The organism is Streptomyces sp. NPDC012466, from assembly GCF_042955215.1.
GTDB lineage: Bacteria > Actinomycetota > Actinomycetes > Streptomycetales > Streptomycetaceae > Streptomyces.
In genome coordinates this window covers 56541-114211 of record NZ_JBIBEQ010000006.1, presented here as the reverse complement: position 1 = coordinate 114211, position 57671 = coordinate 56541, and the positions used below count along the sequence as shown (strand labels likewise).

General features: G+C 71.4%; 48 protein-coding genes, 1 tRNA gene, 1 pseudogene and 1 riboswitch (2 of these 51 cut by a window edge). Of the genes and pseudogenes, 34 read left to right on the top strand and 16 right to left on the bottom strand.

Annotation, left to right across the window (positions count from 1 at the left end):
* Positions 1-814 carry the 3' portion of an FtsX-like permease family protein gene (locus ACFY9E_RS22565; RefSeq protein ID WP_390986892.1) on the top strand. 1766 nt of this gene lie to the left of the window's left edge, so only the last 814 of its 2580 coding nucleotides appear in the window; its start codon lies off the left edge, out of view; it ends in the stop codon at positions 812-814.
* A 773-nt stretch (positions 815-1587) separates the two neighbouring features.
* Positions 1588-5121, top strand: a complete 3534-nt coding sequence (mfd, locus tag ACFY9E_RS22560; RefSeq protein WP_390986890.1) for a transcription-repair coupling factor — start codon at positions 1588-1590, stop codon at positions 5119-5121.
* A gap of 405 nt (positions 5122-5526) precedes the next feature.
* Here mfd and ACFY9E_RS22555 read toward each other — a convergent pair.
* The 3 genes and pseudogenes from ACFY9E_RS22555 to ACFY9E_RS22545 all read right to left on the bottom strand — a co-directional run.
* Positions 5527-5895 (bottom strand): annotated as a pseudogene (locus ACFY9E_RS22555) (MerR family transcriptional regulator); the annotation flags it as partial.
* Between the two features lie 47 nt (positions 5896-5942).
* Positions 5943-6728: an SDR family oxidoreductase gene (locus ACFY9E_RS22550; RefSeq protein WP_390986887.1), complete on the bottom strand. Its 786-nt coding sequence runs from the start codon at positions 6726-6728 to the stop codon at positions 5943-5945.
* Positions 6729-6790: 62 nt separating this feature from the next.
* On the bottom strand, positions 6791-7393 hold the full coding sequence (locus tag ACFY9E_RS22545) for a WHG domain-containing protein (protein WP_390986885.1): 603 nt from the start codon (positions 7391-7393) through the stop codon (positions 6791-6793).
* Positions 7394-7528: 135 nt separating this feature from the next.
* Between ACFY9E_RS22545 and ACFY9E_RS22540 the strand changes: the two genes are divergently transcribed.
* Entirely contained in the window at positions 7529-8443 is a 915-nt protein-coding gene (locus tag ACFY9E_RS22540; protein WP_390986882.1) for a hypothetical protein, read from the top strand.
* Between the two features lie 107 nt (positions 8444-8550).
* On the opposite strand, the gene ACFY9E_RS22535 is transcribed toward ACFY9E_RS22540, so the two are convergent.
* Positions 8551-8736 (bottom strand): Rv0909 family putative TA system antitoxin, encoded by a 186-nt coding sequence (locus tag ACFY9E_RS22535; protein WP_390986880.1) that lies wholly within the window; start codon positions 8734-8736, stop codon positions 8551-8553.
* Positions 8737-8896: 160 nt separating this feature from the next.
* Between ACFY9E_RS22535 and ACFY9E_RS22530 the strand changes: the two genes are divergently transcribed.
* The 15 genes from ACFY9E_RS22530 (at position 8897) to ACFY9E_RS22460 (ending at position 25252) form a co-directional block, all read left to right on the top strand.
* Positions 8897-9673 (top strand): DUF1524 domain-containing protein, encoded by a 777-nt coding sequence (locus ACFY9E_RS22530; protein ID WP_390986879.1) that lies wholly within the window; start codon positions 8897-8899, stop codon positions 9671-9673.
* A 62-nt stretch (positions 9674-9735) separates the two neighbouring features.
* The gene (locus ACFY9E_RS22525; protein WP_390986876.1) at positions 9736-10479 is read left to right on the top strand and encodes an N-acetyltransferase; all 744 of its coding nucleotides are present in this window, start codon (positions 9736-9738) and stop codon (positions 10477-10479) included.
* Between the two features lie 185 nt (positions 10480-10664).
* Positions 10665-11306 carry a hypothetical protein gene (locus ACFY9E_RS22520; RefSeq protein WP_390986873.1) on the top strand — a complete coding sequence of 214 codons (642 nt, stop codon included), beginning with the start codon at positions 10665-10667 and terminating at the stop codon, positions 11304-11306.
* A 38-nt stretch (positions 11307-11344) separates the two neighbouring features.
* Positions 11345-12841 carry a protein kinase gene (locus ACFY9E_RS22515; protein ID WP_390987604.1) on the top strand — a complete coding sequence of 499 codons (1497 nt, stop codon included), beginning with the start codon at positions 11345-11347 and terminating at the stop codon, positions 12839-12841.
* Positions 12842-12984: 143 nt separating this feature from the next.
* Complete coding sequence (locus tag ACFY9E_RS22510; RefSeq protein WP_390986870.1) at positions 12985-13632, top strand: SurA N-terminal domain-containing protein; 648 nt, start codon at positions 12985-12987, stop codon at positions 13630-13632.
* 87 nt (positions 13633-13719) lie between these two features.
* Complete coding sequence (locus tag ACFY9E_RS22505) at positions 13720-14739, top strand: nucleoside triphosphate pyrophosphohydrolase (RefSeq protein WP_390986867.1); 1020 nt, start codon at positions 13720-13722, stop codon at positions 14737-14739.
* A 61-nt stretch (positions 14740-14800) separates the two neighbouring features.
* On the top strand, positions 14801-16099 hold the full coding sequence (locus ACFY9E_RS22500) for a cytochrome P450 (protein WP_390986865.1): 1299 nt from the start codon (positions 14801-14803) through the stop codon (positions 16097-16099).
* A 119-nt stretch (positions 16100-16218) separates the two neighbouring features.
* Positions 16219-17190 (top strand): transglycosylase family protein, encoded by a 972-nt coding sequence (locus tag ACFY9E_RS22495; protein WP_390986863.1) that lies wholly within the window; start codon positions 16219-16221, stop codon positions 17188-17190.
* A 228-nt stretch (positions 17191-17418) separates the two neighbouring features.
* Positions 17419-17585: riboswitch (cyclic di-AMP (ydaO/yuaA leader) on the top strand.
* 4 nt (positions 17586-17589) lie between these two features.
* Positions 17590-18288, top strand: a complete 699-nt coding sequence (locus ACFY9E_RS22490; RefSeq protein ID WP_390986860.1) for a transglycosylase family protein — start codon at positions 17590-17592, stop codon at positions 18286-18288.
* 263 nt (positions 18289-18551) lie between these two features.
* Positions 18552-19832: a phosphopyruvate hydratase gene (gene eno / locus ACFY9E_RS22485; protein ID WP_390986858.1), complete on the top strand. Its 1281-nt coding sequence runs from the start codon at positions 18552-18554 to the stop codon at positions 19830-19832.
* Positions 19833-19934: 102 nt separating this feature from the next.
* On the top strand, positions 19935-20411 hold the full coding sequence (locus ACFY9E_RS22480) for a septum formation initiator family protein (RefSeq protein WP_390986857.1): 477 nt from the start codon (positions 19935-19937) through the stop codon (positions 20409-20411).
* 52 nt (positions 20412-20463) lie between these two features.
* Positions 20464-20994 carry a DUF501 domain-containing protein gene (locus ACFY9E_RS22475; protein ID WP_390986855.1) on the top strand — a complete coding sequence of 177 codons (531 nt, stop codon included), beginning with the start codon at positions 20464-20466 and terminating at the stop codon, positions 20992-20994.
* A complete protein-coding gene (locus ACFY9E_RS22470; RefSeq protein ID WP_390986853.1) occupies positions 20991-21932 on the top strand; it encodes an exopolyphosphatase in 942 nt (313 codons plus the stop codon). Before ACFY9E_RS22475 ends, ACFY9E_RS22470 begins: the two co-directional genes overlap by 4 nt.
* Positions 21933-22352: 420 nt before the next feature.
* Positions 22353-23741 (top strand): FAD-dependent oxidoreductase, encoded by a 1389-nt coding sequence (locus tag ACFY9E_RS22465; RefSeq protein ID WP_390986850.1) that lies wholly within the window; start codon positions 22353-22355, stop codon positions 23739-23741.
* Between the two features lie 203 nt (positions 23742-23944).
* Complete coding sequence (locus tag ACFY9E_RS22460; RefSeq protein ID WP_390986848.1) at positions 23945-25252, top strand: class I SAM-dependent methyltransferase; 1308 nt, start codon at positions 23945-23947, stop codon at positions 25250-25252.
* Between the two features lie 67 nt (positions 25253-25319).
* Here the strand turns inward: ACFY9E_RS22460 and ACFY9E_RS22455 are convergent, their stop codons facing one another.
* A complete protein-coding gene (locus tag ACFY9E_RS22455; protein ID WP_390986845.1) occupies positions 25320-27854 on the bottom strand; it encodes an FtsX-like permease family protein in 2535 nt (844 codons plus the stop codon).
* A 37-nt stretch (positions 27855-27891) separates the two neighbouring features.
* On the bottom strand, positions 27892-28662 hold the full coding sequence (locus ACFY9E_RS22450) for an ATP-binding cassette domain-containing protein (protein ID WP_390986842.1): 771 nt from the start codon (positions 28660-28662) through the stop codon (positions 27892-27894).
* A gap of 416 nt (positions 28663-29078) precedes the next feature.
* Between ACFY9E_RS22450 and ACFY9E_RS22445 the strand changes: the two genes are divergently transcribed.
* The 3 genes from ACFY9E_RS22445 to ACFY9E_RS22435 all read left to right on the top strand — a co-directional run bounded on the left by ACFY9E_RS22445 (position 29079) and on the right by ACFY9E_RS22435 (position 31590).
* A tRNA-Leu gene (locus tag ACFY9E_RS22445) sits at positions 29079-29165 on the top strand.
* 132 nt (positions 29166-29297) lie between these two features.
* Positions 29298-30524, top strand: a complete 1227-nt coding sequence (locus tag ACFY9E_RS22440; RefSeq protein ID WP_390986840.1) for a 4-hydroxybenzoate 3-monooxygenase — start codon at positions 29298-29300, stop codon at positions 30522-30524.
* 157 nt (positions 30525-30681) lie between these two features.
* The gene (locus ACFY9E_RS22435; protein WP_390986837.1) at positions 30682-31590 is read left to right on the top strand and encodes a Bax inhibitor-1/YccA family protein; all 909 of its coding nucleotides are present in this window, start codon (positions 30682-30684) and stop codon (positions 31588-31590) included.
* A 70-nt stretch (positions 31591-31660) separates the two neighbouring features.
* Here the strand turns inward: ACFY9E_RS22435 and ACFY9E_RS22430 are convergent, their stop codons facing one another.
* On the bottom strand, positions 31661-31891 hold the full coding sequence (locus ACFY9E_RS22430) for a DUF4287 domain-containing protein (RefSeq protein ID WP_031102797.1): 231 nt from the start codon (positions 31889-31891) through the stop codon (positions 31661-31663).
* 101 nt (positions 31892-31992) lie between these two features.
* Here ACFY9E_RS22430 and ACFY9E_RS22425 point away from each other — a divergent pair, with 101 nt between their 5' ends.
* Entirely contained in the window at positions 31993-32298 is a 306-nt protein-coding gene (locus ACFY9E_RS22425; protein ID WP_390986834.1) for a hypothetical protein, read from the top strand.
* A gap of 69 nt (positions 32299-32367) precedes the next feature.
* Here ACFY9E_RS22425 and ACFY9E_RS22420 read toward each other — a convergent pair whose 3' ends face one another.
* From ACFY9E_RS22420 to ACFY9E_RS22410, 3 genes are all read right to left on the bottom strand, one after another.
* Positions 32368-33150, bottom strand: a complete 783-nt coding sequence (locus ACFY9E_RS22420) for a hypothetical protein (protein ID WP_390986832.1) — start codon at positions 33148-33150, stop codon at positions 32368-32370.
* A gap of 273 nt (positions 33151-33423) precedes the next feature.
* Positions 33424-34641, bottom strand: a complete 1218-nt coding sequence (locus tag ACFY9E_RS22415; protein WP_390986829.1) for an acetyl-CoA C-acetyltransferase — start codon at positions 34639-34641, stop codon at positions 33424-33426.
* 129 nt (positions 34642-34770) lie between these two features.
* A complete protein-coding gene (locus ACFY9E_RS22410) occupies positions 34771-35796 on the bottom strand; it encodes a GDSL-type esterase/lipase family protein (protein WP_390986826.1) in 1026 nt (341 codons plus the stop codon).
* Positions 35797-35954: 158 nt separating this feature from the next.
* On the opposite strand from ACFY9E_RS22410, the gene ACFY9E_RS22405 reads away from it, so the two are divergent.
* Positions 35955-37343: a cystathionine beta-synthase gene (locus ACFY9E_RS22405; RefSeq protein WP_390986824.1), complete on the top strand. Its 1389-nt coding sequence runs from the start codon at positions 35955-35957 to the stop codon at positions 37341-37343.
* Positions 37344-37684: 341 nt separating this feature from the next.
* On the opposite strand, the gene ACFY9E_RS22400 is transcribed toward ACFY9E_RS22405, so the two are convergent.
* The gene (locus ACFY9E_RS22400) at positions 37685-38536 is read right to left on the bottom strand and encodes a helix-turn-helix domain-containing protein (RefSeq protein ID WP_390986821.1); all 852 of its coding nucleotides are present in this window, start codon (positions 38534-38536) and stop codon (positions 37685-37687) included.
* A 145-nt stretch (positions 38537-38681) separates the two neighbouring features.
* Between ACFY9E_RS22400 and ACFY9E_RS22395 the strand changes: the two genes are divergently transcribed.
* On the top strand, positions 38682-39443 hold the full coding sequence (locus tag ACFY9E_RS22395) for an SDR family NAD(P)-dependent oxidoreductase (protein WP_390986818.1): 762 nt from the start codon (positions 38682-38684) through the stop codon (positions 39441-39443).
* 21 nt (positions 39444-39464) lie between these two features.
* On the opposite strand, the gene ACFY9E_RS22390 is transcribed toward ACFY9E_RS22395, so the two are convergent.
* Positions 39465-39887 (bottom strand): hypothetical protein, encoded by a 423-nt coding sequence (locus ACFY9E_RS22390; RefSeq protein ID WP_390987603.1) that lies wholly within the window; start codon positions 39885-39887, stop codon positions 39465-39467.
* A gap of 395 nt (positions 39888-40282) precedes the next feature.
* On the opposite strand from ACFY9E_RS22390, the gene ACFY9E_RS22385 reads away from it, so the two are divergent.
* Positions 40283-41863, top strand: coding sequence for an alpha/beta fold hydrolase (locus tag ACFY9E_RS22385; RefSeq protein WP_390986815.1), 1581 nt, complete (start codon positions 40283-40285; stop codon positions 41861-41863).
* Positions 41864-41946: 83 nt separating this feature from the next.
* Here the strand turns inward: ACFY9E_RS22385 and ACFY9E_RS22380 are convergent, their stop codons facing one another.
* Together ACFY9E_RS22380 and ACFY9E_RS22375 are read right to left on the bottom strand one after the other, a co-directional pair.
* Positions 41947-43476: an SPFH domain-containing protein gene (locus tag ACFY9E_RS22380; RefSeq protein WP_390986812.1), complete on the bottom strand. Its 1530-nt coding sequence runs from the start codon at positions 43474-43476 to the stop codon at positions 41947-41949.
* Between the two features lie 113 nt (positions 43477-43589).
* Positions 43590-44105: a hypothetical protein gene (locus ACFY9E_RS22375; protein ID WP_390986810.1), complete on the bottom strand. Its 516-nt coding sequence runs from the start codon at positions 44103-44105 to the stop codon at positions 43590-43592.
* A 270-nt stretch (positions 44106-44375) separates the two neighbouring features.
* Here ACFY9E_RS22375 and ACFY9E_RS22370 point away from each other — a divergent pair, with 270 nt between their 5' ends.
* Together ACFY9E_RS22370 and ACFY9E_RS22365 are read left to right on the top strand one after the other, a co-directional pair.
* A complete protein-coding gene (locus tag ACFY9E_RS22370) occupies positions 44376-45218 on the top strand; it encodes a MurR/RpiR family transcriptional regulator (RefSeq protein ID WP_390986807.1) in 843 nt (280 codons plus the stop codon).
* 90 nt (positions 45219-45308) lie between these two features.
* The gene (locus tag ACFY9E_RS22365) at positions 45309-45893 is read left to right on the top strand and encodes a hypothetical protein (RefSeq protein WP_390986805.1); all 585 of its coding nucleotides are present in this window, start codon (positions 45309-45311) and stop codon (positions 45891-45893) included.
* 566 nt (positions 45894-46459) lie between these two features.
* Here ACFY9E_RS22365 and ACFY9E_RS22360 read toward each other — a convergent pair.
* Positions 46460-47833 (bottom strand): diaminopimelate decarboxylase, encoded by a 1374-nt coding sequence (locus ACFY9E_RS22360; protein WP_390986802.1) that lies wholly within the window; start codon positions 47831-47833, stop codon positions 46460-46462.
* A 128-nt stretch (positions 47834-47961) separates the two neighbouring features.
* Here ACFY9E_RS22360 and hutU point away from each other — a divergent pair, with 128 nt between their 5' ends.
* The 7 genes from hutU (at position 47962) to ACFY9E_RS22325 (ending at position 57087) form a co-directional block, all read left to right on the top strand.
* Positions 47962-49626, top strand: coding sequence for a urocanate hydratase (gene hutU / locus ACFY9E_RS22355; RefSeq protein ID WP_390986800.1), 1665 nt, complete (start codon positions 47962-47964; stop codon positions 49624-49626).
* A complete protein-coding gene (locus ACFY9E_RS22350) occupies positions 49623-50840 on the top strand; it encodes an allantoate amidohydrolase (protein WP_390986798.1) in 1218 nt (405 codons plus the stop codon). The genes hutU and ACFY9E_RS22350 overlap by 4 nt, the downstream gene beginning before the upstream one ends.
* The gene (locus tag ACFY9E_RS22345) at positions 50831-52183 is read left to right on the top strand and encodes a formimidoylglutamate deiminase (protein WP_390986796.1); all 1353 of its coding nucleotides are present in this window, start codon (positions 50831-50833) and stop codon (positions 52181-52183) included. The genes ACFY9E_RS22350 and ACFY9E_RS22345 overlap by 10 nt, the downstream gene beginning before the upstream one ends.
* Positions 52180-53487 carry an imidazolonepropionase gene (gene hutI / locus ACFY9E_RS22340; RefSeq protein ID WP_390986793.1) on the top strand — a complete coding sequence of 436 codons (1308 nt, stop codon included), beginning with the start codon at positions 52180-52182 and terminating at the stop codon, positions 53485-53487. The genes ACFY9E_RS22345 and hutI overlap by 4 nt, the downstream gene beginning before the upstream one ends.
* Before the next feature lie 328 nt (positions 53488-53815).
* Positions 53816-56020 carry a glycoside hydrolase domain-containing protein gene (locus tag ACFY9E_RS22335; protein WP_390986791.1) on the top strand — a complete coding sequence of 735 codons (2205 nt, stop codon included), beginning with the start codon at positions 53816-53818 and terminating at the stop codon, positions 56018-56020.
* Positions 56021-56052: 32 nt separating this feature from the next.
* The gene (locus tag ACFY9E_RS22330; RefSeq protein ID WP_390986788.1) at positions 56053-56358 is read left to right on the top strand and encodes a hypothetical protein; all 306 of its coding nucleotides are present in this window, start codon (positions 56053-56055) and stop codon (positions 56356-56358) included.
* A gap of 15 nt (positions 56359-56373) precedes the next feature.
* Positions 56374-57087 carry a hypothetical protein gene (locus ACFY9E_RS22325; protein WP_390986785.1) on the top strand — a complete coding sequence of 238 codons (714 nt, stop codon included), beginning with the start codon at positions 56374-56376 and terminating at the stop codon, positions 57085-57087.
* A gap of 71 nt (positions 57088-57158) precedes the next feature.
* Here the strand turns inward: ACFY9E_RS22325 and ACFY9E_RS22320 are convergent, their stop codons facing one another.
* Positions 57159-57671 carry the 3' portion of a SigB/SigF/SigG family RNA polymerase sigma factor gene (locus ACFY9E_RS22320; protein ID WP_390986783.1) on the bottom strand. 414 nt of this gene lie beyond the right edge of the window, so only the last 513 of its 927 coding nucleotides appear in the window; its start codon lies beyond the right edge, outside the window; its stop codon occupies positions 57159-57161.

The window sequence follows — 57671 nt, the reverse complement described above, 5'->3', positions numbered from 1 at the left end:
CGACCCGTCGTACGCCACCGACCTGCGCACCGAGACGGTCGCCGGCAAGCTCCCCGACGCCTACAAGCCCGACTCGATGTCGGTCCACGAGAAGTTCGCCGAGGACCACGGCATCAGCCTCGGTTCCAAGATCAAGGTCGCCTTCAAGGACGGCTCCGCGGCCGACCTGACCGTCCGGGCCATCACCAGCAGCGACGTCGTGATCGACGCGGGCGCGATGTACACGTCCATCTCGACGATGGCCAAGCACGTCCCGGCGGACAAGATGCCCCTGGACTCGCTGGTCTTCGCCAGCGCCAAGGAAGGGCAGCAGGACGCCGCCTACAAGTCCCTGAAGTCGGCCCTGCACGACTACCCGCAGTACACCGTGCGCGACCAGACCGACTACAAGGACGCCCTGAAGGACCAGATCGGCCAGCTGCTCAACATGATCTACGGCCTGCTGGCCCTGGCGATCATCGTCGCCATCCTGGGCGTGGTGAACACCCTGGCCCTGTCGGTGGTGGAGCGCACCAGGGAGATCGGCCTGATGCGGGCGATCGGCCTCTCCCGCCGCCAGCTGCGCCGCATGATCCGCATGGAGTCGGTCGTCATCGCCCTCTTCGGCGCCCTGCTGGGCCTCGGACTGGGCATGGGCTGGGGCGCCACGGCACAGCAGCTGCTCGCCCTGGAGGGCCTGATGGTCCTGGACATCCCCTGGCCGACGATCATCGGGGTCTTCATCAGCTCGGCGTTCGTGGGCCTGTTCGCGGCACTGATCCCGGCGTTCCGGGCGGGCCGGATGAACGTCCTGAACGCGATCGCGACGGAGTAGCCGACCGCTGCGACCGCCGCCCGAGAACCACCGCACACGGGGGTTGCGGGGGATGGGCCCGCCCCGGAGGTACCCACCTCGGGGGCGGGCCCGCGGCTTGCCTCCGGCGGTGGGCGCCCACTCCGGCTCGGCGCCACCCGGGCTCCTTCGCCTGCCGGGTGGTCGTACTGACGTGCCGCCGGGCCCGGTGCCCGTCCGGGGGCACCGTTGACGTGCCGCCCGGCTCGGTGCCCGCCGGGGGGCACCGTTGACGTGCCGCCCGGCCCGGTGCCCGTCCGGGGGCACCGTTGACGTGCCGCCCGGCTCGACCGCCTGTGGTCCAACGGGAGGAGCCGCCCAGCGATGGACGATGGGCCCAGCGACTCTCTGCCGTTCGCTGTCCGGCCGCACGGATCTCCGCACCGGCCGGACTCGCTGCCGTTCGCTGTCCGGCCGCTCGGGATCTCCGCGCCTCTCCGCGCACCGGCCGGATTCGGTGCCCCTCGCTGTCCGGCCGCACTGATGCTGTCCGGCCGCGGGTTCTCCGCACCCCTCCCCACCGGGCCCACCCCGCCCGCTTGCCCAAGGAGCCGCACTCAGTGCGGAGACGCGGCACCCGGGCGCAGACGCCGGGCGCCACCGCCCCCCCGCAGCCGCCGGAGCCGGCCCTTGGAGAACGGGCGTTATCCACAGGCCCGCCGTGCGGGCGCGCATCGTCGTACGCTGGAGACCCCCCGGCCCGCGGCGCGCGTCGGGCCCGTCGTGTTGCCCACCCCTGGACGGAAAAAGCCCCCATGAGCCTGCACGGTCTGCTCGACGCCGTAGTCAAGGATGCTGCCCTCGCAGAAGCGATCAGGGCGGCTGCCGACGGCAACCGCATGCACGTCGACCTGGTCGGCCCCCCGGCCGCGCGCCCCTTCGCGGTCGCCGCCCTGGCCCGCGACACGGGCCGCCCGGTGCTTGCGGTCACGGCGACGGGCCGCGAGGCGGAGGACCTGGCCGCGGCCCTGCGCTCCCTGCTCCCGCCGGAGGGAGTCGTGGAGTACCCGTCCTGGGAGACGCTGCCGCACGAGCGGCTCAGCCCCCGCAGCGACACCGTCGGCCGCCGCCTGGCCGTGCTGCGCCGCCTGGCCCACCCCCGCCCCGACGACCCCGAGACCGGCCCCGTCTCGGTCGTCGTGGCGCCCGTCCGGTCCGTGCTCCAGCCGCAGGTCAAGGGCCTCGGCGACCTGGAGCCGGTCTCCCTGAGGACCGGGCAGAGCACCGACCTCAACGAGATCGTCGAAGCCCTCGCGGCAGCCGCCTACGCGCGCGTGGAGCTCGTCGAGAAGCGCGGCGAGTTCGCCGTGCGCGGCGGCATCCTCGACGTCTTCCCGCCCACCGAGGAGCACCCCCTGCGCGTCGAGTTCTGGGGCGACGACGTCGAGGAGATCCGCTACTTCAAGGTCGCCGACCAGCGCTCCCTCGAAGTCGCCCAGCACGGCCTGTGGGCGCCGCCGTGCCGCGAGCTGTTGCTCACCGACGACGTCCGCGCCCGTGCGCGTGCCCTGGCCGAACAGCACCCCGAGCTGGGTGAACTCCTCGGCAAGATCGCCGAGGGCATCGCCGTCGAGGGCATGGAGTCCCTCGCTCCGGTCCTGGTCGACGACATGGAGCTGCTGCTCGACGTGCTGCCCAAGGGCGCCATGGCCGTGGTGTGCGACCCGGAGCGGGTCCGCACACGCGCGTCGGACCTGGTGGCCACCTCCCAGGAGTTCCTCCAGGCCTCCTGGGCGGCCACCGCGGGCGGCGGCGAGGCCCCCATCGACGTCGGCGCGGCCTCCCTGTGGTCCATCGCGGACGTCCGGGACCGGGCCCGCGAGCTGGACATGATGTGGTGGTCGGTGTCGCCGTTCGCCGCGGACGAAGAGCTCGACGCGGACACCCTGAAGCTCGGCATGCACGCCCCGGAGACCTACCGCGGCGACACCGCCAAGGCCCTCGCCGACACCAAGGGCTGGCTCGCCGACGGCTGGCGCGCGGTGTTCGTCACCGAGGGCCACGGCCCGGCCGCCCGTACCGTCGAGGTGCTCGGTGGCGAGGGCATCGCGGCCCGCCTCGATTCCGACCTCGGCGAGATCTCCCCGTCCGTCGTGCACGTGGCGTGCGGCTCGATCGAGCACGGCTTCGTCGACTCGGCCCTCAGACTCGCCGTCCTGACCGAGACGGATTTGTCGGGGCAGAAGGCGTCCGGCCGCGAGGGCGCCCGGATGCCGGCGCGCCGCCGCAAGACCATCGACCCGCTCACCCTGGAGGCGGGCGACTACATCGTCCACGAGCAGCACGGCGTGGGCCGCTACATCGAGATGGTGCAGCGCACCGTGCAGGGCGCGACCCGCGAGTACCTGGTCGTCGAGTACGCCCCCGCCAAGCGCGGCCAGCCCGGCGACCGCCTCTACATCCCCACCGACCAGCTGGAGCAGATCACCAAGTACGTCGGCGGCGAGGCCCCCACCCTGCACCGCCTCGGCGGCGCCGACTGGACGAAGACGAAGGCCCGCGCGAAGAAGGCCGTCAAGGAGATCGCGGCCGACCTGATCAAGCTGTACAGCGCGCGCATGGCCGCCCCCGGGCACGCCTTCGGCGCGGACACCCCCTGGCAGCGCGAACTGGAGGACGCCTTCCCCTACGCGGAGACGCCCGACCAGCTCACCACGATCGCCGAGGTCAAGGAGGACATGGAGAAGACGGTCCCCATGGACCGCCTCATCTGCGGCGACGTCGGCTACGGCAAGACCGAGATCGCGGTCCGCGCCGCCTTCAAGGCCGTCCAGGACGGCAAGCAGGTGGCCGTCCTGGTGCCCACGACCCTCCTGGTGCAGCAGCACTTCGGCACGTTCAGCGAGCGGTACACGCAGTTCCCGGTGAGCGTGAAGGCCCTGTCCCGCTTCCAGACCGACACCGAGGCCAAGGCGACCCTGGAGGGCCTGCGCGAGGGCTCGGTCGACATCGTGATCGGCACGCACCGGCTGTTCTCGTCCGAGACGAAGTTCAAGGACCTGGGCCTGGTCATCGTCGACGAGGAGCAGCGCTTCGGCGTCGAGCACAAGGAGCAGCTGAAGAAGCTCCGCGCCAATGTCGACGTGCTGACGATGTCCGCGACCCCGATCCCCAGGACGCTGGAAATGGCGGTCACCGGCATCCGCGAGATGTCCACGATCACCACCCCGCCGGAGGAACGCCACCCGGTGCTCACCTTCGTCGGCCCCTACGAGGAGAAGCAGATCGGCGCCGCGATCCGCCGCGAGCTGCTGCGCGAGGGCCAGGTCTTCTACATCCACAACCGCGTCGAGTCGATCGACCGGGCCGCCGCCCGGCTGCGCGAGATCGTCCCCGAGGCGCGGATCGCCACCGCCCACGGGCAGATGTCGGAGGCGGCGCTGGAGCAGGTCGTCGTCGACTTCTGGGAGAAGAAGTTCGACGTGCTGGTGTCCACGACGATCGTGGAGTCCGGCATCGACATCTCCAACGCCAACACCCTGATCGTGGAGCGCGGCGACAACTTCGGCCTGTCCCAGCTGCACCAGCTGCGCGGCCGGGTGGGACGTGGCCGGGAGCGCGGCTACGCCTACTTCCTCTACCCGCCGGAGAAGCCGCTGACCGAGACCGCGCACGAGCGGCTCGCGACCATCGCCCAGCACACGGAGATGGGCGCCGGTATGTACGTCGCCATGAAGGACCTGGAGATCCGCGGCGCGGGCAACCTCCTCGGCGGTGAGCAGTCGGGCCACATCGCGGGCGTCGGCTTCGACCTGTACGTGCGCATGGTCGGCGAGGCCGTCGCCGACTACCGGCGCCAGCTGGAGACCGGCGAGATCGAGGAGGAGCCGGCGCTCGAGGTCAAGATCGAGCTGCCCGTCGACGCGCACGTCCCGCACGACTACGCGCCGGGCGAGCGGCTCCGCCTCCAGGCGTACCGCGCCATCGCCTCCGCCAACTCGGAGGAGGACATCAAGGCGGTCCGCGAGGAACTCGTCGACCGCTACGGCAAGCTGCCCGAGCCGGTGGAGAACCTGCTGCTCGTCGCGGGCCTGCGTATGTTCGCGCGGGCCTGCGGTGTCGGCGAGATCGTGCTGCAGGGCAACAACATCCGGTTCGCACCGGTGGAGTTGCGCGAGTCGCAGGAGCTGCGGCTCAAGCGGCTGTACCCCGGGGTCGTCATCAAGCCGGCGGCACACCAGGTGCTGGTACCGCGCCCGAAGACCGCGAAGGTGGGCGGGAAGCCGCTGGTCGGGCGGGAACTGCTGGCATGGGTCGGGGAGTTCCTCACCTCGGTCCTGGGCTCCTGACACCACATCGGCCGAACCCCGTCAGGCCACCGGCTGTACGCGCCCGCCGGTGGCCGGGTGCCGGTCCGTCGCCGGTTGTAGTTGCGCGCCGGTGCTCTGGTGCCGGCTCGTAGCCGGTGGTGCGGGCGGGTCGACGGTTTGGTGCCGGGCTGCCGCCGGTTGTAGGGGCGCGCCGGTGCTCTGGTGCCGGCTCGTAGCCGGTGGTGCGGGCGGGTCGACGACGGTTTGGTGCCGGTCCGTCGCCGGTTGTACGGGCACGCCGGTGCTCCGGTGCCGGTCCCTCGGCGGTCGTACGGGCGGCGCGCCGGGCTCGTGCCGGTCCGCCGCCGTTTGCACAGACGGCGCGCCGGGCTCGTGCCGGTCCGCCGCCGTTTGCACAGACGGCGCGCCGGGCTCATGCCGGGCCGCCGCCGGTCGTACGGCTGTGGCCGTGGCCTCCCGCAGTGCCGACGCCAGCCGGTCGCGGACCGCCATCTGCGCCGCGATACGGGCCTCCAGCACCGCGAGACGGTCGGCGGCCACCCGGAGGCCCTTCTCGGAGGCGGGACCGGCCGTGACATCGCCGTCCAGGCACGGCAGGAACACCTGGGCGTCGTCGAGCGTCAGCCCCACATCGAGCAACTGCCGGATGTTGCGGACGCGCACGGCCGTACCGGCGTCGTACAGGCGATAGCCGTTCGCGGCCCGCTCGGAGGCGATGAGCCCCGCCTGCTCGTAGTGGCGCAGGGCACGCGGCGTCGTGCCGGTCGCCTCGGCGAGTTCGCCGATCCGCATACGGGGCGCCGCCCGGCGCGTACGAGGTTCAGCCATGCGCGTCAGTCTCATGCGACGACCGCGCCGCCGTCCACCGGGAGGATCACGCCGGTGATGAACGAGGCTTGCGGCGACGCCAGTCGGGCGATCGCCCACGCCACCTCCTCGGGGCGGCCGACCCGGCCGAGCGGCGTGTGGTCGAGCTGCCACGCGCGGATCGCGGCCCGCTGCTCGGGGGTGTGGCCCGCGTGTTCACCGATGGGCGTGTCGATCGCGCCCGGGGCCACGGCGGCGACCCGGATCCCGAGCGGCGCGAGCTCCACCGCCCAACTGCGGGTGAGCACCTCCAGAGCCGCCTTCCCGGCCGCGTACAGGGAGTTGCCGGGCCAGCCGCGCTGCCCCACCGACGTCGTCACGTTCACGATGACACCGCGGCTGTCCTCCAGCGCCGGCAGCGCGGCCTGGGTGAGCAGGACGGGGGCGAGGAGGTTCGTCGCGAGCAGAGGCCCGACAGCGGTGGGCGTGTAGGTGCGCAGCGACTGCGTGTTGACGATGCCGGCGTTGTTCACCAGCACGTCGATGCGCCCGTGCCGGTCGAGTGCCGTACGGACGACGGTCTCGGGGCCGTCGGCGGCCGTGAGGTCGGCGGCGAGCACGCTGATACGGGACGGGTCATGACCGGCGGTCTCGACGAGGGGTGCCTCACGGCGGCCCACCGCCACCACGTGTGCGCCCTCGTCGGCGAACGCGTGGGCGGTGGCACGGCCTATGCCGGTACCGGCGCCGGTCACGAGCACGGTGCGCGGGGTCGTCCGCGCGGTCTGCTGCCTGTTCTTCGGATGCGGGGATGCCATGCGGGGATCGTCCGACCCTGACGTCGGTGTCAAGGTCAAGCGGTCCCCCGTGCGGGGCGCCGTTACTCCGCCGGGCGGAACAGCATCGCCGCCAGTCCGCGGAACACCTCCTCGGGGTCCTGATCGCCCACCGGGCCGTCGAGGTTGTGGCTGAGGAGCAGCGTGGCGAAGCCGTGGGCCAGGGACCAGGCGGCGACACCGGCCAGCCGGGCGTCGGTGCCGCGGCCCTCCGGCGGCACGGCGGTGACGGCGTCGCGCAGGGCGTCCGAGGCGAGGGCACGGGCGGTGGCCAGTTCCAGGTCGCCCTCGCGCAGCAGCTCGGGCGCGAACATCACCTGGAAATGCGCCGGATGCTCCCGCGCGAAACGCACGTAGCGCACACCCGCCTCCTTCAGGTCCGCCGCCTCCCTGAGCGTGGTCGCGAGCAGGCCGAAGCCCTCGGCGGCGATCGCCGTGAGCAGCCCGGCGCGGTCCTTGAAGTGGTGGGCGGGCGCGGCGTGCGAGACGCCGGCGCGGCGGGCGAGGTCGCGCAGACTCAGCGCGGACGGCCCGTCCGCGGCGATGACGTCGAGGGCGGCGGTGAGGATGGCGCGGCGCAGGTCACCGTGGTGGTACGGGCGGTCGGCGGGAGTCCTGTCGTTCGCCGCCGTCTTGCTGGAGCTCATGGGCAGGAGCGTACGCCGAATCTTGTCATTGACAAGTTGGGGTCCGTCCGTGCAATCTTGTCAGTGTCAAGTTGTGCGCGGTCGGAGGTGGTGCGACCGCGGGCCGCGGGGGTCGGGCGCGAGTGGAGGTACGCCATGTCGGAACAGCTCGGTGAGGTCGACGAGGGCGCCAGGGTGCGGGAGGCGGTCGTGGAGCCGGCTCGCGTGCGACAGATGTGGCACCTGCTGGAGCCTTTGCACGCGGTGCTGTACTACGCGCCGGAGGCGTTCGAGGAAGCGGCCGCCCTCGGGTACGACACGGGGGAGCGCTGGCCCAGTTACTTCCCGTATCGCGCGGCGCCGTTGGGGGAGGCCGGACCGCAGCGGGTGGCCTCGGCCTTCTACAGCTTCAGTCCCCGCATGGTCGCCGAGTACGTCGAACCGGCGTGGCGGGTGGCGAGCCCCGCCGCGGTGATCGAGGCGAGGGCGCGGGCGGTCGACAGGGCCTACCGCGCCCTGTTCGGCGACCGGGTGGCCGGTCCGGAGCTGGTGGAGGCCGCCGCGCTCGCCCGGCGCGCGGCAGAGGCCGCCGACCCGGCCGCCCGTCCGCTGGCCGCGGCCAACGCAGCGCTCGACTGGCCGCAGGCCCCGCACCTTCAGCTGTGGCACGCGGCGACGATCCTGCGCGAGCACCGCGGCGACGGTCACCTCGCGGCCCTGCTCATGGCGGACCTCGACCCCGCGGAGTCGCTCGTCTCCTTCGCCGCGATAGGCGCCGCGTCGGTGGAACGCTTCGAGAGTCGTGGCTGGAGCCTCGAGGAGTGGGCGGCCGCACGCGACCGACTGGCCGTCAGGGGCCTCATCCACGGGGACGGCACGGCCACGGAGGCGGGCCGCGCTCTTCGCCGCCGTGTCGAGCGGCACACCGACCAACTGGCCGCCGGGCCCTGGCAGTCCCTCGGCCCGGCCCGCGTCGACCGGCTGGCGGAGCTGCTGGGCGACTTCTGGGTCGCGGTCCTGGCGTCGGGCCTGCTGCCCTCGGAAACGACGCTGGGCATAGGCAAGGTCTGACCGGAAGGGGGCCTGGCGACGTTACTGGGAGCGGCGGAGCTCAGACGCAGGAAGCCACCCGCAGGAGATGCGTCCGAATCTCCGCGGGCGGCCCGTGAGTCGGGGGCCTACTGCTGTTCGGGCCGGTCACGGTCGCGGTCCATGCCCAGCGAGCCCTCGACGCGCTGCCGACCGGAGTCGACCTGGTCCTCGTACGTGCCGCCGGTCCTCTCGTTGGCCCGCTGTTCCGCGCTGTCAGAGCCTTGCTTGCCCTTGTTCCGCGCCTGGCTCTTGAACTTGTCGAAGATGCCCATGCGAAGCTCCCTCCGGAGGCGACTCAGAACCGACGATACGCGCGAGATGCGAAGAATGCGCAGTGAGGCCCGATGTGGTCTGAACCTCTTCGTCGCTACCGTGGGACCCGGCACGGGCCGCCCGTGCCGGAGCGGAACAGGCAAACAGAGGAGGGGCGCGGTGACGCGTCTGAGGGGCGGGGCCGCACTGGCCGTCGCGATGGTGTTCACCGGTTCGGCGCTGGCCGGCTGCGAGGGCCTGGCCCCGCCCGCCGACGGCGACGGACCCTCCGGTTCCGGCGTCCCGGCCGCCGGTGACGGGCGGGCCGTGAACCCGCTGGACAACCCGGACGGCACGAAACCCGGGCTGGCGCCCATCAGTTCCGACGCGGACAAGGAGAGGGCGCGTGCCCTCATCGAGAAGGTGGTGACGAAGGGACGCGGCCCCAGGACGGGCTACGAACGGGACAAGTTCGGCTACGCCTGGATGGACTCCGCACCACGCGACGTCCCCTTCTCCCACAACGGCTGCGACTCGCGGAACGACCTCCTGAAACGAGACGGGGAGGACCTGCGCTTCCGGACGGGGTCCGACTGCATCGTCACCTCGCTGACGCTGCACGACCCGTACACCGGGAAGGTCATCGAGTGGACCAAGTCCCGTGCGATCAAGGTCCAGATAGACCACGTCATGCCGCTGTCGTACGACTGGCAGATGGGCGCATCGCGCTGGACGAAGGACAAGCGGGAGTCCATCGCCAACGACCCGCTCAACCTCGTCCCGGTGGACGGACCGACCAACGGCTCGAAGGGGGACTCCGGCCCGGCGTCCTGGCTGCCGCCGAACAAACGGATCCGCTGCGCCTACGCGGTGCGCTTCGCCCAGGTGTCGCTGAAGTACGAACTCCCCGTGACGGCCGCCGACAAGGAGATGATGCTCAAGCAGTGCGGCGGATGAGCCCCTTGCCCGGCGACGGTAATTCGGTTCCGGATCTTGGCACCCACGCCTAGCGTGATCACATGCAGCCGAAGACAGCAAGCCTCGCCGACCGTCCGGACATGCTGGAGCGCGTCGTCGGGATGGCGGACAGCTGGCCGGAGTTCGTGATCCAGGACCTCGTGGGCGCCGCCCACTTCCCGCGGATCGCCGCCGAACTGCCGGAGTACGTCCTCTTCGCCGAGGACGAGCAGGGCGAGATCGTGGCGAACGCCTACAGCGTGCCCTTTGCCCTCGGCGCCGAGCACCGCGGCGGGCTGCCCGCCAACGGCTGGGACGCGGTGCTCGTATGGGCCTTCTCCGATCTGCGGCGCGGCGTGCGGCCCGACACCGTCAGCGCCATCTCGGTCTCCGTCGCCCCGCACGCCCAGGGCCGCGGCTTGTCCGGATTGATGCTCTCGGCCATGCGTGACAACGCCCGGGCTCGTGGCTTCCGTGAGGTCGTCGCCCCGGTCCGCCCCAACGCCAAGCACCTCGAACCGCATACGCCGATGGAGGAGTACGCCCGCCGCGTCCGCCCCGACGGGCTGCCCCAGGACCCGTGGCTGCGCGTCCACGCCCGGGCCGGTGCCGTCATCGACTCGGTGGCACCGGCGTCCATGACGGTGGCCGCCCCGCTCGCGGACTGGCGCCGCTGGACGGGCCTGCCCTTCGACACGGACGGCGAGATAGCGGTGCCGGGCGGTCTCGTGCCGGTGCGCTGCGACGTGGAGCGCGGATACGCCGTCTACGTCGAGCCCAACGTGTGGATGCGGCACCCCCTGTAGGGCGCGGCGGACGGCTGGGCCGCGAGCGGCTCGGGGAGGGGCCGTACACGCGAAGTGATCAGCATGACAACGGTTCGGTACAACCCGTGACCGGTTGTCCGTGTCGGGCTATACGCTCGGATTCCCCAACAGGGTCTGTCACTCGCACGTCCGTCCCCATCGGCCCCACCGGTCCAGGAGCAGTCATGTACGGCCACGGCGCGGCGCCGCCTCCCCGCAGCGCGGCAACGGTCATCTCCCTGCGCGTGCTGTTCGCCGCTGCCGGTTTCCTCACGTGCGGCGTGCTGGCCTGCGTACCGCTGTTCCGGGTGGCCGTCCTGCGCGGGCGGGCCCTCGACTGGGCGTTGGCGTGGGTGAGCCTGCCGCTGTCCATCGCGGGCTTCGCCGTGATCGGCTCACTGCCGGAGGACGACTACCGGACCGACATCGCGCTGGCGGTGATCCTTCTCATCGGAGTGGCCGCGGCCGTCTACTTCCTCGTCGTGGACATCGCCCACCACGGCGTGCAGCGGCAGGCCGCCGGTTACGCCTCGCCCCACGCCCCCACCGTCGTGAACACCCCCTACGGCTATCCGCACCCGGCACCGCCCTACGCCCCGCACTCCACGCCCGTCCCGCAGCACCCCGTGCCTCACACGCCCGTGCCGCACACACCCGCACCCCACGACGCCACACCGGGGGTCCCGGGCCCGATCCAGCCGCCCCCGTCCCCCCAGCCCCCCGCCCCGGCCCGCATCGACCAGGTCCGCGCCGAACTCGACGAGCTCAGCGACTACCTGCGCCGGCACGAAGGCGGGAGCAACGACGGGCACGAGGGCGGAAGGTGACCGCGGCGGCAGGACGTGTCGTCGCGGGCCGCTACGAGCTGTCCACCGTCCTCGGGCAGGGCGGCATGGGCCAGGTCTGGACGGCGTACGACCAGCGGCTCGACCGGCGCGTGGCGGTGAAGCTGCTGCGCCCCGACAAGGTGGCCGGGCAGGACGCGGAGGAACTGCGCCGGCGTTTCGTGCGCGAGTGCCGGGTGACCGCGCAGGTCGACCACCCCGGCCTGGTCACCGTGCACGACGCGGGCAGTGAGGGCGAGGAGCTGTTCCTCGTCATGCAGTACATCGACGGTGCCGACCTCGCCGGCCACCTCGCCGCGCACGATCCGTACCCCTGGCAGTGGGCGGTCGCGGTCGCGGCGCAGCTGTGCGCGGTGCTGAGCGCCGTGCACGCCGTGCCGATCGTCCACCGCGACCTCAAGCCGCGCAACGTGATGGTGAAGCAGGACGGCACGGTCACCGTCCTCGACCTCGGCGTCGCCTCCGTCATGGACGCGGACACCACCCGCCTCACCCACACCGGCACCCCCATCGGCTCGCCCGCCTACATGGCCCCGGAGCAGGCGATGGGCGGCGCGGTCGGCCCGTACACCGACCTGTACGCGCTCGGCGTGGTCCTGCACGAACTGCTCAGCGGCGACGTGCCCTTCTCCGGCTCCACGGCACTCGGCGTCCTGCACCGGCACCTGTACGAGCCCCCGGTGCCCGTACGCCGCATCCGGCCCGAGGTCCCCGAGGCCCTGGAGGCCCTCGTCCTGCGCCTCCTCGCCAAGGACCCGCAGCACCGGCCCGCCTCCGCGCAGGAGGTCTACGAGCACCTGGAGCCGCTCCTGCCCGCGCGTGGGACGCCCACCGGAGCGGCCCTCGATCCCACCCGGCCGTTCCTGCGCCCGCACGCCCCCTGGCCGGATCGTGCGCGCACCCCCGCGCCCCAGCCCACGCCCGCCACCCCCGTCACCGACACCGCGGGGAAGACGGACATCGCCCGCGCCGTCGACGAGGTCAAACGGCTCCTCGGCGAGGGCCGCGTCACCCAGGCCGTCGACATCCTCGGCGCGATCCTGCCCGCGGCGGCCGAACAGCACGGCGCACACTCCCCGGTCGTCCGCACCCTGCGCAAGCAGTACGCGGCGACGCTCCTGGACGACGGCCAGTACCGGCGCGCCCTGCCCGAGCTGCGCCGGCTCGCCGACGAACGCGCAGCCGAGGCCGGCCAGGCCGACCCGCAGGCCCTGCGCTTCCGCTACGAGGCCGCCCAGTGCCTCGAACAGCTGGGTGAGCCGGCGGCGGCGCTCGCCGAGTACCGGGCGGTGCTGCCGTACTACGAGAACCAGTACGTCGCCGCAGGCGGCCCCGAGCTCGCGCACGACGTCCGCCGTCGCATCGGTCATCTCCTGCTGGCCCTCGGCGACCGCGGTGCCGCCCACGACACCCTGGCCAGGCTGCTGCACGACGTGGAGCGCACCCACGGCCCCGGGCACCCGCTCGGTGCGGAGATCCGCAGGACACTGCAGTGGCTGGGGCAGGTCCGCGGCTGACGACCGCCCCTGGGCTTGGCGCGGCGGTGCCGGAAGTCCCGGTGAATCGTTGGTCGAATGGGTTGGCCAGAGCTTGGCCACTGCCTACCATCGATCATCGCAAGACCTTGTGCACCGTCGCACAATCTCCTCGGGAGGTTTCCTTGCACCGCCGCCGTCGCACCGCGCTCGTCCTCACCGCAGCGATCGCCGCCGCGGCACCCCTGCTCACCGCCTGCGGGAACGACGCGCATCCCGGCGCGGCGGCCGTGGTGGGTGGCCAGCGCATCACCGTCTCCCAGCTCGACGAGCGGGTCGGCGAGGTACGCGCGGCCCAGCGGGCGGCCGTGCAGAACGACGCCCAGTACCAGCAGGCCATCGCCAGAACCGGCACCCTCACCCGCGACACCCTGCAGACCATGGTTCTGGACCGGGTGCTGCACCGCGCCGCCGAGGACGCCGGGGTGAGCGTCTCCCGCAAGGAGATCCAGCAGATGCGGTCCGGCCTGGAACAGCAGGCCGGCGGCGCCGAGGCGCTGGAGACGACCTGGCTCCGGCAGTACGGCATCCCGCCGCAGCGCCTCGAAGAGAACCTCCGCCTCCAGCTGGAGGCCCAGAAGCTCGCCGAGAAGCTCGGCACGACCACCGACCGTCCCGAGTTCTGGAAGGCCCTCTCCGACGCCTCCGAGGACCTGAACATCGACCTCAACCCCCGCTACGGCACGTGGGACGTCCAGAAGAGCAGCCGCGCCGACGCCAAGACGCCGTGGGTCCGGGACGTCACGACGGCACAGACCCAGCAGGGCATGTAGGACCAGGGGCGGCATGCAGGGCACCCGCTCCCCGGGGCCCTGTGGATGACTTCGGGGGCTGTCGGCGGCGTGGGATAGCTTCGAACCGTGAACGCCAACAGCCCCGAAGCCACCCCGGGCCCCGAGCGGACCGCTCCCGACGCGGCCGCCGCCCCGGGCCGCATCATCCTGCTCACCACCAGCCACCGTGTCGCCCCCGGCCTGCTCTCCTGGCCGGCCTGGCAGGCACTGCACGCGGCGGACCGGGTGCTGTGCGCGGACGGCGCACACCCGCAGGTGCCGTATCTGCGCGAGGCGGGGATCCCGGTCGACGAGGCGTCCCCCACCGCCCAGGAGCTGGTCGACGCCTGCTCCGGCGGCCGCACGGTGGTCGTGGTGGCGACGGGTGAGGGCGAACCGGTCCTGACGGACGGACTGGCCCGCCTCGCGGGTACCGGCCGTATCGCCATGCCCGAGCTGGAGCTGCTGCCCGCCTCCTACGACCTCCCGGGCGCCCGGCTCCTCGACCTCGTCCAGGTCATGGACCGCATCCGCGTCGAGTGCCCCTGGTCCTCGCAGCAGACCCACGAGGGCCTGGCGAAGTACGGCATCGAGGAGGCGTACGAGCTCGTCGAGGCGATCGAGGAGGGCGACCGCGACGAACTGCGCGAGGAGCTCGGTGACGTCCTCCTCCAGGTCGTCTTCCACGCCCGCATCGCCGAGGAGGGCCGCCCGGAGGACGGGGAGGAGCCCTTCTCCATCGACGACGTGGCCGGCGGCATCGTCGCCAAGCTGATCCACCGCCATCCGCATGTCTTCGGCGACGCGACGGCCACCACCCCCGAGGAGGTCAAGGAGCACTGGCTGCGCACCAAGGCGGTCGAGAAGCAGCGCACCTCGGTCACCGAGGGCATTCCCCTCGGCCAGCCCGGTCTGGCCCTCGCCGCCAAGCTGGCCTCCCGCGCCCGCGCAGCGAACCTGGACATACCGCTCCCGCCCGTCGAGGGCATCGGCTACGAGCTCCTCGCCCTGGCCGTCCGCGCCGAGTCCGAGGGCGTGGACCCGGAGGCGGCCCTGAGGGCGGCGGCCCGCGCCTACCGCGACGCGATCAGGCAGGCCGAGGGCTGAGCGGAACCGGGGGGCAGGGGAGCGGGGCGGGAAGCGGCGGGAAGCCGGATACGGTCGACGCGTGACCGACCAGCCCCAGCCCCGCACCCCCGCGACCGCGCCCGACCTCTTCACCTGGGAGTTCGCGAGCAACCCCTATCCCGCCTACGCCTGGCTCCGCGAGCACAGCCCCGTCCACAAGACGCGGCTTCCCAGCGGCGTGGAGGCCTGGCTGGTCACGCGGTACGCCGACGCCAAGCAGACGCTCGCCGACCACCGGCTCTCCAAGAACCCGGCGCATCACGACGAACCGGCGCACGCCAAGGGCAAGACCGGAATCCCCGGGGAGCGCAAGGCCGAGCTGATGACGCATCTGCTCAACATCGACCCGCCGGACCACACCAGGCTGCGGCGACTGGTGTCCAAGGCGTTCACGCCCCGCCGGGTCGCCGAGTTCGCGCCACGGGTGCAGGAGCTCACCGACACCCTCATCGACGGGTTCGCGCGGAAGGGGTCCGCCGACCTGATCCACGAGTTCGCCTTCCCGCTGCCCATCTACGCCATCTGCGACCTGCTCGGCGTCCCCCGCGAGGACCAGGACGACTTTCGCGACTGGGCGGGCATGATGATCCGTCACCAGGGCGGACCCAGGGGCGGCGTGGCGCGGTCGGTGAAGAAGATGCGCGGCTACCTCGCCGACCTCATCCACCGCAAGCGGGAGGCGCTGCCCGCCGAGCCCGCCCCCGGCGAGGACCTCATCTCCGGTCTCATCCGCGCCTCCGACCACGGTGAGCACCTCACCGAGAACGAGGCGGCGGCCATGGCCTTCATCCTGCTGTTCGCCGGTTTCGAGACAACCGTGAACCTGATCGGCAACGGCACCTACGCCCTGCTCACCCACCCCGAGGAGCGTGCACGGCTCCAGGCGTCCCTCGCCGCCGGGGAGACGGGCCTCCTGGAGACCGGCGTCGAGGAACTCCTGCGCTACGACGGCCCCGTCGAACTCGCCACCTGGCGTTTCGCCACGCAGCCCCTCACCCTCGGCGGGCAGCGCGTCGAAGCCGGCGACCCCGTTCTCGTCGTCCTGGCCGCCGCGGACCGGGACCCGGAGCGGTTCGCCGGTCCGGACGTGCTGGACCTCGCCCGCCGCGACAACCAGCACCTGGGATACGGCCACGGCATCCACTACTGCCTCGGCGCCCCACTCGCCCGCCTGGAGGGCCAGACCGCGCTCGCCACCCTCCTCACCCGCCTCCCGGACCTGCGGCTCGCGGCGGATCCGGCCGAGCTGCGGTGGCGCGGCGGCCTCATCATGCGCGGCCTGCGCACCCTGCCGGTGGAGTTCGCGGCGGTTGAAAGTGACGAAACATCAGAGCTGTGATCTTCACGTGATCTACGCGGCATTAACTTGTGACAAGTGATCTCCTGCCGATACGTTCACCCATCAACGCGGCCCGGGATGCCGGACGCGGTCACTGCTGTCGTGTGAAAGGTCTCCGTATGCTCTCCGGGAACGGTCGGCACCGTCGCCCCCGCCAGGCTCCGGCTCTCCTCGTCGCGGCCGGAGTGACCGGCTCCGCCATCGCGATCCCACTCCTCGGGGCCTCCGGTGCCAGCGCGGCCGACGGCACGACCTGGGACCGGGTCGCGGACTGCGAGACCGGCGGCGCGTGGAGCCAGAACAGCGGCAACGGCTACTACGGCGGCCTGCAGTTGTCCCAGGAGGACTGGGAGAACCACGGCGGCCTCGACTACGCCGCGAGCGCCGACCTGGCCAGTCGCTCCCAGCAGATATCCGTGGCCGAGAGAATCCTCGCCGACCAGGGGGTCGGCGCGTGGCGTACCTGCGGGCTGCTCTCCGGCCTCGAGCAGGACAAGGGGTCGGAGGCGTCCGGCTCGTCCGAGTCATCCGGTGAGGTGGACTCGCCCGGTTTGCTCGACGGCCCCGATTCCTCCCCTTCTTCTGAGCCTTCCTCAAGCCCTTCGTCGTCGCCTGACGCGCAGTCGACCCAGAAGGATGAAACCTCCAAGTCGGACAAGTCCTCTGATTCCGCCTCTCGGGAGCAGGGGCGGGAGCAGGATCAGAAGTCCGGCAGCTCCCCCTCCGCCACCCCCGGCAGTGGCGAGTCCGGCAACTCGCGCCAGGGCGGCGACTCTTCGGCCCTGACGGACACCGGCTCCGGCCGCCACCGCGGCCCCAGCGCCGAGGAGGGCTCCGCGCCCGCGAGCGGCCGTGAGGGCGCGTCCTCGGGCCGCCACGCCTCGCGCGGCGACGACGCCTCCCGGGACGCGTCCGAGGGCTCCTACATCGTCGGCGTGGGCGACAGTCTCTGGTCCATCGCCGACTCCCTTGACCTCGACGGCGGATGGAACTCCCTCTACGACGGGAACGAGCAGACCGTCGGTACCGACCCGAACCTCATCCTCCCCGGTCAGACGCTCACGACAGGGGTCGAAGCGGACGCGAAGTAGTTGTTCGGGCAGTGCGGAAACGGCGGCTTAAGTCACCCCGAAACCGGGTGAGTTCGCGTCACGTTTCGCGCCGAATGTCCCGTATAAGGCCCGTGAGAGATAGATCTCAGAAGCCCTGATCGTCTTTGAAATTCCGTGGATCGCGTGCCTACGGTCGTGACCGCTCGTCACCACGAGCCCCGGCTGCCGCAACGCCGAATCCTGCCAGCGGCCGTACGGGAACAGTCGTCGCGTCAAGCGCCGTAGGCAGGAGCGGGGGACCCAAGGTAAGTGCCCGACCGGCCGGTTGTGCCGGAAGGGCTTGGGGTGAAGCCGCGTCCCGGGAGGGGCGCGGCCGGGCAACTCAACCGGCCCGAACCCGACAGCTCACCTCGCAGGCGTCGGTGAGGGGATCTCTCCATGCTGTTTTCCGGTAAGGGCACGCACCGCCGTCCGTCCAAGGCCACGCGCGCCATCGCCATCGCCGGTGTCACCGGTGCCGCCGTCGCCGCCCCGCTGATGGCGGCCGGCAACGCCTCCGCCGCCACCGCCTCGGAGTGGGACACCGTCGCCCAGTGCGAGTCCGGCGGCAACTGGTCCATCAACACCGGCAACGGCTACTACGGCGGTCTGCAGTTCTCCGCCTCCACCTGGTCCGGCTACGGCGGCACCAAGTACGCCTCCACCGCCGACCAGGCCACCAAGGCCCAGCAGATCGAGATCGCCGAGAAGGTCCTGGCGAGCCAGGGCAAGGGCGCCTGGCCCGTCTGCGGCAAGGGCCTGTCGAGTGCCGGCTACACCGGCGGCGGCTCCTCGAGCGACTCCGGCAGCTCCACGCAGCAGCAGAGCCAGCAGAGCACCGAGACCCGCCAGACCGAGCAGCAGCCGGCTTCCCGCTCCGACGAGCGCCCGGCCGCGAAGAAGACCGTCACCACCCCGACCGGCAAGAAGGTCAAGAAGGGCGACGGCGAGTACAAGGTCGTCAAGGGCGACACCCTCAGCTCGATCGCCACGGAGGAGAAGGTCAAGGGCGGCTGGGAGAAGCTCTACCAGCTGAACAAGGACATCGTCGAGGACGCCAACCTCATCTACCCGGGCCAGCAGCTGCACCTGAAGTAAGCAGCGGCCCCGCCGGACCCGCCCAGGGTCCTCGTGCTCCCCGCCCCGGTGCGTCATCCCCCGTACGCACCGGGGCGGGGTTTTTTTCGGCAACCGGTTTTGTTCCGTTCGGAAACAATTTACTCTCGGTTCTGTCCATGGGGTGGGCGACCCGGTGGCCGATCGCCCGGGGCCGGTTAGGCTCATGTCGCGAGCCACCACGGCCCGCACCCCGCCGGGTCCACGCGACCCGCGTACCGCGTCACATGAAGAAGGAGATGCTCGTGCCGTCCATCGACGTCGTCGTAGCCCGGGAAATCCTGGACTCCCGAGGCAACCCCACGGTCGAGGTCGAGGTCGGCCTCGACGACGGCAGCACCGGTCGTGCCGCCGTCCCGTCCGGCGCCTCCACGGGCGCCTTCGAGGCCATCGAGCTCCGCGACGGCGACTCGAACCGCTACCTCGGCAAGGGTGTGGAGAAGGCCGTCCTCGCGGTCATCGAGCAGATCGGCCCGGAGCTGGTCGGCTACGACGCCACCGAGCAGCGCCTGATCGACCAGGCGATGTTCGACCTGGACGCCACCGACAACAAGGGCTCCCTCGGCGCCAACGCGATCCTCGGCGTCTCGCTCGCCGTCGCCCACGCCGCCTCCGAGGCCAGCGACCTGCCGCTGTTCCGCTACCTGGGCGGACCCAACGCGCACCTGCTGCCGGTGCCGATGATGAACATCCTGAACGGCGGCTCGCACGCCGACTCCAACGTGGACATCCAGGAGTTCATGATCGCCCCGATCGGCGCGGAGTCCTTCTCCGAGGCCCTGCGCTGGGGCGCCGAGGTCTACCACACGCTGAAGAAGGTCCTGAAGAACAAGGGCCTGGCCACCGGTCTCGGCGACGAGGGCGGCTTCGCCCCGAACCTCGGCTCCAACCGCGAGGCCCTCGACCTCATCCTCGAGGCGATCAACGAGGCCGGCTACACCCCCGGCGAGCAGATCGCCCTGGCGCTCGACGTCGCCGCCTCCGAGTTCTACAAGGACGGCGTCTACACGTTCGAGGGCAAGGATCGCTCGGCGGCCGAGATGACCGAGTACTACGCGGAGCTCGTCGACGCGTACCCGCTCGTCTCCATCGAGGACCCGCTGTTCGAGGACGACTGGGAGGGCTGGAAGACCATCACCGACAAGCTCGGTGACAAGGTCCAGCTCGTCGGCGACGACCTGTTCGTCACCAACCCCGAGCGCCTCGCCCGCGGCATCGAGGAGGGCGCGGCCAACGCGCTCCTGGTCAAGGTCAACCAGATCGGTTCGCTGACCGAGACCCTGGACGCCGTCGAGCTGGCCCAGCGCAACGGCTTCAAGTGCATGATGTCCCACCGCTCCGGCGAGACCGAGGACGTCACCATCGCCGACCTGGCCGTGGCCACCAACTGCGGCCAGATCAAGACCGGTGCCCCGGCCCGTTCCGAGCGCGTCGCCAAGTACAACCAGCTGCTGCGCATCGAGGAGATCCTCGACGACGCCGCGGTGTACGCCGGCCGCAGCGCCTTCCCGCGCTTCAAGGGCTGACCCCGGCCACAAGAGGCAGCGTCGTACGTACGTCCCCGTACTCGGTCCCGTACCGTGTCCGGGGACGTACGCGCGTATGACGGTGGAGCGGGAGGCGGACAGATGGCCGTGAAGGACCGGGACCGGTTCTCCACCGCGACCAGGATCCGGCTGCTCGGAGAGCAGACCGCGGCCCGGGTCTACCGCTCCCAGACCAAGCGCCAGGCCCGCCGCTCACGGCTGACCGGCCGGGCGGCGCTGCTCGCCCTGGTGATGTGCTCGCTGATCGTGGCCCTGGCCTACCCGATGCGGGAGTACGTCTCGCAGCGCGCCGAGATCGACGACCTCCAGCGCGAACAGCGCCAGGCCCGCGAGCGCGTCGAACGGCTGCGCGACCTGAAGGCGCGCTGGCAGGACGACGCCTACGCCGAGCAGCAGATCCGGCAGCGGTTGCACTACGTCATGCCGGGGGAGACGGGCTTCATCGTCGTCGACCCGCACGCGGCGAAGCAGTCGCGCACCGACCTGGGGGCGGCCGACCGTCCCTGGTACTCGAACGTCTGGGACGGGGTCGACAAGGCCGATGCCTCCGACCGGTGACCCGGCCCCAGTCAGTGACCTGAACCCAGAGAAAGACAGCCTGAAGACAGTCATGGAAACGCCCCCGCCGACCACCCCGCGCACCGAGCCCACCGACGCGGACGTCGAGGCCTTCAAGCAGCAGCTCGGCCGGCCCCCGCGCGGTCTGCGCGCGATCGCGCACCGCTGCCCGTGCGGACAGCCGGACGTCGTCGAGACGGCCCCGCGGCTGCCGGACGGGACACCGTTCCCCACGCTGTACTACCTGACGTGCCCGCGCGCCGCCTCGGCGATCGGCACGCTGGAGGCCAACGGCGTGATGAAGGAGATGACCGAGCGGCTGGCCTCGGACCCGGAGCTGGCGGCTGCGTACCGCGCCGCGCACGAGGACTACATCCGCCGGCGCGACGAGATCGAGGAGCTGAAGAACTTCCCGAGCGCGGGCGGCATGCCGGACCGGGTGAAGTGCCTGCACGTGCTGGTGGGCCACTCGCTGGCCGCGGGACCCGGGGTGAACCCGCTCGGGGACGAGGCCATCGCGATGCTGCCCGAGTGGTGGCGCAAGGGACCGTGCGTGACCACCGCCGAGGAGGACGCCCAGTGACCCGTGTCGCCGCCGTGGACTGCGGTACGAACTCCATCCGGCTCCTGGTCGCCGACGCCGACCCGTCGACCGGTGAGCTGGTCGACCTGGACCGCCGGATGACGATCGTGCGGCTCGGGCAGGGCGTCGACCGCACCGGCCGGCTCGCCCCCGAGGCGCTCCAGCGCACCTTCGCGGCCTGCCGCGAGTACGCCGGCATCATCAAGGAGCACGGGGCGGAGCGGCTGCGGTTCGTGGCGACCTCCGCCTCCCGGGACGCCGAGAACCGGGACGAGTTCGTGCGCGGCGTGCTGGACATCCTGGGCGTCGAGCCCGAGGTGATCTCCGGGGACCAGGAGGCCGCGTTCTCCTTCACCGGCGCCACCAAGGAGCTGGCCGGGGGCGACCACCTGCCGAAGCCCTACCTCGTCGTGGACATCGGCGGCGGCTCGACCGAGTTCGTCGTGGGCGACGACCGGGTCCGGGCGGCCCGGTCGGTGGACATCGGGTGCGTCCGGATGACCGAGCGGCACCTGGTCCGGGACGGGGTGGTGAGCGACCCGCCGTCCGAGGAGCAGATCGCGGCGATGCGGGCAGACATCGAGGCCGCGCTCGACCTCGCCGAGCAGACGGTTCCGCTGCGCGAGGCGCGCACGCTGGTCGGCCTGGCCGGCTCCGTGACGACCGTGTCGGCGATCGCCCAGGAGCTGCCCGAGTACGACTCCGAGGCCATCCACCACTCCCGTGTCTCCCACGACCGGGTCCGCGAGATCACCGAGTGGCTGCTGCGCTCCACCCACGCCGAGCGCGCGGCGGTGCCCTCCATGCACCCGGGCCGGGTCGACGTGATCGGGGCGGGCGCCCTCGTGCTCCTGTCGATCATGGAGCGGATCGGGGCACGGGAGGTCGTCGTGAGCGAGCACGACATCCTCGACGGCATCGCGTGGTCGGTCGCCTAGCCCGCTTCTGAGCAGGCACGGATCACGGATGAGCGCCTCCGGGGGGTTCTGGTGACCCCCCGGCGACAGCCCGTCGGAAAAGTTCGTGAAGTTCTTCACAAGGAATTCGGCCCTCTCGGGCGATCAAAGGGGCCCCGTTGACCCGTCCGGGGGCTGAACGGCCCTTTGAACATGTTCAGAAGCATGGTATGGAGGGGTCCGGGGAGGCGCGCGAAGGGACGCTCCGGAAGGACCTCACGGAGGCCTGTCGCGCACAGAGAGGCAGCTCACGCGGCATTGACAACGGTCCGGGGTGCACAAACGCTCCCGGTTGTCACCATGACATGGATCACGCGGGCGGCGGAGGATAGCACACACCCCGTCGGAGCTTGTGAAGGGGCGCACGAGCCACCCCCCTGAGACGGGTGGATACTCGATGGCATGAGCACCACGGAGCGTCCCAGGATCCTCGTAGTAGGCGGTGGGTACGTAGGCCTGTACGCAGCTCGGCGCATCCAGAAGAAGATGCGCTACGGCGAGGCGACCGTCACGGTCGTCGACCCCCGGTCGTACATGACCTACCAGCCCTTCCTCCCCGAAGCCGCCGCCGGCAACATCTCCCCGCGCCACGTCGTCGTCCCGCTGCGACGCGTGCTGCCCAAGGCGGAGGTCCTCACCGGCCGGGTCACCACCATCGACCAGGACCGCAAGGTCGCCACGGTCTCCCCGCTGGTCGGCGAGGCCTACGAGCTGCCCTTCGACTACCTGGTGATCGCGCTCGGCGCGGTCTCCCGCACCTTCCCGATCCCCGGCCTCGCCGAGCAGGGCATCGGCATGAAGGGCATCGAGGAGGCCATCGGCCTGCGCAACCACGTCCTCGAGCAGCTCGACAAGGCCGACTCCACCACCGACGAGGAGATCCGCCGCAAGGCGCTCACCTTCGTCTTCGTGGGCGGCGGTTTCGCCGGTGCGGAGACCATCGGTGAGGTCGAGGACATGGCCCGGGACGCGGCCAAGTACTACAAGAACGTGTCCCGCGAGGACATGCGCTTCATCCTGGTCGACGCCGCCGACAAGATCCTCCCCGAGGTCGGCCCCAAGCTCGGCAAGTACGGCAAGGAGCACCTCGAGGGCCGCGGCGTCGAGGTCTACCTGTCCACCTCCATGGACTCCTGCGTCGACGGCCACGTGGTGCTGAAGAACGGCCTCGAGGTCGACTCCAACACCATCGTGTGGACCGCCGGCGTCAAGCCCAACCCGGCCCTCGCCCGCTACGGCCTGCCCCTCGGCCCCCGCGGTCACGTCGACTGCGAGCCGACCCTCCAGGTCAAGGGCACCGACTACATCTGGGCCGCCGGCGACAACGCCCAGGTCCCGGACCTCGTCGGCCGCAAGGCCGGCAACGAGAACGCCTGGTGCCCGCCGAACGCCCAGCACGCGCTGCGCCAGGCCCGGGTCCTCGGCGACAACGTGGTGTCCGGCATGCGGGGCTTCCCGCAGAAGGACTACGCCCACGCCAACAAGGGCGCGGTGGCCGGTCTCGGCCTCCACAAGGGCGTCGCGATGATCGTCATGGGCAAGATGAAGATCAAGCTCAAGGGCCGTCTCGCCTGGTACATGCACCGTGGCTACCACGGTCTGGCGATGCCGACCTGGAACCGCAAGATCCGCGTCTTCGCCGACTGGACCCTCGGCATGTTCCTCAAGCGCGAGGTCGTCTCGCTCGGCGCCATCGAGACGCCGCGCGAGGAGTTCTACGAGGCCGCCAAGCCGGCCCCGGTCGCCGCCGCGCCGAAGGAGAAGACCGAGGAGAAGGCCAAGGCCTCCTGACCTCCGGTCACACATCCGCCTGACGAAGGGCCTCCCGCCATCCGTGGTGCGGGAGGCCCCTCGGCGTTCGAGGACCTCGCCGCCGGGCCGGGGACATACCGGCTTTGCCCAGACATGACGCGTGCCGGGGACTGCGCCGAAGCCCCGCAGGTGTTTACGTGGTGTCGGACATTCCGGGATTCCGCGTCATGGAGGTGTACACCATGGCAGACGCCGCGCAGCGGCTGCAGGGCCTCTTCACACAGTTGCTGGGAGCACCGCTCCCGGTGCGCATCCGCGCCTGGGACGGATCGCTGGCGGGCCCGCCGGGCGCGCCGACCCTGGTGGTGCGCAACCGCCGCGCGCTGCGCCGCCTGCTGTGGAAGCCCGGCGAACTGGGACTGGCCCGCGCCTGGGTCGCGGGCGACCTCGACATCGAGGGGGACCTCTACGTCACGCTCGGTCTGCTGGCCGGTCTCGTCTGGGAGCGCGGCGAGGACGCCCGCACCCTCGCCCAGGCCCTGCGCGACCCCGAGGTCCGTGCCGCCGTCCGCGGACTGGTCAAGCTGGGCGGGGCCCCGCTGCCGCCCGCCCCGCCCCGCGAGGAGGCCCGCCGCCCCCGCCGCCACCTGCACACCAAGCACACCGACCGACGCGCCATCAGCCACCACTACGACGTCGGCAACGACTTCTACGAGATCGTCCTCGGCCCGTCCATGGTGTACTCCTGCGCCTACTGGCCCACCCCGGACAGCAGCCTCGAACAGGCCCAGCACGACAAGCTCGAACTCGTCTGCCGCAAGCTCGGCCTGAGACCCGGTCAGCGGCTCCTGGACGTCGGCTGCGGCTGGGGCTCCATGGCCGTCCACGCCGCCCGCGAGCACGGCGTGAGCGTCGTCGGCGTCACGCTCTCCCAGGAGCAGGCCGCCTACGCCCGCAAGCGCGTCGCCGGCGAGGGCCTCACCGACAAGGTCGAGATCCGCGTCCAGGACTACCGCGACGTCCGCGACGGGCCCTACGACGCGATCTCCTCCATCGGCATGGCCGAACACGTCGGCGCCGACCGGTACCTGGAGTACGCCGCCGGCCTGTACATGCTGCTCAAGCCCGGCGGGCGGCTCCTCAACCACCAGATCGCCCGCCGCCCGCAGCGCGACGAGACGACGTACAGCGTCGACGCGTTCATCGACTCCTACGTCTTCCCCGACGGCGAGCTCCAGCCGATCGGCAGCACCGTGGCCCAGCTGGAGCGCGCCGGGTTCGAGGTACGCGACGTCGAGGCGATCCGCGAGCACTACGCCCTCACCCTGCGCCACTGGGTCGCCCGCCTGGAGGCCGACTGGCAGCGCGCCGTGCGGCTGACCGGCCCCGGCCGTGCCCGGGTCTGGCTTCTGTACATGGCGGCCTCGGCCCTGGCCTTCGAACGCAACCGCATCGGCGTCAACCAGGTCCTGGCCGTCCGCGCCCCGGACTCGGGTGCCTCCGGGATGCCGTTGCGGGCCCGCGTGTGGGGTACGCCCGGCCGCGGTTGATCCGGACACGACCGGAAGGGCCGGACTCCCCGTCGTGGGGAGTCCGGCCCTTCCGTGTGCGGCGAGGTCACTCGGTCTTGATCGCGTTCAGCATGTTCAGCCTCGCGGCGTTGCGGGCCGGCCACATCGCGGCCAGGACGCCGACCAGACCGGCCAGCACCAGGAAGATCCCGATCCGGTCCCAGGGCAGGACCAGCGCGTACCCCGGGATCTGGTCCGCGAAGGTCTCGCCGATCGCCCAGCCGAGGAACGCGCCGAGACCGATGCCGACCAGCGCGCCGAACACCGAGATGACGACGGCCTCCAGCCGGACCATCCGCTTCACCCGGCGCCGGTCCAGACCGATCGCGCGCAGCATGCCGATCTCCTGCTGTCGCTCGAAGACCGACATCGCGAGGGTGTTGACGACGCCCAGCACCGCGATGATCAGGGCCATCGCCAGCAGGCCGTACATGATGTTCAGCAGGGTGTTGATGGCGCCGCCGAACTCGTTGCGGATGTCCTGCCGGTCCATCACCGTGATCGCGGGGTTGTCGCCCAGCGCGTCGATGACGACCTTCTCGTTCGCCGCGGTCTGGCCGCCGTCGACCTTCACGAAGATCTGCCGGATGGACGGCTTCGTCTCGTGCCGGTCCACGACCTTCCGGTCGACGAGGACGGGGGAGAGGAACTCGCTGTCCTTGTAGACGGCGCCGACCGTCAGCGTGGCCTTCTTGTCGTCGCCGAAGGTGACGGGGAGCCTGTCGCCGGTCTTCCAGCCCCTGCTCTTCGCCGTCTTCTCGGCGACCGCGATCCGGCCCTCGGCGAGCGAGCCCGCGCTGCCGCTGACGACGTCGACGGTCAGGACCTTCTCGATGTCGCCCGGGGTGACCGCCGAGGCGGACACGTAGTCCTTGCCGTCGAGCTGGAAGTAGACGTCCTGCTGCGGCGAGACCGCGGACACGCCCTCGGCCTTCTCCAGCGCCGTCAGCGCCGACCGGTCGAGGTCACCGCCGTTGGCCATCGAGACCATGTAGTCGGCCTTGATGTTGTCCGTGGTCATCTTGTCGATGGCCGTACCGACCGTGATGCCGAGCACCGACAGGCCGGTCACCAGCGTCAGCCCGATCGCCAGCGCCGAGGCGGTGGCCCCGGTCCGGCGCGGGTTGCGGACCGCGTTCTGACCCGCCAGCTTGCCCGCCACCCCGAAGGGGCCGACGAGCAGCGGACGGACGAGCGCGATCACGGGCCGGGACAGCAGCGGGATCAGGATGATCACGCCGATCAGCGCGAGGAACGCGCCGGCCCCGATGTACATCCGGCCGTCGTCGCCGCCGGTCGAGGCACCCGCCACGATCCCCGCCGCGCCGAGGGCGGTGACGGCCGCACCGATGGAGTTGCGCAGCACCAGCGACTTGGTGGTGGCCACCGCGTGGACGCTGTTCATGGCCGCCACCGGCGGGATCTTCGCGGCCCGGCGGCCGGGCAGCCAGGCGGCGAGCATCGTGATCAGCACACCCACCGAGACAGCCGCGATCACCGGCGTGGCGGACAGGATCAGCGGGCCGTCCGGCATCTTCATGTCGAACGCGGCCATGCCCGAGCGCAGTCCGACGGCCAGACCGATGCCGAGGACGAAGCCGACGGCCGAGGCCATCAGGCCCACCAGCGCGGCCTCGGCGAGCACCGAGCGGGTGATCTGCTTGCGGGACGCGCCGACGGCGCGCATCAGGGCGATCTCCTTGGTGCGCTGGGCGACCAGCATCGTGAACGTGTTCGAGATCAGGAAGATCCCGACGAAGAGCGCGATGCCCGCGAAGCCGAGCAGGACCTGCTTGAGGTTGCCCATGCCCTGTTCGATCTGCTCGGCCTGCTCGTCGGCCAGCGCCTTGCCGGTTTGGGCCTCGGCGGTGTCGGGCAGCAGCGGCCGGACCGCGTCCAGGATCTTCGCGTCGTCGGCGCCGGGGGCGGCGGTGACGGTGACGCTCTCGAAGTAGCCCGGCTTCAGATACTGCTTCTGGGCCACGGCGGTGTCGAAGAGGACGAGGCTGCCGCCGGCGTTGACCGCGCCGTCCTCGGTGGTGAACACACCGCTGAGGGTGTACTCCTTCACCGGGCCGTTGGTCGCGACGCGCACCCGGTCGCCGACCCGGTACTCGCCCTTGGCGGCGGACTCCTCGTCCAGGGCGATCTGGTCGTCCTTCACCGGGCCGGAGCCGTCGGTGAAGGTGTAGGCGGCGTCCTTGCCGTCCTCGCCGGGGGCGAAGTTGGAGCCCTTGTTGGACCAGCCGACGCCGATCAGCTTCCCGTCGGGGTCGGCGACCCCGGCGAAGCCCTCGACGCGGCCGTACACCCCGGCGACGCCGTCCACGGCGGAGATCCTGTCGAGGACCTTGCCGTTCAGGCCCGGCTCCTCCTTCGGATTGTCCGGGTCGGCGTACGAGGAGACGGAGACGGCGACGTCGTCGTAGCTCTTCGCCGACTGGTTGCGGAAGGCGTTGGAGAGGGTGTCGGCGAAGACCAGGGTGCCCGAGACGAACGCGACGCCGAGCATCACGGCGAGGACGGTCATCAGCAGCCGGGCCTTGTGCGCGAGTACGTTGCGCAAGGCGGTACGGAACATGGTGGCGGTTCTCAGTCCTGTCGGTCCTGACGGGGGATCAGCTGGTGCGGCCCTTGGCGTCGAACTGCTTCATGAAGTCGAGGACCGTGTCGGCCGTCGGCCGGTGCATCTCGTCGACGACCCGGCCGTCCGCGAGGAAGATCACGCGGTCCGCGTAGGACGCGGCCACCGGGTCGTGGGTCACCATCACGACGGTCTGGCCCATTTCCCGCACGGAGTTGCGCAGGAAGCCCAGGACCTCGGCCCCGGAACGCGAGTCGAGGTTTCCGGTGGGCTCGTCACCGAAGATGATCTCGGGCCGGGAGGCCAGCGCCCGGGCCACGGCGACGCGCTGCTGCTGGCCGCCGGAGAGCTGGGCGGGCCGGTGGCCGAGCCGGTCGGCCAGGCCGACCATGGTGATCACGGAGTCCAGCCACTGCTTGTCCGGCTTGCGGCCCGCGATGTCCATCGGAAGAGTGATGTTCTCCAGCGCCGTCAGCGTCGGCAGCAGGTTGAACGCCTGGAAGATGAAGCCGATCTTGTCCCGGCGCAGCTTGGTCAGCTGCTTGTCCTTCAGGGAGCCCAGCTCGGTGTCGCCGATGCGCACCGACCCGGAGGAGAACGTGTCGAGACCGGCCACGCAGTGCATCAGGGTGGACTTGCCGGAGCCGGAGGGGCCCATGATCGCGGTGAACTCGGCCTGCCGGAAGTCGACGGAGACCCGGTCCAGGGCGACCACCTGGGTCTCGCCCTGTCCGTAGATCTTCGACAGATCCGTGGCGCGCGCGGCCACGGTGGTTGCCCGGCCGGCGAGGGATGCGGTGGTCACGGGATGGCTCTCCTGTCGGATGACTGTGCACGGGGAAGGTCGTGTTCCATCGTCCGGGTCCGACGCCGCCGTGTAGTCACCCGTTGCTCCCGTTCCGGAGGCCGACTGCAGTCGGACTGCGCGGGGCAGTGTCATACCTGGGGATGACGAACGCCCCTCAGGGGCCCCGGTGTCGGGAACCGATGGTTCCGGGTGTTGAGAACAGGTGGAGTGCCCTCGTTCGGGCGGTGAAATTCCGTCATTCCGCATACGCGGCCGGGCGCCGCACGCAAGGCTATTGGCAAGTGCGGATGGCGTGTTCGGTGTGCTGATGCACCCTCAGACGTCAATAAAATAAGACAACATCGGTCCACGCTTCCGCTGTTCGGGGGACCCGTCCCGATAGTCTCGGACACTCGATGCGGAGCCCACGGCCTGCCCGGATGGTGGAATGCAGACACGGCGAGCTTAAACCTCGCTGCCCCTTCGCGGGCGTGCCGGTTCGAGTCCGGCTCCGGGCACCATCCGATCCCTGCGTGGTCCATTGAAGAGTTCACGGCGCGCCCGTTGACAGCGGCCGCATGCCGTCGGAGACTCACAGGCAGATTGGTGAAAGAAATTTCACCTGACGAACGCGATGGGAAAGAGGTCGCCCGATGCGCACCACCGTCGGCATCATCGGAGCGGGCCCCGCCGGCCTCCTCCTGGCCCGGCTGCTGCACAACGCCGGCATCGACGCGGTCGTCCTGGAGAGCCGCGACCGCTCCTACGTCGAGCGGCGGCAGCGCGCCGGGATCCTGGAGCAGGGCACGGCCGACGTGTTGCGCGCGGCAGGCGTCGGGGAGCGCATGGACCGCGAGGGGCTGCGCCACGACGGCATCGAACTGCGCTTCGACCGCAGACGCCACCGCGTCGACTTCCCCGCCCTCACCGGCGGCCGGTCCGTGACCGTCTACGCCCAGACCGAGGTCTGCAAGGACCTCATCGCCCTCCAGCTCCAGGAGGGCGGGCCCCTGCTCTTCGAGGCGGAGGCGCTGGCCGTGGAGGACGCCGGCACCGACACCCCGCGCATCCGCTTCCGGCACGAGGGCCGCGAGGACGTCCTGGAGTGCTCCTACGTGGTCGGCTGCGACGGCTTCTGGGGCGTGGCCCGCAAGGCGATCCCCAGCACACTCACCCAGGTCTTCGAGCGGACGTACCCCTTCGGCTGGCTCGGCATCCTCGCCGACGTGCCGCCCTCGCACGACGAGCTCGTCTACGCCCGCCACGACCGCGGCTTCGCCCTGCTCTCCATGCGCCCGCCCGTCACCCGCCACCACCCTTCCAAGGAAGTCGCTTCACTCCCCATTGAATCCTTCGTCTCCCGCCTCTACCTCCAGGTGCCCGACGGCACCGACGCCGGTGCGTGGAGCGACGAGGAGATCTGGGACGAGCTGGAGCGCCGGTTCGAGACCGCCGACGACTGGCGCCTCGCGCGCGGCCCGATCACCCAGAAGTCGGTCACCCCCATGCGCTCCTACGTCCACGAGCCCATGCGGCACGGCCGCCTCTTCCTCGCCGGCGACGCGGCGCACATCGTCCCGCCGACCGGGGCCAAGGGCCTCAACCTCGCCGTCGGCGACGTCGTGACCTTCGCGCGGGCCCTGATCCACCAGCAGGAGACCGGATCCCCGGCCCTGCTCGACGCCTACTCCGCGACCTGCCTGCGCCGGGTCTGGCAGGCCGAGCGGTTCTCCTACGACATGACGACCCTCCTGCACCGCGCGCCCGGCGCGACCCCCTTCGAGGACCGGCTCCAGCTCGCCCGGCTGGAGCGGATCGCGACCTCCCGCGCCGCCGAGACGGACCTGGCCGAGGCGTACACGGGCTTCCCCTTCGGGTGAGCCGGGAGTGACCCCCTGCGGTGAGGGGAATCACGAAGCCACGTAGCGTGTTGCGCAGCACGACGAGGGAAAGATCCTCCCCAAGCAGTAGGGTCATTCCTTTGCCTACCTATTACTCTTGAGCCAAGGCCACGCCTGGTGGCCATGGAGGAGTGAAATGAGGAGCAGAAACCCGGTCTTCTCGCGACGGGGGTTCAGCCGCGACAACGGCTACGCGGGCTTCAACACCGCGCCGCAGGCCGGGGGTCCCGCTGTCGCCACCCAGGGCAACCCGTACGCGCAGCCCACGGGCGGCCAGTACGGGCAGAACCCGTACGCGCAGAACCCTTACGCCCAGCAGGACCTGCAGTACGGCGCTCCGCCGCAGGCCCCGGCCGCCACCGGCCGGATGACCATCGACGACGTCGTCCTGCGCACGGCGAGCACGCTCGGCGTGCTCATCCTCACCGCGGCGCTCTCCTGGGCCCTGCTGCCGGTCGACGACGCCAACATCAGCCGTAGCTACGGCATCGGTATCGGCGCCGCCCTGATCGGCATGGTCCTGGCGTTCGTCCAGTCCTTCAAGCGCAAGGCCTCGCCCGCGCTGATCCTGACGTACGCCGCCTTCGAGGGTGTCTTCCTCGGCGTCGTGTCCAACATCGTCGACAGCCGGATCGCCGACGGCGCGGCCATGCAGGCCGTGATCGGCACCATGGCGGTCTTCGCCGGTGTGCTGATCGCCTACAAGGCCGGCTGGATCCGCGTCAACCGCCGCTTCTACGGCTTCGTGATGGCGGCCGCGCTCGGCTTCATCCTGCTGATGACCGTGAACCTGCTGTTCGCGGTGTTCGGCGGCGGTGACGGCCTCGGCTTCCGCAGCGGTGCCCTCGGCGTCGTCTTCGGCGTCATCGGCGTCATCCTCGGCGCCTGCTTCCTCGCCCTGGACTTCAAGCAGGTCGAGGACGGCGTCGCCTACGGTGCCCCGCGCGAGGAGGCGTGGCTCGCGGCCTTCGGCCTCACGCTGACGCTGGTGTGGATCTACATGGAATTCCTGAGGCTCATCTCGATCCTCAACAGCAACGACTAGTTCCGACAGTCGTAGCGCGAAGGGCCCCGGCTCCGGCCGGGGCCCTTCGTCGTCTGCGGGACGGTGCGCGCTAGAGGAGTTTGCGCGCGGCCCTCCTCAGGTCGTACTCGTGGATGATCGCCTTGGCGTGGCCGTACGCGAGGTTGTGTTCGTGCCGGAGCCAGCTGACCTTTTCCTCGAAGCGGAAGAGCGCCGGGCCGTCTTCGACGGTGCGCAACCAGTCGGAGATCTCACGACCGGTGCAGTGGGGGATGCGGGCTAGCATGTTGCGGTGGGTCTCTTCGGAGAAGACTTGGGACATCGGCGCCTCCGGACGCTGGGATGTAAGCCGGTCCTTCAGGTCACCGTGCCTGAGTGTTCGCCCGTTGGCAACAGTCCCGGTGCGACGCGTACGCTCGCGGCGTGGTTGATACGACGCCTTTGACCCGTGCGGTGGAGCACTTCGCCGATCGTTTGAGGGCCGCGCCCCAGAGCCGGTTGCAGCGGGGCGCTGCCGCTGAGGCTCTCGGGCTGGCCCGGGAGCTGGCCCGCAGGGCGCAGGTGCTCGAGGGCGTGGAGCCCCGGGAGATGCCGGATGCGGGGATGTTTGCAGCGGCAGATCAGATCACCGTGGCCGTGAATGATCTGGCGGTGGTGATTCCCAGCCCTGCCGACGTCGATGACGCGGTGCGGCTGGTGGAAGAAGCGCAGAAGAGGGCCGGCGTCTGACCCGCGTTCGCGCGTGCGGGCGGTCCCGGGCCGGTCGCGGGGTTCCCCGCGCCCCGTGGGGGCGCTTCCCTACAGGGACGCGATGACCCGGTCCGCCAGGATGTAGACGTTGTCCTCGCCGCACTCGAACGTCAGCGTGTAGGCGCCGGAGACGCCGGAGCCGCCCAGCAGGGTCGGCGTCACGCCCGCGCGCAGGGCGGTGGCGAGGCGTTCGGCGGTCTCGCGGTGGCCCGGCGTCATGCACAGGGTCGTGCCGTCGGCGAAGACGTAGACGTCCAGGGTGCCCAGCGGGCCGGGACGGACGTCCGTCAGCTCGACGCGGGAGGAGGCCAGCTCCTCCAGGGTGGCGACGGTGCGCTCGTGGTCGTTCACGACCGGCGACTGCGCCGGTACGAAGTCCGGGTGGGAGGGGTGGCGGCGGCGGGCCGCGGCCAGCTCGGGAGACTCGCCGACCGGCTCCTCGGCATCCACGCCGGGCTCGGACACCGGCTCCAGACCCGCGAAGTCGGCCTGGCGGGGCAGGAACAGATCGGTCTCGGGCAGACCCAGCAGGGAGGGGGCGTCGGAGGCGTCACGGGCCTCCTGGGCGGCCCAGAACGCCCGCGCCTCGGCGAGCTCCCGCTCCCGCTCCTCGGCGAGCGCCGCCGCGACGGCGGCACGTATCTCATCGGTGTCGGCAGCGGTGCGGGCCGCGGGCAGCAGCGCACGGGTGGTGGCGGCGCGGTTCTCGGCCAGCGCGGTGTGCAGGGCCGCGACCTGGCGGCGCAGCTGCAGGACGGTGCGCAGGACGGCGACGCCCACGGCGCCCGTGGCGGCCGTGGTGACCAGCAATGCGATCGGCATGGCGCTCACTGACGTACTCCCGGTTCAAAGTCGACCCCCGACTTCCTACATCAGCTTGAAGGGCGGACTAACCACCTGTCAGTGCGTAACGTCACGAAACGGACAGAGCTTCGGTCCAGGGGAAGGGGGTGGGGCTGCTGTGACCTGGGCTTCTCTCCGTGGAGAGGGAGATAGGTCACATCCTGAGGGAGATTGGATCACAAAACAGCCCAGAACCCCGGAGTTTCCGGGGTTCTGGGCCAAGGCCTCACAGCGCGTGCTATGGCGGCTACCGTACGGCGATCAGCTGAGGCGCTCGATGACCATGGCCATGCCCTGGCCGCCGCCGACGCACATCGTCTCCAGGCCGAACTGCTTGTCGTGGAACTGGAGGGAGTTGATGAGTGTGGTGGTGATGCGGGCGCCGGTCATGCCGAAGGGGTGGCCGACGGCGATGGCACCGCCGTTGACGTTCAGCTTCTCCAGCGGGATGCCCAGGTCGCGGTAGGAGGGGATCACCTGGGCGGCGAACGCCTCGTTGATCTCGACCAGGTCGATGTCGTCGATGGTCAGCCCGGCCCGACGCAGGGCCTGCTTGCTGGCCTCCACCGGGCCGAGGCCCATGATCTCGGGCGAGAGGCCGGAGACGCCGGTCGACACGATCCGGGCGAGCGGGGTGAGGCCGAGCTCGCGGGCCTTGGTGTCGGACATGATCACGAGGGCGGCGGCACCGTCGTTCAGCGGGCAGCAGTTCGCGGCGGTGACCATGCCGTCGGGGCGGAAGACCGGCTTGAGGCCCTGCACGCCCTCCAGGGTGACGCCGGCGCGGGGGCCGTCGTCCTTGGAGACGACCGTGCCGTCGGGGAGGGTCACCGGGGTGATCTCGCGCTCCCAGAAGCCGTTCTTGATGGCCTCTTCGGCGAGGTTCTGCGAGCGGACGCCGAACTCGTCCATGTCCTGGCGGGTGACGCCCTTGGCGCGGGCCAGGTTCTCGGCGGTCTGGCCCATCGCGATGTACGGGTCGGGCAGCAGGCCGTCCTCGCGCGGGTCGTGCCAGGTCGAGCCCTCGGACTGGGCGGTGGCGACGGTCCGGGCCTCGGCGTCGGCGAAGAGCGGGTTGTGCGTGCCGGGCATGTCCGAGCTGCCGTGCGCGTACCGGGAGACCGTCTCCACGCCGGCCGAGATGAAGACGTCGCCCTCGCCGGCCTTGATGGCGTGCAGCGCCATGCGGGAGGTCTGCAGGGACGAGGAGCAGTACCGGGTGACGGTGCAGCCCGGCAGGTGGTCCATGCCCATCTGCACGGCCACGATCCGGCCGAGGTTGTGGCCCTGCTCGCCGCCGGGCAGGCCGCAGCCGAGCATCAGGTCGTCGATGTCCTTCGAGTCCAGCTCGGGGACCTTGGCCAGGGCGGCCTGGACGATCGTGGCGGCCAGGTCGTCCGGGCGGAGGTCCTTGAGGGAGCCCTTGACGGCGCGGCCGATGGGGGAGCGGGCGGCTGAGACGATCACGGCTTCGGGCATCACGGCTCCATTGACGTACCGGGTGGTCTGGCAGGGCTGAGTGGGAAGTTACCCGTACGTATGGGCTGGGTCACGGGTGTCGCGGTGTGACCCTGACCGCAGTTTCCAAGCGCTTGCTTTTCTGCCTCCTCAGTTCGAGGGCGTCGCGGGGGCCGGCTCCTGCTCGGGTACCCGCCGGCGCCGCCGGCGCTTCAACAGGGCCCACGGGCCGCGCGGCCCGCTCGGCATCGCCGCCGCGACCTCCGTACCCGCCTCCGAGGCGGCCTCCGCCGCCGCCCGCGCCACCGGCAGGAAGCCCTCGCGGCGGGAGGCGTCCGGGCGCTCCTCCTCGGCGGGCCACAGACCCAGGGAGGCGCACACGGTCGGCAGAACCGCCATCGCCGCCGTCGCGTAGCCCTCGGCGGAGGGGTGGTAGCTGTCCGGCCCGAACAGCTCGCGCGGGTTCTGGGCGAACTCGGGCCCCAGCAGGTCGCCCAGCGACACGGTGCGGCCGCCCTGTTCGACGACTCCGATCGTCTGGGCGGCCGCCAGCTGGCGTGAGGCCCGCCGGGCCAGCCAGCGCAAGGGCTGGCGGACCGGCTCGATCGTGCCGAGGTCGGGACAGGTGCCGACCACGACCTCCGTACCGGCCGTGCGCAGCCGGCGGACCGCCGAGGACAGATGGCGGACCGAGCGGGTCGGGGGCATGCGGTGGGTGACGTCGTTCGCGCCGACCATGATCACGCAGATGTCGGGCACCGGGTCGGGATCGGACAGCACCAGCGCCACCTGGCGGTCCAGGTCGTCCGAACAGGCCCCGGGGGTCGCCACCGTGCGCAGTACCACCGGGCGCTCCGCCAGCGCGGCGAGCCCCGACGCCAGCAGCGCCCCGGGGGTCTGCCCGCCCCGGTGCACGCCCTGGCCCGCGGCCGTGGAGTCACCCAGCATCGTCAGCCTCAGCGGTACCTCGCCCGGAACGGCGTACGTACGGCCGTACAGCCTGTCCGCGTGCGGCACGTGCGGTGACGTGCCGTTGCCCACCCGCCGCCGCGCCAGCTGCACCTCGGCCAGCACCAGCCCCACGGTGGCCGCTCCGGCCAGACCGATCCCGCCGCCGCCGTATGCCGCGCCGGCCGCGATCCGCCGGGCCACCCTCGCCCTCGACATGCTCGTCATGCGTCGCTGCCACCTCCTCGAACCCGTACACCCAGTGCTTGCCCCGTACAGCCCGTCGCCCAATCTCAACGGGCAGTGATCGACCGTCACGGACCACCGGCAGGCCATAGGCTGGCGGCACCACTAGGACCACTTCTTTGCGGCATCCGGAGACAACGGTGCAATTCCACGACTCGATGATCAGCCTCGTCGGCAACACCCCGCTGGTGAAGCTCAACAGCGTGACCAAGGGCATCAGGGCGACCGTCCTGGCCAAGGTGGAGTACTTCAACCCCGGCGGCTCGGTGAAGGACCGGATCGCCCTGCGCATGATCGAGGCGGCGGAGGAGAGCGGCGCGCTCAAGCCCGGCGGCACGATCGTCGAGCCGACCAGCGGCAACACCGGGGTCGGGCTCGCCATCGTCGCCCAGCAGAAGGGGTACAAGTGCATCTTCGTGTGCCCCGACAAGGTGAGCACCGACAAGATCAACGTGCTGCGCGCGTACGGCGCCGAGGTCGTCGTCTGCCCGACGGCCGTCGACCCCGAGCACCCGGACTCGTACTACAACGTCTCCGACCGGCTGGTCCGTGAGACGCCCGGAGCCTGGAAGCCCGACCAGTACTCCAACCCCAACAACCCGCTCTCCCACTACCACTCGACCGGCCCCGAGCTGTGGGAGCAGACGGAGGGGAAGATCACCCACTTCGTGGCGGGCGTGGGCACCGGCGGCACCATCTCCGGGACCGGCCGCTATCTGAAGGAGATCAGCGACGGCTCGGTGAAGGTCATCGGCGCCGACCCCGAGGGCTCGGTCTACTCCGGCGGCTCCGGACGGCCCTACCTCGTCGAGGGCGTCGGTGAGGACTTCTGGCCGACCGCCTACGACCGGAGCGTCGCGGACGAGATCGTCGCCGTGTCCGACAAGGACTCCTTCCAGATGACCCGCCGTCTCGCCAAGGAGGAGGGCCTGCTCGTCGGCGGCTCCTGCGGCATGGCGGTCGTGGCCGCGCTGGAGGTCGCCGAGCGGCTCGGCCCGGACGACGTCGTGGTGGTCCTGCTGCCGGACAGCGGCCGCGGCTACCTCAGCAAGATCTTCAACGACGAGTGGATGGCCGACTACGGCTTCCTGGAGGACACGGGCCCCAGCGCCCGCGTCGGCGACGTCCTGAACGACAAGGAGGGCGACCGCATGCCCTCCCTCGTCCACATGCACCCGGAGGAGACGGTCGGCCAGGCCATCGAGGTGCTGCGCGAGTACGGCGTCTCGCAGATGCCGGTCGTCAAGCCGGGCGCCGGCCACCCCGACGTGATGGCCGCCGAGGTCGTCGGCTCGGTCGTGGAACGCGAGCTGCTGGACGCGCTGTTCAGCAAGAGTGCCTCCCTCGACGACCCGCTGGAGAAGCACATGTCCGGCCCGCTGCCCCAGGTCGGCTCCGGCGAGCCCGTCGCCGACCTGATGGCCGTGCTGGGCAAGGCCGACGCGGCGATCGTCCTCGTCGAGGGCAAGCCGACCGGTGTGGTCAGCCGGCAGGACCTGCTGTCCTTCCTGGCCCGCACGGGGAAGTGACGGCCAACGTCCGGTGAACTGCCCGTGAACCGGGTGAACTTGCGGCGTCCGTGATCTTCGCCGACTTCGCAGAACCGGTACGCGGGTGTCACGTCCGCGCAGCACCCGCTTAACACGGGTCCTGCACATTGGTGGGTGTCGGCAGGGGCGGGAGCGGCTCCCCGTCCAGGCCGGCACCGAGCGGCGTCGAAGGACCTCCGGAGCGGCTCCCGGACCTCCATGGACGCCCTGGACGCGCAAGCCCGGCCCTGACCGGACCCGCGTCCTTCGCGGGGACCGCCGTCGTCCCGCCCCCCGTTCACGGGGGTGCGGCGGTCCCCGCGCACTCCCCTCACGCGACGTCAGCCCGCGTGCCCGGCCGCCCAGCTCCCCAGCAGCGCCAGGCGCTCCGCCGTCTCCGAACCCGGTTCGGGCGTGTAGGCCACGATCGTCTGGTCCGGTGCCGCCGGGATCGTGAAGGTCTCGTAGGGCAGGGTCAGCAGGCCCGCGACCGGGTGCCGCAGGAGCTTCACGCCGTGATCGCAGGGCTTGACCAGGTGGTCGGCCCACAGATGACGGAACTCCTGACTGGACCGCGTCAGTTCGGCGACGAGTTCCCCCGTGACGGGATCACCGGGATGGTGGCCCGCCTGCAGGCGCAGGTGCGCGACCGTCTGGGCGGCGATCTCCGCCCGGTCGGGGTAGAGCTCGTGCGAGGCGGGGTCGAGGAAGACACGGCGCGGCAGGCTGAGGTCGCCCGGGCCGCCGAAGCCGAGCAGGGCGTCGGCGAGGGCGTTCCAGGCGAGGACCTCCAAGCGGTGGTCCAGGACGTAGGCGGGATTGCGGTCCATGCCGTCCAGAAGCAGCTGGACACCGGGGCGCACCCGGGACGAGCCCGGCCCCTGCCCGGCCCGCCGGCGCGGCCGGGCCACCGCCCGCAGGTACTCCCGCTCGGCCCCGTCCAGCCGCAGCACCCGCGCGATCGCGTCCAGCACGGCGTCCGAGACACCCCCGGACTTCGTCCGGGAAGGCCCCCCGGGCCCCCTGCCCTGCTCCAGGCGGATGTAGTAGTCGACGCTCACCCCGGCCAGCTGCGCCACCTCCTCACGGCGCAGACCGGGAACGCGGCGGCGGCCGTACGACGGCAGCCCCACCTCCTCCGGCCGGATCCGGGCGCGGCGCGAGCGCAGGAAGTCTCCCAGTTCTCCGTCCATGGGCCCGAGCCTAGGCCGCCAGGGCCCGGCGAACCTGGTACTGGCGGACCCAGGATGAGCGCGGCCCTGGGTAGCGCGGCCGAAGCCGCCGAGGGTGGTGGCCGAGGCCGGGGAGACGCCCCGGCCGGCACCGAAGGGGTACCCCATGTCGTACGACAACCTGGCCGGCCGCACCGCCGTCGTCACCGGAGCCGCGAGCGGGATCGGCGAAGCCGTCGCCGTCCTGCTGGCCGCCCGTGGCGCCCGGGTGGCGCTGCTGGCCCGGCGCGCGGAACGGCTGACGGCCACCGCCGAGAAGATCCGGGGCGAGGGCGGGCAGGCCCTGGCCGTCGTCGCGGACGTCACGGACGAGGAGTCCGTGGCGGCCGCCGCCGACCGCGTCCACGAGGAGTACGGGACCGTCGACCTGGTCGTGAACGCCGCGGGCGTCATGCTGCCCCACCCGATCGACGCCCGGCGCGCCGACGAGTGGCAGCGGATGCTCGACACCAACGTCGCCGGGGTGCTGCGGATCATCGGCGCCTTCACCGCCGACCTGGTGGGCACCGCCGCGGACGGGCGTACGGCCGACATCGTGAACATCTCGTCCATCGCCGCGCACGTCGGCTTCCCGAACTACGCGGTGTACGGCGCGACCAAGGCGGCCGTCACCTATCTGTCGGAGACCCTGCGCGGGGAGTTCGGGCCGCGGGACGTCCGGGTCACCAACATCGAGCCCGGGATCGTCGAGAGCGAGCTGCGCACGCACATCACCGACGCGGAACTGGCCCGGCAGGTGGCGGGCATCGTGGACGAGGTGGGCGCGCTGTCCGCCGAGGAACTCGCCGACCTGGTCGCCTATGCGACGAGCCGGCCGCGCCGGGTCAATCTGCGGCAGATCGTCGCGCTGCCGACCCGTCAGGTCTGACCCGGGCCGGAACGGGGGCGCTCAGTCCTCCCAGCCGCTGTCCCGGGAGGACTTGCGGCGGCCGAACAGGTTCGGGTTGGTGCGGGCCGCCTGGACGACGTTGACGCCGACGATGCCCGCCCAGGCGGCGAGCAGGCCGGGCAGCTGGGCCACGCCCCCGCCGATCGCGGACAGCGGCACCGCGAGGACCAGGGAGACGAGCCCGAACCCGAACCGCTCGCCCCAGGAGTCCGTGGCCCTCGGCGAGCGGGAGTCCCGGGCCGTCTGCATCTGCTGCTCGGCGAACTGCCGGCGCACCCGGCGCTCCACCGCGCCGTCGATCCGCTGGTCGACCTTCTCCAGAAAGGAGTCGACCAGCGCCGACTCGTACTCGTCGCCCAGATCCCTGCGTGCGTGCAGGGTGGCATCGAGTTCCCTCTTCAGGTCGGTGTCCCGCGCGTCCATTCCCGTCATGCCGTCCACGGTAGAAAGGGGCGGCGCCGCCCGCACTGGGGTTAGCCCCCCTGTCGGCCCAGGGGTTTTCCCGTCGCAGCGACGGAGAGCCGCCGCTGAAGACGAGAGTCGACCAGTGGGGACGCCGGCCGGCGCACCCTTCGCGCACCATGCCGCGGTACCGATGACCGCCGCGGCGATCGGGGGGGCCAAGCCCAGTTCAGAACGCCATGTGAGGGAGATGGCGAAGAGCCGGTCGTGGTTGTCCGACTCCAGCACTATTCGGCCCAACTCCCCATCCACCTACGGTGGGAGAGAAACACGGCTCTGTGGAGGGATCAAACCGCTTTCCGCGCACGGCAGGGTGAGTGCGTCCCCGTACGCATCGGCCCAAGGACTCAACGCACGTGCGCAACAGTCGAATAGCCCTTCTTCTTGCGGTCGGCGCCGTCACCCCGCTGGTGCCCGCGCTGACACCCGCCCCCGCATCCGCCGCCGAGAACCCCCTCCGCCCCTACCTCCAGCAGAAACCGGCCTGGCACCGCTGCGACAGCGCGCTGCCCGCCTCGCTCCAGTGCGCCACGATCAAAGTGCCGCTCGACTACGGAAGACCGGGCGCCAAGAGACTCGACCTCGCCATATCCAGGATGAAGACGAGCACCAGGAAGGATCGGCGCGGCGTGCTTCTGCTCAACCCGGGTGGACCGGGCGGGCCGGGCGTCGACATGCCGCAGTACCTGGCCGGCGAACTGCCGAAGGCCGTGAAGAACAAGTACGACCTCGTCGGCTTCGACCCGCGGGGCATCGGCCGGAGTTCCCCCGTCGGCTGTGGCCTGACGTCCGACGAGCGGAACTGGGAACGGCCGTACAAAGCCGAGACGTTCACCAAGGACGTGAAGTGGGCCCGGACCGTCGCCGAGAAGTGCGACAAGAAGCAGGGCGACAAGCTCCGCCACATCACCACCCGCAACACCGCCCGGGACATGGACGTCATCCGCGCCGTGCTCGGCGAGAAGAAGATCTCCTACCTCGGATACTCCTACGGCACCTACCTCGGCGCCGTCTACACGCAGATGTTCCCGAAGCGCACCGACCGCTTCGTGCTGGACAGTGCCGTCGACCCGGCCCGGGTCTGGCGCGGGATGATCCAGGTCTGGGCGGAGGGCGCCGAGCCCGCCTTCACCCGATGGACCGAGTGGACCGCGGCGCGGCATGCCACCTACAAGCTGGGCGGCACTCCCGAAGCGGTCCGCACGGCCTTCTACGGTCTGGTCGCCCAGGCCGACCGCAAGCCGATCGACCTCGACGGCACGCTGCTGACCGGTGACGACATCCGTCTCGGCCTCCGGGGCATGTTCTTCAGTACGCGCGAAGCCGCCGAAGCGGTGGCCGAGCTGAAGAAGGCCGCCGCCGGAGCTCCCCCGCCCGCCGACCGGGAGCTCACAACGCCCGAGCCCGTTCCGCCGTCCTTCGGCCGGGCCGTGCCCGAGGACAACGGCGACGCCGGCTTCTGGGCCGTCGTGTGCGCCGACGCCCGTGCCTGGCCGCGCGACCCGGAGCAGTACCGCAAGGACGCGATCCGGGACAAGGCCAGGTACCCGCTGTACGGCGACTTCGCCTCCCACATCAAGCCGTGCGCCTTCTGGAAGAAGAGCGGCAGCGAGCCCGCCACCAGGATCGGCAACAAGGTGGGCGCGCTGATCCTGCAGAACGAGTGGGACTCCCAGACGCCGCTGACCAGTGGTCAAGGCCTGCGCCGCGCGATGAAGGGCGCCAAGATGGTCACGGTCGCCGGAGGCGTCGGACACGGCATCTACGGAACCAAGTCGTGCGCCGACAAGACGGCCACCGCCTACCTGACCACCGGCAAGCTCCCCACGAAGGACCTGACCTGCAAGGCCGCTCCGGCCCCGGACGAGCGCCGCGCCCCCAACCGGCTGCCGCTCCCGACACCTCCGGGCATCCCGGGGATGGTCAGCCGCTTCTGATACCGGAGGTGCCCCGGAGGGCATCGGCGGTTCAGGAGCCCGGCGGCTCGATGCCGCAGGCTCCTGAACCGGTCCTCCCGGCCTCAGCCGATCTGGATCTGGCCGTTCGCTTCGGCGGCCGGCGTCGTCGCGGCCTGCGCTTCGCCGTTGCGCTGGGTGATGCCCTTCAGCAACTCGGCGAGGTCGACTCCCGTGGTGGAGCTGAGGAGTTCCATGCCCTGCGCGACGTTGTCGGCGACCGTGCGCGAGAGTTGGCTCGCGCCGTCCGTGGAGATGACAGTCATCTTGTCCACGGCGCTCAGCGGCTCGGACGCCTTGGCCACCACCTGCGGCAGCACCTCGACCAGCATCTGCAGCACAGCCGCGTCGCCGTACTGCCCGAAGGCGTCGGCCTTCTTGCGCATCGCCTCGGCCTCGGCCGCACCCTTGGCGCCGATCGCGGACGCCTCCGCCTCGCCCTCCAGCCGGACCGCCTCGGCGATCGCCGCGCGCCGGGACCGCTCCGCCTCGCCCTGCTTCTGGCCCTCGACTGCCTCCGCCTCGGCCAGCGCACTGCGGCGCTGCTTCTCGCCCTCACCGGTCAGACGGGCGCGCTCCGCCTCCGCCTGCGCGGCGGCGATCTCGGCCAGCCGCTCGGCCTCGGCCTGCTTGACCCGGGCCACCCGCTTGGCCTCGGCCTCCTGTTCGGCGGCATAGCGCTGGGCGTCGGCGGGCTTGCGGACCTGGGTGTCGAGCTGGCGATCGGTCAGCGCGGCCTGCCGTTCGGCGACCTTCTCCTGCTGGGTGAGGATCTCCTGCTGCCGGGCCGCCTCCGCGAGCGGGCCGGCGGCGGCCGCGCGGGCGGCGGCCTCGTCGGTCTCGGCCTTGATCTCCGCCTGCTTGAGGTAGAAGGTCCGCTGGGCGATCGCGATCTCCTCCTCGGCCTTCAGCCGGGCCTGCTCGGCCGCGCGCCGGGAGACCGCCTCGGCGATGTCGGCCTCCTGCTTGGCGCGGGCGGCCTCGGGACGGCCGAGGTCCTCCAGGTAGGAGCCCTCGGTGGTGATGTCCTGGATCTGGAAGGCGTCCAGCACCAATCCCTGCCCGGAGAGGCTGGCCTCGGCCTCCTCTGCGACCTGACCGGCGAAGGCGGCCCGGTCGCGGATGATGTCCTCCACCGACATCCGGCCCACGATCGCGCGCAGCGCTCCCGACAGCACCTCCTGGGTGAAGCCGACGATCCCGTCCTGCTGCATCAGAAACCGCTGGGCGGCGGCCCGGATCGCGTCCTCACTGCCGCCGACCTTGACGATCGCGACGCCCTCCAGATTGGCCTTCACCCCGCGCAACGTGACCGCGCCGCGCACGGCGACGGGGATGTGCCGGGAGGACAGGTCGAGGGTGAACTTCTGCTGCACGAACGGCACGACGAAGACCCCGCCGCCGACCACGACCTTCTGACCGCTGTTGTCGGTGAAGACCCGTCCGGTCTCCGGATCGGTGGCCTTCTTCCCGCGCCGCCCGGTGACGATGAACGCCTCACTCGGACCGGCGACCTTGTACCGGCTGACGACGACCAGCGCGATCAGTACGAGGAGTACGACGACTCCTCCGACCGCGATGACGACAGAACTCATGATGTTGCCCCCTCAGCCCTCCCTCAGGACGGCGTTCGACAAGAGTGTGTGAAGGTCAACGGCGCGACGGCACGGCCGGAGCGCGGCAGGAAGGAGCGAGCGGCTTCGCCCGGTCAGCGCTCCACCGGACGCACGGACACCGCCGACTGCGACAGTGCCTGCTCCACCCAGACCTCGGCTCCCCGCGCCACGGCAACCGGGCTCTTCGCGTAGAGCTTCACCGGCTGCCCGGCCCGGTGCACCAGCACCTCGCCATAGCCACCGGCGGGGATCGCGGTCACCACCGACCCGGACACGCCGACCAGGTCCTCGTCTCGCGGAGCGGCTCCGGAGGAGTCACCCATCAGCGCCCGGCTCAGGCGGTAGGCGAACCAGCCGGTCAGCACCCCGGCCGGCACCCCGATCAGCGTGGCCCCGACTGCGCCCAGCCCGGTCGTCCCCAGGACGATCGCCCCGGAGAAGCCCAGCATGGACACGAACCCGGCGATCACGGGTAGCGACAGCAGCCCGTCGAGCAGGCCGTCCAGAACAGCAGCCCCGTCGAGCAGCCCCTCGAGCACGCCGTCGAGGACGAACGACAGGGCAAGGAGGACGACCCCCGCAATGCCGAGCCCCAGAAACCAGGCCATCCGCGCACCCCGCCCCTCCTTGCGCTCCCCCGTTGTCGCAGGCATCGTCACACGCGGACACCGGACGGGACATTGCCTGCTTCCGGCAGTCTTCACGCGCCTTCAATGCCGCGCCCCGCACAGTCAGGGGCCCGCGGCTCAGGCCCCTCCGATGTTCCGCGTCTCTGCCCCGCCGCACTCGGCGCCCCGGCCGTCCTCCCGTCCGGCTTGCCGCTCTGCATATGCTCATGCAGAATCCTCAGCTACTGAATAGGCGAGGGGGAGCACGTCATGAGCGTGACCGACAGCCCTGCCGCGCGGTTGCAGGCGCTCTTCGAGGGTCACCGGCTGACGCCGACCCAGCGGCGTATCGCGCACAGCATGGTGCGACGCGCCGCCGACGTGCCGTTCCTGTCGAGCGTGGAGCTCGCCGAGCTGGCCGGGGTCAGCCAGCCGTCCGTGACCCGCTTCGCCGTCGCCCTCGGCTTCGACGGTTACCCCGCCCTGCGCCGGCATCTGCGCGAGGTCGCGCCCGCCGAACCCGCCGCGGAGGCCGGGACCCACAACGAGTACCAGCAGGCCGTCGAGGCCGAGATCGCGAACCTGCGGCACCTGGCGGAGGCCCTGGCCGACCCCGCTCCCGTGCAGCGCGCGGGGCGGCTCCTCGCCGGCTCCCGCCCGCTCCTCGTCCTCGGCCTGCGCGCCGCGGCGGCCCAGGCGCACGGCTTCGCCTACTTCGCCGCCAAGGTCCACCCCGACGTCCGGCTGCTCGGCGAGGGCGGCACGATGCTCCAGGACCGCATCGACGCCGCCGTCCGGGCCGGCGCGACCGCACTGCTCTGCTTCGCGCTGCCCCGGCACCCCCGCGAGGTCGTCGACACCCTCGCCTACGCCAAGGAGGCCGGGCTGAGCGTCGTCACGGTCGCCGACTCCGCCTTCGCACCCGTCGCCAAGGTGTCCGACCTGCTGCTGCCCGCCGCGGTCGGCACCGGCCTCGCCTTCGACACGGCCTGTGCGCCGATGCTGCTCGGCCGGGTGCTGCTGGAGGCCATGTGCGACGACCTGCCCCAGGCCCAGTCCCGCCTGGAGGAGTTCGACACGAAGGCGGCGGCGCGGGGCCTGTTCGTCGACTGACGGCACGCGCGGTGTCTTCTCAGATTCGTCTCACGATGCGTCGCTAACGTACGTCTTCCAAAGGCTTCGGAGACCGAACGGAGGCTGGACATGACGCGTGGAGGACAGGGGCTGGCCCGGGTGGCCGTCGTCGTACGGGCCGGGGCGGCCCCGCTGTGGTGGCTGGGCGCTCTCGCGGCGGGCATCGGTTCGCTGGCGCCCGGCCTGACCGGACGCCGCATCGGCGTCCTGGCCGGGGCGGCGCTCTTCGTCCTGGCGGCGGCCGTCGTGGCCGGCGGCCGCCGCAAGCGCTACGCGGCCCTGGCCGCCTCGGCGTCCCGCGCGGGCAAGCACGACGTGCTGCAGGACCGCGCGGTCACGGTACGCAACTGGCGCCGGGGCCACCGCTGGTGGCTCCTCCTCGCCTTCCTCGCCGCCCTGGGCAGCGCCTTCGCCGTCCCGGCGGCCGGGGGCATGCTCCTGGCCGGGTGCGGCGCGGGCCTGTGGCTCAAGTCGGCCTGGCTGGGCCGCCGGGAGCGGGACGGCGAGGCGTTGCTGTGGGTCCGCGTGGACTGGCTGCGCGGGGGCGCGGCACACCCGGCCGGCAAGCGGGTGAAGGCGTACCGCAGCACGGGCATCGCGGCGGGAGACGCGGCCCCGGGAGGCGCACGAAAGAAGTCACCGGCGCTGGTGTGACGGCTCAGGGGCCCGGGGATCTGCGCGCCCCTGCCATGACGCGCCTGCGGGGCGGGCAGCTCCTCCCGTCGAGCTCCGACGGGCCTGTGGCCCCGGGGGACTGCCCGGCCTGTCACGACGCGTCCGCGGTGCGGGGCGTTGCCCGTTGAGCCGCGGTGCGTCTGTGGCCCCGGGGAACTGTGCGGCCCGTCACGATGCGCCTGGGCTCGAGGGGACTGCGCGGCCTGTCACGACGCGTCCGCGGTGCGGGGCGTTGCCCGTTGAGCCGCGGTGCGTCTGTGGCCCCGGGGGAACTGTGCGGCTCGTCACGATGCGCCTGGGCCCGGGGGACTGCGCGGCCTGTCAGGGACGCGTCCGCGGTGCGGGGCGTTGCCCGTTGAGCCGCGATGAGCCTGTGGCCCAGAGGCGCTGCCCGTCGAGCCCCGATGCGCCTGTGGCCCCCGAGGCGCTGGCCGCCCAGCCGCGACGCGCCTGTGGCCCCCGAGGCGCTGGCCGCCCAGCCGCGACGCGCCTGTGGCCCCCGGGGCGTTGCCCGTCGAGCCCCGACGCGTCCGCGGCCCGGGGGGCTACGCAGGCCCGAACGGCGGCTGCGTCAACGCGTCCGCCTGCGCCCCGCCGGACTCGGCGACGACCTCCTCCACGGTCTGCGCCCGCCGCACCACCGCGAAGCGCCCCTGGGGCCCGAACCCGTACACCCCGGGCCGTACCAGCGAGTTGTACCCGTAGTGATGCGCGAAGTAATACGCCCCGGTGTCCAGCGCCGCCGCGTAATCCCCCTGCTCCAGCAGTGGCATGGACCGCGCCTCGGCCAGCAGGTCCCCCGCGAAGCAGGCCGGCCCCGCCACGTCCTGCACCACCACCGGCCCGTCCTTCGGCCGTCCCTTCGCGTCGTAGGCGGAGATCCGCAACGGCCAGCTCCCCGGCGCGTAGACCGTCCGCGCGGCCACCTGCACCCCGGCATGGGTCACCGCCACCGCCCGGCCGCCGGAGGCCTTCGCGTACTCGACCCGCGCCACCACCGTCCCGTGCTTCGCCAGCAGTGACCGCCCGAACTCGGTGACCAGCCCGTACCGCCCGTCGAACAGCCCCGGCACCTCCTCGGCCAGCAGCCGCGCGTACTGGGCGTAGGTCGGGGCCGTCGCGTCCGACGCGAAGTTCACCGGCAGGCCGCCGCCGATGTCGAGCGTGTCGACCTGGTGCCGCCCGGCCCGCCGGTTGATCTCCTCCGCCAGGGCGTACGTCTCCGCCACGCCCCGCGCCATCAGGGCCAGCGGGATGCCCTGGGACCCGGTGTGCGCGTGCAGCCGCGTCAGCCACGGCCGGTCCAGATACGCCTGGACCACCCACTCCCGGGCGCCCTCGTCGCGCAGGGCCACCCCGAACTTCGAGGTGGCCGTCGCCGTGGACAACGCCTCGATGGAACCCCCGCCGACCTGCGGGTTCACCCGGATCCCGAGGGGCGAGCGACTCACCGCCGTCTGCGTCAGGGCGTCGATGCGGGCCAGCTCCTGCGGATTGTCCGCGTTGACGGCGATGCCCAGGGCCAGCGCCTCGCGCAGCTCGGCCGGGGTCTTCGCGGGGGAGTCGAGCACCGTCGCCTCCGGCGGCATGCCCGCCGCCCGCGCCAGGGCCAGCTCGCCGGGGCTCGCGACCTCCGCGCCGAGGCCGGCCTCGCGCAGCAGCCGCAGCACCGGCACCAGCGGGGTCGCCTTCACCGCGAAGGCGTGCAGCACGGGCGTACCCGGTGCCACCACCGCGTCGAACGCCGCCCGCAGCCGAGCCGCCGACTCCCGGATGCCGGTGACGTCCAGCAGCCCGACGATGGGGCTGTCGGGCCCGAGCAGCCCTTGCTCCACGGCGGCCCGCACCGCCTCGTCCCGCCGGGCCGCCCGACCGGCCCCGGTGTCGTCCGTTTCCTCCGCCTCGATGTGTGCGCTCATGCATCCAGCCAAACATCCACGGCTTCGCCGCGCCGACCCCCCGACGTATTGACTAGCTCTATTCATGAGGCCAGGATGTGAATAGAAGCAGCAACATTCCGCCGGGAGCACCCACCAGGAGGCAGACCATGTCAGGACCCCGCCCCGTCCGAGCACCGCGCGGCACGGAACCGAGCGCCCTGGGATGGCAGCAGGAAGCCGCCCTGCGGATGCTGCAGAACAACCTCGACCCGGAGGTCGCCGAGCACCCCGACAAGCTCGTCGTCTACGGCGGCACCGGCAAGGCGGCGCGCGACTGGCGCTCCTTCGACGCGATGGTGCGCACCCTCAAGGGGCTGAAGCAGGACGAGACCATGCTGGTCCAGTCCGGCCGGCCCGTGGGGGTCATGCAGACCCACGAGTGGGCCCCGCGCGTCCTCATCGCCAACTCCAACCTCGTCGGCGACTGGGCCAACTGGGAGGAGTTCCGCCGCCTGGAACAGCTCGGCCTGACCATGTACGGGCAGATGACCGCCGGCTCCTGGATCTACATCGGCACCCAGGGCATCCTCCAGGGCACCTACGAGACCTTCGCCGCCGTCGCCGCGAAGAAGTTCGGCGGGACGCTGGCCGGCACCATCACCCTGACCGCCGGTCTCGGCGGCATGGGCGGTGCCCAGCCGCTCGCCGTGACGATGAACGACGGTGTGGCGATCTGCATCGACTGCGACCCGCGCGCCATCGAGCGGCGCATCGAGCACCGGTACCTCGATGTGAAGGCCGACTCCCTGGACCACGCCCTCCGGCTGGCGACCGAGGCGCGCGACGCCCGCCGCCCCCTCTCCATCGGCCTCCTCGGCAACGCGGCCGAGCTGGTGCCGCAGCTCCTCGCCATGGGCGCGCCCATCGACATCGTGACGGACCAGACCTCGGCCCACGACCCGCTGGCCTACCTGCCGCTGGGCACCGCCTTCGAGGACATGGCCGACGCCGCCGCCAAGGACCCGGCCGGCTTCACCACCCGGGCCCGCGAGTCCATGGCCCGGCACGTGGAGGCCATGGTCGGCTTCATGGACGCCGGCGCCGAGGTCTTCGACTACGGCAACTCCATCCGCGGCGAGGCCCGACTGGCCGGATACGACCGGGCCTTCGCCTTCCCCGGCTTCGTCCCCGCCTACATCCGCCCGCTGTTCTGCGAGGGCAAGGGCCCCTTCCGCTGGGCCGCTCTGTCCGGCGAGGCCTCCGACATCGCCAAGACCGACAAGGCGATCCTGGACCTCTTCCCGGAGAACGAGTCCCTCGCCCGCTGGATCAAGATGGCCGGCGAACGCGTCCACTTCCAGGGCCTGCCCGCCCGGATCTGCTGGCTCGGCTACGGCGAGCGGGACAAGGCCGGTGAGCGGTTCAACGACATGGTCGCGAGCGGGGAGCTGGCCGCGCCGGTCGTCATCGGCCGCGACCACCTCGACTGCGGTTCCGTGGCGTCCCCCTACCGGGAGACCGAGGCCATGCTCGACGGGTCCGACGCGATCGCCGACTGGCCGCTGCTGAACGCCATGGTGAACGTGGCGTCCGGGGCGTCCTGGGTGTCGATCCACCACGGCGGCGGCGTCGGGATGGGGCGGTCGATCCACGCGGGACAGGTGACCGTCGCCGACGGCACGGCGCTCGCGGGCGAGAAGATCCGCCGGGTGCTCACGAACGACCCCGGCATGGGCGTCATCCGGCACGTCGACGCCGGGTACGACATCGCGGAGTCGGTCGCGGGGGAGCGGGGCGTGCGGGTCCCGATGCGCGAGGGTGACGACGCGTGAGCTTCCACAGCATGTGGGCGGAGCTGCTGCCGGTCGGCCGCAGTTCCGCCTCCGGCGGCTACCGGCGCTTCGCCTGGACGGACGCCGACGCCGACTGCCGGGCCTGGTTCGAGGACCAGGCCCGCTCGCGAGGCCTCGCCCACGAGGTCGACCGCAACGGCAACCAGTGGGCCTGGCTCGGGGACCCCGCCGCCGGGGACGCCGTCGTCACCGGTTCGCACCTAGACTCCGTGCCGGACGGCGGCGCCTTCGACGGCCCCCTCGGAGTCGTGTCCGCCTTCGCCGCGCTGGACGAACTGCGCGCCAGGGACGTCCGCCTCACCCGGCCCCTCGGCATCGTGAACTTCGGTGACGAGGAAGGCGCCCGCTTCGGACTCGCCTGCGTGGGGTCCCGGCTCACCGCCGGGCAGCTCACCCGTGAGCAGGCACACCTGCTCACCGACGGCGACGGCGTGTCGCTGCCGCGCGCCATGGAGGCCGCCGGACACGACCCCGACGCCATCGGCGCCGACCCCGAACGGCTCGCCCGCATCGGCGCCTTCGTCGAACTGCACGTCGAGCAGGGCCGGGCCCTGGACCTGTCCGGCGACCGGGTCGGCATCGCCAGCGCGATCTGGCCGCACGGCCGGTGGCGGTTCGACTTCCGGGGCGAGGCCAACCACGCCGGCACCACCCGGCTCGCCGACCGGCACGACCCCATGCTGTCCTACGCCGAGACCGTCCTCGCCGCCCGGCGCGAGGCGGAACTCGCCGGAGCCGTCGCCACCTTCGGCAAGATCACCGTGGAGCCCAACGGCGTCAACGCCATCCCCTCCCTCGTGCGCGGCTGGCTCGACTCCCGCGCCGAGGACCAGAGGAGCCTGGACACCGTGGTCGGCGGCATCGAGAAGGCGGCCCGGAGTTACGCGGACGCGCACGGCATCGACCTCGACATCGTCCGCGAGTCGTTCACCCCCGTCGTCGAGTTCGACCACGCCCTGCGCGACGAACTGGCCCGCATCCTCGGCACGGACACCGGCCTCACGGTCCCCGTCCTCGGCACCGGCGCGGGACACGACGCCGGGATCCTGTCCGGGAGCATCCCGACCGCCATGCTGTTCGTGCGCAACCCCACCGGCGTCTCCCACTCCCCGGCCGAGTCCGCGAGCGAGGACGACTGCGTGGCCGGGGTACTCGCACTCGCCGACGTACTGGAAGGACTGGCGTGCAGGTGACGACAGCAGCCGCGCGGACGTACTGGCTGGAGCACGCCTGGCTCGGCACGCATGTCGAGCCGGGCGTCGCCCTCGACGTCCGGGACGGTCGCATCACCGCCGTCCGCACCGGCACCCCCGCCCCGCCGCCCGGCGCCGAGGTCCTGCGCGGCCTCACCCTCCCCGGCCTGGCCAACGCCCACAGCCACGCCTTCCACCGGGCCCTGCGCGGCACCGTCCAGGTCGGCTCCGGCACCTTCTGGACCTGGCGCGAGGTCATGTACGCCACGGCCGCCCGGCTCACCCCGGACAGCTACCACGCCCTCGCCCGCGCCGTGTACGCCGAGATGGCCCTGGCCGGCATCACCGCGGTCGGCGAGTTCCACTACGTGCACCACGCCCCCGGCGGCACCCCCTACGCCGACCCCAACGCCATGGGCGAGGCCCTCATCGCGGCCGCCGCCGAAGCCGGGATCCGCATCACCCTCCTCGACACCGCCTACCTCTCCTCCGGCTTCGGGCAGCCGCCCACCGACCCCCAGCTCCGCTTCTCCGACGGCACCGCGGACGCCTGGGCCGAACGCTGTTCAGTTCTCAAGGAACGGGATCACGCGCGGATCGGTGCGGCGATCCACTCCGTACGGGCCGTACCCGCCGGCCAGTTGGCGACCGTCGCGCGGTGGGCCGGGGAACGGCGGGCCCCGCTCCATGTGCACCTGTCGGAGCAGACCGCCGAGAACGACGCCTGCCGGGAGGCCCACGGCCGCACCCCGACGCGGCTGCTCGCCGACCACGGGGTGCTCGGGCCGCTCACCACCGGCGTCCACAACACCCACCTCACCGACGAGGACATCGCCCTCCTCGGCGGCAGCGGCACCGGCACCTGCATGTGCCCGACCACCGAGCGGGATCTCGCCGACGGCATCGGACCCGCCGTCGCCCTCCAGCGGGCCGGCTCGCCGCTCAGTCTCGGCTCCGACAGCCACGCCGTGATCGACCTGCTCGAAGAAGCGCGGGCCATGGAGCTGAACGAACGGCTGCGCACCCGCACCCGGGGTCACTGGACGGCGGCGGCCCTCCTGCGGGCGGCCTCGGCCGACGGCCACGCCGCCCTCGGCTGGGCGGACGCGGGCGTCCTGGAGACCGGCGCGCTCGCCGACTTCACCACCATCGCCCTCGACTCGGTCAGGACGGCAGGGCCGCTTCCGCGGCTCGGGGCCGAGACGGCCGTATTCGCCGCGTCGGCAGCGGACGTGTCGCATACGGTCGTGGCAGGCCGGCACGTCGTACGGGACGGGGTCCACCGCCTCGTGCCGGATGTGCCGCGAGCCCTCGCGGACGCCGTCGAAGCCCTGCGCGGATGACCCCGGGCCGCCCGCCCGCGCGGCCCGGCCCCGCCCCCGAACCCGATCCCACCGCCGACCAGGCCACCAAGGACGCCATGAGCAACGCGACGACCGTCAGCCCCGCCCACTCCGCGAGCACCGCAAGCACGCTCATCACGAACATCGCCAGTCTGGTCACCAACGACCCCTCCCTCGGATTCGAGAGTGGGGGAGGATCCCCCCTCGGACTGATCCAGGACGCGGCGGTCGCCATCGAAGGCGACCGCGTCGTGTGGACCGGTGAACGAAGCAAAGCACCCGCCACTGACAATCGGGTCGACGCGGGCGGCCGGGCCGTCCTCCCCGGCTTCGTGGACTCCCACTCCCACCTCGTCTTCGCGGGTGACCGGACGCAGGAGTTCAACGCCCGGATGTCCGGGCGGCCGTACAGCGCGGGCGGCATCCGCACCACCGTCGCGGCCACCCGGGCGGCGAGCGACGAGGAACTCGAAGCCAACGTCACCCGTTACCTCCGCGAGGCCCTCCGCCAGGGCACCACCACGTTCGAGACGAAGTCCGGCTACGGCCTGACCGTCGAGGACGAGGCCCGGGCCCTGCGCATCGCCGCCGCCCACACCGACGAGGTCACCTACCTCGGCGCCCACATCGTGCCGCCGGACCACGCCGAGGACCCGGCCGGCTATGTCGCCCTGGTCACCGGCGAGATGCTCGACGCCTGCGCCCCGCACGCCCGCTGGATCGACGTCTTCTGCGAGAAGGGCGCCTTCGACGGCGACCAGGCCCGCGCGATCCTCACCGCCGGAAAGGCGCGCGGCCTGCACCCCCGTATCCACGCCAACCAGCTCTCGTACGGCCCCGGAGTGCAGCTCGCGGTCGAGCTCGACGCCGCCAGCGCCGACCACTGCACCCACCTGACGGACGAGGACGTGGACGCCTTGGCGAACAGCCGCACGGTCGCCACCCTCCTGCCCGGCGCCGAGTTCTCCACCCGCGCCGAGTGGCCGGATGCCCGCCGTCTCCTCGACGCGGGTGTCACCGTGGCCCTGTCCACCGACTGCAACCCGGGCTCGTCCTTCACCTCTTCCGTCCCGTTCTGCATCGCGCTCGCCGTACGGGACATGGGCATGACCCCGGACGAGGCCGTCTGGTCGGCCACGGCGGGCGGTGCGGCGGCCCTGCGGCGCACCGACGTCGGCCGCCTCACCCCGGGCGCGTACGCCGACCTGACGCTCCTCGACGCCCCGAGCCACGTGCACCTGGCCTACCGGCCCGGCGTGCCGCTGGTCAGCGGTGTGTGGCGGCGCGGTGAGCGGGTGCTCTGACCCACGAAGGCACCCGAAGGTTGTGCGCGATTTCCATACCGTGCGCATCACGAGTGCATGACAAATCAGAGTTGACGATCCACCACACCAACCCGCTCCCCACATAACGGACTTGACCCCCTCCGTGGCGTGACGGAAGATCGCGCCAGTCGCTCCGCGCGCACCGAGACCATGCGCCGGCCACACGCGACGAGGGGGATTTTTTGGCATGGCCCCCGACGGGGGGTGCCGTTCCGTGCGCGGACGAGTCGGTGTGAGCCGTACACGCGCCACGATGACAGCGCTTTCCTCCCCGCCTCATTTTCCGGACGACAGGAGGAAGCAGCCCATGGCAGACGAGATGGTGCAGCGCGCCCAGAGATTCATCAACACCACGTACAACAACGGCGCGACGCTGGGCATATCCAAGCTGGACGAGAACGGCCAGACCGGCTGGCCCGTGATGTACGCGCTGACCCGGGCGCTCCAGTACGAGATGGGCATCACCACCCTGTCCGACTCCTTCGGCCCGACCACCCTCGCGAAGCTGGGGGAGCGCTACGGCAAGCTCGACGAGACGACCATCCCGTCGGCCAACTTCTGCCGCATCATCCAGTCCGCCCTGTACTGCAAGGGCTACGACGGCGGCGACATCGACGGCAAGTACAACGACCGGGTCAAGGCCTCGGTCGTGAAGCTGAACCAGAACATGGGCGTCTCCGGCACGTACCCGGGCAGCTCCCTGTGGCCCAAGGTGGTCAAGGGCCTGTTCAACATGGACGCCTACGTCACCGTCAACAACGGCTCGGACACCATCCGCACCATCCAGCAGTGGCTGAACGGCCGTTACGTCCTGCGCAAGGACTTCTACATCATCCCCTGCGACGGTCACCACTCCCGTGACGTCGCCAAGTCGATGCTGTTCGCGATCCAGTACGAGCTGGGCATGGCGGACGGCGTCGCCAACGGCGTCTTCGGGCCCGGCACGCAGTCCGGCCTGAAGAGCCACACCGTGTCGACCGGCACCACCGGTGTCTGGGCGCAGCTGTTCACCGCGGCCATGGTGCTGAACAAGCGCAACGTGCCGTTCGGCAACTTCACCTCCACGGTGCAGTCCGGCGTGGAGACCTTCCAGTCCTTCAGCAAGCTCCCGGTCACCGGCAAGGGCGACTTCCAGACCTGGGCCTCGCTGCTGGTCTCCTACGGCGACCAGTCCCGCAAGGGCACCGCCTGCGACGGCGTCACCAAGATCACGCCCGCCCGGGCGCAGGCCCTGAAGGACGCCGGCTACAAGTACATCGGCCGGTACCTCTTCAACCCCTCCACCACGGACCTGCCGGAGAAGCAGATCCAGCCGGGCGAGCTGGCCACCATCAAGGAATACGGGCTCAGCTGCTTCCCGATCTTCCAGACGTGGAGCCGGTCCGCCGACTACTTCAGCCCCAGCCAGGGCGCCGCCGACGCGTTCCGCGCGATCGAGTGGGCCAAGTACCACGGCTTCAAGGCCGGCACCATCATCTACTTCGCCGTCGACTACGACGCCATGGACGGCGAGGTCACGGACTACGTCATCCCGCACTTCCGCGGGGTCATGCGCACGATCGGCGAGAACTCCGGCTACGGCGTGGGCGTCTACGGTCCCCGCAACGTCTGCCAGCGCGTCGCGGACGCCGGGTACGCCGCGGCGAGCTTCGTCTCGGACATGTCCAGCGGCTTCTCCGGCAACCTCGGCTACCCGTTGCCGACCAACTGGGCGTTCGACCAGATCTCCACCGTCAAGGTTGGCTCCGGCGCCGGGCTGATCGAGATCGACAACAACATCGTCTCCGGCCGCGACTACGGCCAGAGCAACTTCGACGCCGGTGCCGACCTCGGCGGACTCGACACGAGACTGAACGAGACCGCGTACCGGAGCCTGATGCTCCAGGACGTGAAGGCCTACCTGGAATCGATCGGCGTCCCCGAGACCGGCGGTGACGGCTGGACCGACAAGGATTGGGCCAGCCTGGGGGGCATCTCCACCACCGAGGCGTTCAACGCCGTGGTGGACGCGGACTGGCTCTTCACCTCACTGGCCCGGACGCTGCGGATGCGCAAGGCCCTCATCCAGGCCCCGGTCCTGTGGGAACTGCGTAAGCTCAACCCTCTCGACTTCGCCTCCGACGCAGCGGTCAAGGCAGGTCAGATGGACGACTGCAGCACCGGGTGGGGACAGATCTTCGCCTCGACCGCCATCAAGGCCCGCAACTACTGCATCGGCGAAGGCATCATCAACGGCGAGGGGCTGGACTACACCTCCAAGACCGACCTCCGCAACGTCTGGGACAAGCTCCACAACGACGAGGAGTACAACGTCCGCACCGTCGCGTACGTGCTGCTCTGGAACTCGGATGTGCTGGGCATCGACCGGCCGGACCTGAGCGGCAACGTCAACGTCACTCAGGCGGTGCTCGCCCAGTACAACGGCACCGGCCCGGACGCCGAGCAGTACGGACGGGAGCTGATGGGCCTGTACAACGTCCTGGAGCAGTACAACGCGTTGTCGCGCGCCTAGTGACACAGGCGAACGAAGGAAGGCTGGATTCGATGACCAGACGGTGGCAGGTTGCCGTGGGCGCCAATGTGCTTCTCGGTATCCCGGGCGTCATACCGATCTGGATGCTGTGGTTCCTCGCAGCGAGCTGGACGAGCGGCCCCGAGTCGACGGACAACGACCCCATGGTGCTCTGGCTGCCGATCGCGGCCATCATCGTCGTCCCGTACGTCATGCTCTGGCTGTCCGTGAACCGCTCCATCGCGCGCCGGAGTTCGCTCACCCCACGGACCTACTGGTGGCTCAGCGCCCTGGCCACGTTCCTGCCGACCACGGCGCTGATCATCTACTCACCGTAAGAAGGGAACCAAGACGTGCACACCGAGAGGCGCGGCAGCGTGAACGGGATATCCAGACGAACCCTGGTGCGGACCGCCGGCGTGATCACGGCCGCCGCGGCGGTCGGCTCCCTCGCCCCGGGCACCGCGACGGCCGCCCCCGCGAGCGCCCCCTTGAGCGCACCGAAGAAAGCCCCCACCTCGGCCAACGGCTGGACCCTGGAGAAGGAGGCGAACCACGTCTCCACCGTGTGGACGCGCTCCGTCCCGGGCACCGGCCTGGAGGTCGACGTCCGGATCGGCGATGTGGAGGCGATCCTGCTCCACGTCGTCCGGCGCTACCACTACGAGGTCGAGCAACTGCCCCGTGTTGACCTCGCGGGCTGGCAGCGGATCGACGGCCTGAAGCAGAACGGGCCGGAGTCCAACCTTGCCTCGGGCACCGCGGTGCGGATCCGTCCGGGCGCGGGCGCGAGCGGCAGCCTCTTCCCGCTGCAGGTGCTGACGGTGCGCGACATCCTCGCCGACTGCGAGGGCGTGGTGCGCTGGGGCGGCGACGACAGCCCGGTCGACGAGTCGCTGTTCTATGTCGACCGCGGACCGGACGACGCGTCGGTCCGGAAGCTCGCCGACCGGCTGCGGCTGGCCGAGGCCACACCCGGACACGGCGCCGGTGTGACGGTCGACGTGCTGGCCCCGTCCCGGCGCGAGCGCGCGAAGAAGCTGGTGAAGGAGCAGCGGGCGGGCTGAGCCCCGTACGGCACGCGCTCAGGGGGCGGACGTTCGGTCCGCCCCCTGAGGACAGCGTCATCCATTGAGGATCACTCCTCGACGGTCAGCCCCTTGCGCAGCCGCACCAGCGTCCGCGACAGCAGACGCGAGACGTGCATCTGCGAGATGCCGAGCTCTTCGCCGATCTCCGACTGGGTCAGGCCCGCGACGAACCGCAGGGACAGGATCTTCCGGTCGCGCGGCGGGAGTTCGGCTATCAGCGGCTTCAACGACTCGACGTACTCGATGCCTTCGAGCCCGTGGTCCTCGTAGCCGATGCGGTCCGCGAGCGCGCCCTCGGAGTCGTCCTCCTCCGGCTGGGCGTCCAGCGAGGAGGCGGTGTAGGCGTTCGACGCGGCCATGCCCTCGACGACCTCGTCGTTGGAGAGGCCGAGGCGCTCGGCCAGTTCGGCCACCGTCGGGGCGCGGTCCAGCTTCTGGGCCAGCTCGTCGCCGGCCTTGGCCAGGTCGAGCCGCAGCTCCTGGAGCCGTCGCGGAACGCGCACGGACCACGAGGTGTCGCGGAAGAAGCGCTTGATCTCGCCGACGATGGTCGGCATCGC

Excerpts from the sequence above, each read along its gene's own strand:
- mfd (WP_390986890.1), top strand. The coding sequence starts at position 1,588 with ATGAGCCTGCACGGTCTGCTCGACGCCGTAGTCAAGGATGCTGCCCTC.
- ACFY9E_RS22550 (WP_390986887.1), bottom strand. The coding sequence starts at position 6,728 with ATGGCATCCCCGCATCCGAAGAACAGGCAGCAGACCGCGCGGACGACC.
- ACFY9E_RS22545 (WP_390986885.1), bottom strand. The coding sequence starts at position 7,393 with ATGAGCTCCAGCAAGACGGCGGCGAACGACAGGACTCCCGCCGACCGC.
- ACFY9E_RS22540 (WP_390986882.1), top strand. The coding sequence starts at position 7,529 with ATGTCGGAACAGCTCGGTGAGGTCGACGAGGGCGCCAGGGTGCGGGAG.
- ACFY9E_RS22535 (WP_390986880.1), bottom strand. The coding sequence starts at position 8,736 with ATGGGCATCTTCGACAAGTTCAAGAGCCAGGCGCGGAACAAGGGCAAG.
- ACFY9E_RS22525 (WP_390986876.1), top strand. The coding sequence starts at position 9,736 with ATGCAGCCGAAGACAGCAAGCCTCGCCGACCGTCCGGACATGCTGGAG.
- ACFY9E_RS22520 (WP_390986873.1), top strand. The coding sequence starts at position 10,665 with ATGTACGGCCACGGCGCGGCGCCGCCTCCCCGCAGCGCGGCAACGGTC.
- ACFY9E_RS22495 (WP_390986863.1), top strand. The coding sequence starts at position 16,219 with ATGCTCTCCGGGAACGGTCGGCACCGTCGCCCCCGCCAGGCTCCGGCT.
- ACFY9E_RS22490 (WP_390986860.1), top strand. The coding sequence starts at position 17,590 with ATGCTGTTTTCCGGTAAGGGCACGCACCGCCGTCCGTCCAAGGCCACG.
- ACFY9E_RS22480 (WP_390986857.1), top strand. The coding sequence starts at position 19,935 with ATGGCCGTGAAGGACCGGGACCGGTTCTCCACCGCGACCAGGATCCGG.
- ACFY9E_RS22475 (WP_390986855.1), top strand. The coding sequence starts at position 20,464 with ATGGAAACGCCCCCGCCGACCACCCCGCGCACCGAGCCCACCGACGCG.
- ACFY9E_RS22465 (WP_390986850.1), top strand. The coding sequence starts at position 22,353 with ATGAGCACCACGGAGCGTCCCAGGATCCTCGTAGTAGGCGGTGGGTAC.
- ACFY9E_RS22460 (WP_390986848.1), top strand. The coding sequence starts at position 23,945 with ATGGCAGACGCCGCGCAGCGGCTGCAGGGCCTCTTCACACAGTTGCTG.
- ACFY9E_RS22455 (WP_390986845.1), bottom strand. The coding sequence starts at position 27,854 with ATGTTCCGTACCGCCTTGCGCAACGTACTCGCGCACAAGGCCCGGCTG.
- ACFY9E_RS22440 (WP_390986840.1), top strand. The coding sequence starts at position 29,298 with ATGCGCACCACCGTCGGCATCATCGGAGCGGGCCCCGCCGGCCTCCTC.
- ACFY9E_RS22435 (WP_390986837.1), top strand. The coding sequence starts at position 30,682 with ATGAGGAGCAGAAACCCGGTCTTCTCGCGACGGGGGTTCAGCCGCGAC.
- ACFY9E_RS22430 (WP_031102797.1), bottom strand. The coding sequence starts at position 31,891 with ATGTCCCAAGTCTTCTCCGAAGAGACCCACCGCAACATGCTAGCCCGC.
- ACFY9E_RS22415 (WP_390986829.1), bottom strand. The coding sequence starts at position 34,641 with ATGCCCGAAGCCGTGATCGTCTCAGCCGCCCGCTCCCCCATCGGCCGC.
- ACFY9E_RS22410 (WP_390986826.1), bottom strand. The coding sequence starts at position 35,796 with ATGACGAGCATGTCGAGGGCGAGGGTGGCCCGGCGGATCGCGGCCGGC.
- ACFY9E_RS22400 (WP_390986821.1), bottom strand. The coding sequence starts at position 38,536 with ATGGACGGAGAACTGGGAGACTTCCTGCGCTCGCGCCGCGCCCGGATC.
- ACFY9E_RS22395 (WP_390986818.1), top strand. The coding sequence starts at position 38,682 with ATGTCGTACGACAACCTGGCCGGCCGCACCGCCGTCGTCACCGGAGCC.
- ACFY9E_RS22390 (WP_390987603.1), bottom strand. The coding sequence starts at position 39,887 with ATGGACGCGCGGGACACCGACCTGAAGAGGGAACTCGATGCCACCCTG.
- ACFY9E_RS22380 (WP_390986812.1), bottom strand. The coding sequence starts at position 43,476 with ATGAGTTCTGTCGTCATCGCGGTCGGAGGAGTCGTCGTACTCCTCGTA.
- ACFY9E_RS22375 (WP_390986810.1), bottom strand. The coding sequence starts at position 44,105 with ATGGCCTGGTTTCTGGGGCTCGGCATTGCGGGGGTCGTCCTCCTTGCC.
- ACFY9E_RS22370 (WP_390986807.1), top strand. The coding sequence starts at position 44,376 with ATGAGCGTGACCGACAGCCCTGCCGCGCGGTTGCAGGCGCTCTTCGAG.
- ACFY9E_RS22365 (WP_390986805.1), top strand. The coding sequence starts at position 45,309 with ATGACGCGTGGAGGACAGGGGCTGGCCCGGGTGGCCGTCGTCGTACGG.
- ACFY9E_RS22360 (WP_390986802.1), bottom strand. The coding sequence starts at position 47,833 with ATGAGCGCACACATCGAGGCGGAGGAAACGGACGACACCGGGGCCGGT.
- hutU (WP_390986800.1), top strand. The coding sequence starts at position 47,962 with ATGTCAGGACCCCGCCCCGTCCGAGCACCGCGCGGCACGGAACCGAGC.
- hutI (WP_390986793.1), top strand. The coding sequence starts at position 52,180 with ATGACCCCGGGCCGCCCGCCCGCGCGGCCCGGCCCCGCCCCCGAACCC.
- ACFY9E_RS22335 (WP_390986791.1), top strand. The coding sequence starts at position 53,816 with ATGGCAGACGAGATGGTGCAGCGCGCCCAGAGATTCATCAACACCACG.
- ACFY9E_RS22330 (WP_390986788.1), top strand. The coding sequence starts at position 56,053 with ATGACCAGACGGTGGCAGGTTGCCGTGGGCGCCAATGTGCTTCTCGGT.